Here is a 55,255-nt window from a genome sequence, read left to right on the forward strand (position 1 = left end):
GTTCCGTTCCTCACCTACAAGCCGCCGCCGGCCCCGGACTATGCCAAGGCCGCATCCTGGGCCCTGTTGCCGAAGTCTCCGGCGCAGCCCGCCTCGGGCGAGCCTCCGGTCGATGTGTTCTTCGTCCATCCCACCACCTTCGACGGCGGCCAGGACTGGAACGGCGCCATCGACCAGCCCCGCGCCCAGCGGTTTCTGTCGCGGGTGGTGCTGCCCAACTATGCCGGGCCGTTCTACCGGGTGGGGCGGGTCTTCGCGCCGCGTTACCGTCAGGCCAGCCTCTACACCTATCTGACGCTGCGCGACGATGCCCGGGCGGCGAGGCGCTTTGCCTATGGTGACGTGCGCGCGGCGTTCCAGCTCTATCTGAAGGACTATAATCGCGGTCGGCCGTTCATCCTGGTCGGCGTCGAGCAGGGCGGGTCAATGGCCGCGCGGCTGCTGCGCGAAGAGGTCGCGGCCCATCCCGCAATCAAGCAGCGGCTGGTGGCGGCCTATCTGATCGAGACCGTGGCTCCCGCGCAGGAGTACGGCCCGATGGCGCCCATCCCGGCCTGTGACGGCCAAGCGCGGATCGGCTGCGTCGCGGCCTGGGCGTCGCTGCAGGAGGGTGATTTCCAGAGGATGCAGGACCTGACCCATCGCTCGCTGATCTGGGACGACGGCGACCAGCTGATCGACCTGGATGGCCGCAAGGCGCTGTGTTTCAATCCCTTGCTGGGCGGAACCGGAGAGATGCGCGCGCCGGCCCGGCTGAACCTGGGCGCCGCCAACGCCACGGGTCTGGAGTGGGGCGCCCGGCCGGCCTTCCTGCAGCGCCAGGTCTGGGCCCAGTGCGAGGATGGCCTGCTGCACACCGGCCGGCCCAAATCGACGGCGCTACGCGATGCCGGTTCGTGGGCCGACCGTCACAAGGTGGCCGGCTACAACCTGTTCTATGCCGACATCGAGGCCGATGCTCAGGCCCGCGTGGCCATCAAGGCCTCCAGCCCGCAATAGGTCGGCTGGTCGATGGCGATGCGATCGATGGCGCTGGCCCGAAGGTGAGCCAGCACGGCGGGATCGCGTGGGGCCAGGGCCCCCGACGCCAGGGCTTGGCAGAGTTTCCCATTGAGGTGATCAACATCGCCCTCGACACCCAGCAGATCGACCAGCCTAGCTCGTTCCGCTTGCTCGGCGGTCTGGCCCAGCGTGGCCTCGCGCGCCAGCAGGGCCCTTGCGTTGTCGGCCACACGCGACAGGAAGGCCTGGCGGCCGTCGCCGTCGTCCATCGTGTCGAACCGCTCCAGCGCGCTGCGCAGTTCGGCGGCAGTGGGGCAGGTGATCACGCCATGACCTCCATCAGGTGAACCAGATCGATCTCGGTCTCGCTGACCCGCCGTCCGATCATGGCCCGCTCGATGGAGGGATCGGCGCCGGTCGCGAAGCTGGAATACATCATCAGGCAGATGACGCCCCATTTCAGTGAGCCCAGGGCCTGCCAGAACTGCACACGAGAGAGCGGGATCTCGCCGCCGCCGGCTTGGGCATAGCCGTCCAGCAGGGCCTGATAGTCGCCAAAGCCGCCGACGGGCCTACGCCACTGGCCAAAGCGCCAGGAATTGACGCAGATCCAGCCCAGGTCCTCGGCCGGATCGCCCAGATGGGCCAGCTCCCAGTCCAGCACGCCCACGAGGCCGCCCTGGGGGTGGATCATCAGGTTGCCGTTGCGAAAATCGCCATGCACCAGCACGGACGGGACCGGCGTCGGCGCGGCGCTCTCCAGCCAGCGGAACGCCGCCTCGAAGGTGGGCCGCGCGGCGTTGGTCTCGCGATAGACGTCTTCGTAGCGCGCCAGTTCGCCCAGGGCGTCCGAGGTGGCCAGGGGCGGCAGGCCATCGAGCGGCGTAGCGTGGATCTGGGCCAGGACCGCGCCGCAGCGCCGGGCCAGATCGGGGCGGACGGCGTCGAAGGCGGCATCGCGCACGATACGCTTGCCCAGGGTCTCGCCCTCCAGCCGGCGCATGACATAGGCCTCGCCGAGCTCATCGCCGGGATCACAGACCAGCACCACCACCGGGACCGGCGCGCCGGTCGTGGTGGCGGCGCGGATCAGGGCGGCCTCGGAGGCCAGGGGCTGGGCGGTGTCACGCGGCGGGGCATTGTCGGGGCGGCGACGCAGGATCAGCGGCGTGCCGTCATCCAGATCGAAGGCCCAGGTTTCCAGGCTGGCCCCGCCCGACAGCCGGTGGGCGTTCAGCGCCGTCTTGGCCGTGGGCGACAGGCGAGGCGCGAGGCGGGCGAGGGCGGCGGCGATGTCCATTCTGACAGGCTCTCAGTGCTCACCCAGCGTCAGGCAAGCGCTTATGGGCTGTGATCCTTTCAGGGGAGGTCGACAATGAAAGCGGATCACCACACCTTGCCGCGCGTTCGTCTGTCTTGATTTGCCTCGGGATGCCCCATGCCTTCTGGTCTCGCCGCCCTGCTGGATGACGTCGCCGGCATCACCAAGATTGCCGCCGCCTCGCTCGACGATGTTGCCGGGGCTGCCGGTAAGGCCGGTTCCAAGGCTGTTGGCGTCGTTGTCGATGATGCTGCGGTTACGCCCGGCTATGCGATGGGTTTCACGCCGGATCGCGAGTTGCCGATCGTGTGGAAAATCGCGATGGGATCGTTGAAGAACAAGTTCTTCTTCCTGTTGCCCGGCGCCCTGTTGCTCAGCGCGTTCGCGCCCTGGGCGGTGACGCCGATCCTGATGGTGGGTGGGGCCTATCTGTGTTTCGAGGCGGCCGAGAAGGTGCTGGAAGCCTTCAGCGGCGAGGAGGGCGCCGACGAGCCCGAGGAGCTGGCGCTCAGCGGTCCGGAACTGGAAACCCAGAAGGTCAATGGCGCGATCCGCACCGACCTGATCCTGTCGGGCGAGATCATGGCCATTGCCCTGAACGATGTGGCCGGCCGGCCTCTGTTCGTCCAGGCCGGAGCCCTGGCCCTGGTGGGTCTGCTGCTCACGATTGGTGTCTATGGCGTGGTCGGACTGATCGTGAAGATGGATGACATCGGCCTGCACCTGGCCAAGGGCAAGAACGCCGGGCTTCGCGGCCTGGGCCGGGGCCTGGTCAAGGCCATGCCGGTCACCATGGACGCCCTGACCCTGATCGGCACCGCCGCCATGCTGTGGGTCGGCGGCGGGATCATCGTGCACGGGCTGGAACACTTCCACCTGACGCCGATCCCCGTTTGGGTCGAAGGCTTCTCGCACTGGGCCCATGGCGCGCCGGTTGTGGGCGCAGTGACCGGCTGGCTGGCCTTTGCCCTGGGCTCCGCCGTGGTCGGGATGGTCATCGGCGGCGCCATCGCCGGGGTCCTGCACCTGTGGCATCACCGCAAGGGCACGGCGGCCCACTGATGGGCTGTCAGGCCGCGTAGGCCCTGGCCACGGCCTCGGCGACCTTGATGCCGTCGATGGCGGCCGACAGGATACCCCCGGCATAGCCAGCGCCTTCGCCGGCCGGATAGAGACCTGCCGTATTGAGGCTCTGGAAGTCTTCGCCGCGCGTGATGCGGATGGGCGAGGAGGTGCGGGTCTCGACCCCGGTCAGCAGCACATCGGGATGGTCATAGCCGGCGATCTGGCGACCAAACACCGGCAGGGCCTCGCGCATGGCGTCGATGACGAACGCCGGCAGGCAGGCCGAAAGGTCGGTCAGATGAACACCCGGCTTGTAGGACGGCGCTACCACGCCAAGATCGCTGGACGGCCGACCCGCCAGGAAGTCGCCGACCTTCTGGGCCGGCGCGGCATAGGTCGAGCCCCCTGCCACATAGGCCAGCGACTCCCACTTGCGCTGAAGCTCGACGCCCGCCAGCGGATGGCCGGGGAAGTCGCGCTCGGGATCGATGCCGACCACGAAGCCGGAGTTGGCGTTGCGCTCGTTGCGCGAATACTGGCTCATGCCGTTGGTTACGACGCGGCCCGGTTCGGAAGCCGCCGCCACGACCGTGCCGCCCGGGCACATGCAGAAGCTATAGACCGTCCGGCCGTCCTTGCAGTGATGCGACAGGCTGTAGTCGGCAGCGCCTAGATCCGGGTGACCCGCGCAGTCGCCAAACCGCGCCTTGTCCATCCAGGACTGCGGATGCTCGATCCGCACGCCGATCGAGAAGGGCTTGGCCTCGATCTGGACGCCCCGGTCATGCAGCATCTCGAAGGTGTCGCGGGCGCTGTGGCCGACGGCCAGCACCACGTGCTGGGCCTCCAGATAGGCGCCGGTCGAGAGCTTCAGGCCCTTGATCTGGCGCGATCCGTCGGCGGCGGTTTCAACGTCGATCTCTTCGACCTTGTGTTGCCAGCGATATTCGCCGCCCAGGCTCTCGATGGTCTCGCGCATGCTTTCGACCATCGTCACCAGGCGGAAGGTGCCGATGTGGGGGTGGGCTTCGGTCAGGATCTCGGGCGGGGCCCCGGCCTTGACGAACTCCTCCAGCACCTTGCGGCCCAGATGGCGCGGGTCCTTGACCCGGCTATAGAGCTTTCCGTCCGAGAAGGTGCCGGCTCCCCCCTCGCCAAACTGGACGTTGGATTCAGGGTCCAGTTCGTTGCGCCGCCACAGGGCCCAGGTGTCCTTGGTGCGCTCGCGCACGACCTTGCCCCGATCCAGGATGATCGGCTTGAAGCCCATCTGGGCCAGGATCAGGCCGGCGAACAGGCCGCAGGGACCCGCGCCGATCACCACGGGGCGGGGGCCAGCGAAGTCTTTCGGTGCCTGGGTGACAAAGCGATAGTCGGTGTCAGGCCTTGGCCGCACATGATGGTCGCCGGCGAAGCGCGCCAGGACCTCGGCCTCGTCGCGCAGGGTCACGTCCACCGAATAGACCATCAGGATCGCTGCTTTGCGCCGGGCGTCGTGGGCGCGGCGGGCGATGGTGAAGTCGATCAGGTCGTCAGCGGGAATGCCCAGGCGCGCGCAGAGGGCGGGCGCAATGGCCTCCGCCGGATGATCCAGGGGCAGCTTCAGTTCGGAAATGCGCAGCATGGGGCGGGTTTAGCGGGAAGAGGGGCAGTGCGCTAGAACCGGTCGCTACCCCGCATCATGCTGCGGCGAGGTCGGTTTCCAGTCGAACAGTTCCTGCAGCACCCGCACCGCCTGGCCACGCGGCGAGGTGAGGTCTGGATCACGCGCCAGGATCAGGCGGGCGTCGTCGGCGGCCACGGCGATCAGGTCGCGGTGAACCACCGGATCAGCCAGGCGATAGGCGGGAAAACCGCTCTGCTTGAGGCCCAGCGGATCGCCGCCGCCGCGCAGTTCCAGGTCTTTCTCGGCGATCTCGAAGCCGTCATCGGACTTGCGCAGGATGTCCAGCCGCTGCTGGGCGTTGTCAGACAAGGGCAGGTCGTACAACAGCACGCACGAGCTTTCCCGCGCGCCGCGGCCGACGCGGCCGCGTAGCTGGTGAAGCTGGGCCAGACCAAAGCGCTCGGCCTGCTCGATGACCATGATGCTGGCATTGGGCACGTTGACGCCGACCTCGACCACGGTGGTCGCCACCAGAACCGAGACCTTGCCCTCGACAAAGGCCTGCATGACCGCGTCTTTCTCGGCCGCCGGCATCTGGCCGTGAACCAGGCCCACCGACGGGCCGATGATCTGGCGCAGAACCGCAGCACGTTCTTCGGCCGCTTGCAGGTCGATCTTCTCGGATTCCGAGACGAGAGGGCAGATCCAGAAGGCCTGGGCCCCGGCTTGCGCCGCAGCCTTCAGCCGGTCGACGATCTCGGCCAGGCGCGGCATGGGGACGGCGCGGGTGGCCACGGGCGTGCGGCCCGGCGGCTTCTCGTCGATGCGCGAGACATCCAGGTCGCCGAACACCGTCAGTTCCAGGGTGCGGGGGATGGGCGTGGCCGACATGGCCAGCAGGTGAACGCCCCCTCCTTCACCTATGGGACCCTTGTCCTGCAGCCGCCGACGCTCGTTGACGCCGAAGCGGTGCTGTTCGTCGATCACCGACAGGCCCAGGGCCTTGAAGATCACATCGTCCTGGAACAGGGCATGGGTGCCGATCGCCACGGCGTGGGTTCCGTCGGCCAGGCCGGCCAGCTTGGCGGCGCGGCCGGCACCCTTGTCGCGGCCGGTCAGCAGGATCACCGACAGGCCCAGCTTCGAGAGCGGCTCGGCCATGGTCTCGTAATGCTGACGGGCCAGGATTTCAGTGGGGGCCATGATCGCAGATTGCAGGCCCGCGCCCGCCACGTCTGCGACTGCCAGCATCGCGACCACGGTCTTGCCGGATCCGACATCGCCCTGCAGCAGGCGGCTCATGCGTTCGCCCGAGGCGAGATCGCCGCGTACTTCCGAGAGGCTGCGGATCTGGGCACCGGTCAGGCGGAAGGGCAGGGCCTGTTCCGCCGCCTCGGCGAGGGGGCTGGCGGGGACGCGCGGGGCGGGCTGGGCGCGGCGGGTGGCCTTGCGCTGGGCCAGGGCCATCTGGTGGGCCAGAAGCTCGTCATAGGCCAGGCGGCGGCGATGCGGCGACAGGGGCGAGACATCCGCCTCGCCGGTAGGATTGTGGGCGGCCGTGAAGGCCGCATGCCAGGCCGGCAGCCCCTCGCGGGCCTGCCAGGCCGGGTCCAGCCATTCGGGCAGGTCGACGGCGCGGCTCAGGGCCTCCAGCGCAAACCGTCGGAAGGTTCGCGAGGGCAGGCCCGCCGTGGCGGCATAGACGGGCTCGAAGGCGGGGATGTCGCCGGCGCGCTCTTCGGGCAGCAGATATTCCGGATGGGCGACCTGGATCTCGGAGCCGAACCGCTCGACCTTGCCGCTGACGGCGCGGCGCGCGCCGACCGGATGCTGGCGCTCCAGATGCGGCCCATGCCCCTTGAACCAGGTGAGGGTCAGGAACCCGGTCTCATCCCAGGCGCGGATTTTCCAGGGCTGGCCGAGGCGCGAGGGTGGCTGGTGGGCGTCGATACTGACCATGAAGGTCTGCACCTGGCCGTCGATGGCGGTGGCGGCGGTGGCACTCGTGCGGCGGATCACGCTCTGGGGAACAGTGAACAGCACATCGCGGACGAGGCTTCCCGCCACCCGCTCGACCAGCGGAGCGACGCGCGGCCCCACGCCCTTGAGGGTGGAGACCGGCGTGAACAGGGGGAAGAGAATCTCGGGGCGCATTGGCCCCACCATAGCGAAGCGTGGCGTTTGTGTGGACGCCTCGTCAGGCCTCGCGGTTCATCACCGGGTCGAGGGCGGCGACGATATCGGCATGCTCTTCAGAGCGAGAGGCACCCGAGACGTTCAGACGGGTATAGAGGGACTTGGCGTGGTGGCGCTTGACCGCCTCGCTCCAGCGCTCGTTCGCGCCGACCAGGTTGTTGGTTTCGCCGGCAAACAGCAGCGTGCCGACCTCGTCCAGATAGACGAAGTTGCCAGCGATGGTCGTCCGGGGATCGGCGTCCTCGGCGAGCTTGTAGCGATAAACGGCGCCCGAGGCGCCTTTCAGTTCGATATAGGGTTTCACAGGACCTCGCCTTACGGGCACGCGGCGTTGGCGGCAAGGTGTTGGGGGGCGCCGTTGACCAAATTATGACCCGGCTACGGCCACCTTGCCGAGGAATCGTCGCGTTCGCTCCTCCTTAGGCGCTCCGAACAGCTCGCGCGAGGGGGCCTGTTCAACGATCACGCCTCCATCCATGAAGATCGTCCGGTCGGCGACCTCCCGAGCGAAGTCCATCTGGTGGGTGACGATCAGCATGGTGCGCCGCTCGGCGGCCAGATCCTGGATCACCGACAGCACCTCACCGACCAGTTCGGGGTCGAGCGCAGAGGTGGGTTCGTCGAACAGAATGACCTCTGGATCCATGGCCAGGGCCCGTGCGATGGCGCATCTCTGCTGCTGGCCGCCGGAAAGCTCGCCCGGATAGGCGTTGATGCGTTCAGACAGTCCGACCTTGCCCAGCAGCTCAAGGCCAAGCTTGCGCGCTTCGGCTTTCGGCTTTCGTCGAACGATGATCGGCGCCTCGATCACATTTTCGAGTGCGGTACGGTGCGGGAACAGATTGAAGCCTTGGAAGGCGAATCCGACCCGGCCGTTCAGGGCCCTGGCCAGGGGCGCGCGCGGCGTGGCCTCGACCCCGGCGATCCGCAAGCTTCCGCCATCCAGCAGTTCCAGCCCGGCCAGGCAGCGCAGCAGGGTGCTCTTGCCCGAGCCGCTGGGGCCGATGATGGCCACCACCTCGCCCGGCGCGACGGTCAGGTCGACGCCGTTCAGCACAGTGTCCTGGCCAAACCGCTTGATCAGGCCGCTGGCCTGCACGGCGCTCATCGGCGGCCCTCTGCGGCGCGGCGTTCCAGCCAGCCCTGGCCGGTGGCCAGCAGGGTGGAGACGATCCAGTAGAGCGCCGCCGCCGCCAGATACATCGTGAAGATCTCGAACGTGCGGGCGGTGATCAGCTGGGTCTGGCGAAACAGTTCCGGCACCTGGATGGTGGCGGCCAGCGAGGTGTCCTTGACCAGGCTGATGAAGCTGTTGGACAGCGGCGCAACAGCGGTGCGGGCGGCCTGCGGCAGGATCACCCGGCGCAGGGCCTGGCCCCGGCTCATGCCCAGCACGGTGGCGGCTTCCCACTGGCCGCGATCGACATTGGCGATGGCGCTGCGCAGGATCTCGCAGGCATAGGCGGCGATGTTGAGCGAGAACCCGAGGCCGGCGGCGACCAGCGGCGGCAGTTCGATCCCGAACTGCGGCAGGCCGTAATAGATCAGGAACAGCTGCACCAGCAGCGGCGTGCCCCGGAACGCCGAGACATAGATCCCGGCCGGCCAGCGCAGCAGGGCCGTGCGCGACAGCCGCATCAGGGCCAGACCAAAGCCCAGCACCAGCCCCAGGCTCATGCCGATGATACTGAGCGCGACCGTATAGCCGGCCCCCTTCAACAGCAGGGGCGCGGACTGGCGCAGCAGGTCCAGCGTGGCGTCCATGCCTATTTCGTCACGTCCGCGCCGAACCAGGTCTGGGAGATGGCCTCCAACTTGCCGTTGGCCCGCATCGTATCGATGGCCTGATCGACCAGCACCTTCATGGCCGGGTCCTTCAGCATGGCCACGCCCTGGTTCTGGGCGGCGAAGGCAGGGCCCGAGGCGACGAACTCCGGCGAGCTCTTCACGAAATCGGCGGCCACCAGCCGATCGTTGAGCACCGCGTCGATGCGGCCGGCTTTCAGGTCCTGATACTTGGTTGGGTCATCGTCATAGGTGCGCACATCGGCGGTGGGGACGTTGGCCCGCAACCAGCTCTCGTAATTGGTGCCCAGGCCCACCCCGACCTTCTTGCCGGCCAGTTCGGCGGGCGAATAGGGCCCCCCCTGGCCCTTCAGGGTGATGATCTGGATGCCCGAGACCGTATAGGGCTTGGAGAAGTCGTACTTGGCCGCGCGCTCGGGGGTGATGGTGATCTGGTTGATCACCACGTCGATGCGCTTGGCCTCCAGCGCGCCAAGCAGGCCGGCGAACGGCGAGGGGCTGAACTGTGGCTTCAGGCCCATCTGCTCGGCCAGGGCCCTGGCGAAATCGACGTCGAAGCCGGCCAGTTGGCCGTCCTTGTCCTGAAAGTTGAACGGCGGATAGGTGCCTTCCAGGCCGATGCGCAGGGTCTTGCTGGCCGTGACCCGCTGGGCCGTGCTCTGGGGCGCGTCGCCGGCCTTGTCGCCACAGCCGGCCAGCACCAGCGCGCCCGCGCCCAGCAGAAGGTTTCGACGGTCAGGGAATCGCATGGGCGGCCTCGGGAATCCGGAACAGCCCCAGTTCTATACGCCGCGACGCACGCCGCCAGAGGCAAGCGCGGGCGGACCTGCGCATTGCGGCGGGTGATGGGGAATTGGGCGTCAGGCGCACTGGCCCCCTCCTGACCGCTATCGCGGTCGTCCTCCCCCAGAGGGGGAAGATGAGCCGCGTCTACCTTCATCTTCCCCCTCTGGGGGAGGAGCGCGTCAGCGCGGAGGGGGCGAGTGGCTAAGGCCTACCGCTTCCGCACAAACACCGTGCCCGCCGAATAGCCCGCGCCGAAGCTGCAGATCAGCCCCGTTTCGCCGGCCGCGAAGTCGTCATTGGCCGAGTGGAAGGCGATGATTGAGCCGGCTGAGCTGGTATTGGCGTAGGTGTCGAGGATGATGACGTTCTCGCCGGGGGCGGGGTCGCGGCCCAGCACCTTGCGACCGATCATCTCGTTCATGTTGATATTGGCCTGATGCAGCCACAGGCGCTTCAGGGCCTGGGGATCGACGCCCAGGTCGCGGGCGTGCTCGACGATCATCTCGCTGACCATCGGCACCACTTCGCGGAACACCTTGCGGCCTTCCTGGACAAACAGCTTGTCACGCGCCCCTTCGCCTTCCGGCGCGGCGCGGTTGAGGAAGCCGAAATTGTTGCGGATGTTGTTGGAGAACACGGTCTTGAGGCGCGTGCCCAGGATCTCCCAGCCGCCGACGGCCTGGTCGGCATCCTCAATGATCACGGCCGTGGCCACGTCGCCGAAGATGAAGTGGCTGTCGCGATCCTTGAAGTTCAAATGGCCCGAGCAGATCTCGGGATTGACCATCAGCACGGCCTTGGCGCTGCCAGTGGCCACGAAGTCGGCGGCGGTCTTGATGCCGAAGGTCGCCGACGAGCAGGCCACGTTCATGTCGAAGGCAAAGCCCTCGATGCCCAGGGCCTGCTGCACCTCGATGGCCATGGCCGGATAGGCCCGTTGCATGTTCGAGGCCGCGCAGATCACCGCGCCAATCTCGCTGACCGGCTTGCCCCAGGCGGCGATGGCCTGTTTTGCGGCTTCCACCGCCATTTCGGCCAGGATCGAGATCTGCTCGTTGGGGCGCTCGGGCAGGATCGGGCGCATGACCTCCGGGTCGATGATGCCGTCCTTGTTCATGACAAAGCGCGACTTGATGCCCGAGGCCTTCTCGATGAATTCGGGCGAGGACGGTGCCAGGGCGGTCACCTCGCCATCCGCGATGGCCTGCGCATTGGCGGCGTTGAAGCGCTCGACGAAGCTGTTGAAGGCCTCGACCAGCTCGGTGTTGGAGACGCTGAACGGCGGGGTGTAGAGGCCCGTGGCGGCGATGACGGCTTTATGCAAGCGACTTGTCCCGATGACGCTGGCGCGCGGCGAGGGCGCGTCTTGTTTCTGGTTCGGCGCGATCAATAGCACGGCTTTTGGTGCCGTCACCTCCTCAAGGCCCGTGCGTCCCGAGGGGCACAGGCCCGGCTTTTTCCTTCCCCAAGGGAACGATACGGCGCGGCCACAATCGCCTTCAACATGTCTGGCCCGACACGCAATGGCCCAGAACAGGTCCGCTCCAGGCCCCATCTCGGCCCCAGGGCGTGGCTACCCAACAGGCGCTGAGGGGTCTCAGCAGTACGGAGTAAAAAAATGAAAATCCTCATGCCTGCGGCGTTTGCCGCCCTGTCGGTCGCCGCTGTTCCTGTCCTTTCGCACGCCCAGACGGCCTCGCCCGAGATCTATGGAACCCTGGGCTACAGCGCCTCCCGTGCCGACGGCGCTGACACCGGCGCGGTGCAGGGACGGCTGGGTGCCAAGCTCACCCCGCACTTCGGCGTCGAGGGCGAACTGAGCGGCGGGATCAAGGACGACAATATCGACACCGCCGGGGTGCGGTCTAACCTGGAGCAAACCCATTCGGCGGCTGTCTATGGCGTCGGCTTCCTGCCGGTTGCGCCTAATATCGACCTGCTGGCCCGCATCGGTTACGGCAACACCCAGTTCAAGACCAGGCTGGCCGGGGTGGAGTCCAAGTTCGACGCCGACAGCGTCAACTACGGCGTCGGGGCCCAGTACAGGCTGGATGACAAGAACGGCGTTCGGGTCGACTACACCCGCCAGCAGTTCCGCGACAACGACGCCGACGACGCCAATGTGCTGTCGATCGGCTACGCCCGGAAGTTCTAGATCAGGCGACCATCAAGGCGGCGCTCCCCTCGCGGGGAGCGCCGTGCTGTCCTCAGTTGGCGAGGGGCGCGCCGCTGCCGTCCGAAACGGGTTCGGCTCCAGGCGCATAGTGATGATGATGCACGACGGCGGGGCCATAGCCTGCGCGGCCTTTCTCGTCGGGACCGTGGCGATTGGGACCCTGCGTCCCGTCGAGCAGGGTGAAGATGAAGATCACGAAGCCGCCGAACGGGATCAGGTGCAGCAGCATCCAGAAGCCCGACTTGTCGCTGTCGTGCAGCCGCCGCACCGTCACCGCGAGGCTGGGTATGAACATGGCCAGCCAGAACAGGACCATGCCGAGTGTCAGGAGGCTTGCTGGAAGGCCAACGTCTTCTGCGCCCTCGGACTGGGCCGCGAAGCTGCTGCCGGTCACGCCGATCGCCAGGAAGAAGCCCACCGTCACCAGAATCTGGAACAGCGTGAACAGCCAGAACTCGGACCGCCGCGCACGGCCCTCGAACTGCGCATATTTGCGCAGCGGCTCAAACATCAGAGACATAGGCGCGGCCCTCAACCCGTGGAGCGGGCATTTCGCCACGGTTTCCCGTTTGGGTAAAGATGGTTCGCCCGCTCAACGCCGAGCTTGACCGATCCCCCGTCGTCCCCGACGCTGAAGAAAAAGGGGAGGACAGCGTCAGCTTGGAAAAAGCGTTGCTGATTCAATTGCTCGGCTCGGCGGTGGCGATCTCCGCCCTGGTCGGTCTGGCGGCCTGGGCGCGGATCGCCCGGCCAACGCCGCCGCTCGACGCAGAGGCCCTGAACGCCCTGCTGGCCGAGGAGTTTCCCGACCACCGGCCGTCCGCTGTCTGGATCTCGGCCGACGGGGCCGGGGCCCTGGCGCGGGCCGGGGACCAGGTTCTCGTACTGTGGCGTCGCGGTGACAGCTATGTGGCCCGCGACACGACCTGGACCGCTGTGTCCGCCGCTACGCCGCAGCAGGGACGGTTGAAGCTGGTCCTGGCCGACGCCGCGCCGGTCTTTTCCGTCACCGGCCCGCTCTGGCCCCCGCAGGCGCTTGCCGCATGAAGCCCGCGTTCGATCCCGTTCAGCTGGCGATCCCCTTCTTCGTGCTGGCCATCATCCTGGAAATCGCCCTGGCGCGCCTGGGCAAGGCCAAGGCCAACTACGAGACCCGCGACACGGCCACCTCCCTGGCCATGGGTCTGGGCAGCACGGTCGCCGGGCTGTTCACCGGCGGGCTGATCTTCGCCGCCGCCCTGTGGGCCTATGAGCACCGCCTGTTCACGATCCCGATGACGGCGATCTGGGCCTGGGTGCTGCTCTTCTTCGCCGAGGACCTGACCTACTACTGGTTCCACCGCCTGTCGCACGAGCGGCGCTTCTGGTGGGCCAGCCATGTGAACCACCACACCTCGACCCATTACAACCTCTCGACCGCCCTGCGGCAGACCTGGACGGGCGGCGTCGCCGGCACCTGGCTGCTGTGGCTGCCCCTGTCGCTGCTGGGCTTCCCGCCGGCCATGGTCGCCATCCAGAAGGGCATCAGCCTCGTCTACCAGTTCTGGATCCATACCGAGGCGGTGGGGCGCATGCCGCGCTGGTTCGAGGCGGTGTTCAACACGCCCTCGCATCACCGGGTCCACCACGCCCGCAACGCCCGCTACCTGGATGCCAACTATGCCGGCATCCTGATCATATGGGACCGGATGTTTCGCACCTTCATCCCCGAGGTCGACGAGGAGCCCTGCCGCTATGGTGCGGTGAAGAACCTTAGCAATTTCAACCTGCTGCACAATGTCTTCCACGAGTGGGTCGGCATCGGCCGGGACGTGCTGGGCGCGAAGTCGCCGCGCGAGGTCCTGGGCTACATGTTCGGCCCGCCGGGCTGGAGTCCCGATGGGTCGCGGGAGACGTCGCACACCATCAAGGCGAAGTGGAGGGCGCGGGTGGGCGGGCAAACGGAGGAGGCCGATCAGTAGGGCTCCGTCAATCCCGCTCGCAATGCGTTCATGTCCCTAAAGCTCGGCGGCCGCGTGTCCGTCGCTGGTTCCTAGATATCCGAACCAGTGGTTGTTCATTTCGCGCAGGAAGTCGGGATTGTCGACGGGAAGTCCAGACGCCGATCCGAGCACTGAGTCGATTTGGCAGCGCGGGCAAATGGCCGTGCCAGTGCCTTCGTTGAGCCAGCGCTCGATCTCCACTGGCCCGAACGTCTCTAGACAATAGAAACACCCGCAAACGCCACTAGCTTCAATGGCCTCTCGATGCTTTGACGAGTGACGATGCGCCGTACGTAAGACTTCATCGGTGTAGGTCATCCAACAAGGATGTACGGCCTTCGCGAGCTCGGCAAGAGCGAGGGCGCGATCAATTCACTCCAACTCAAGTTCGGAGCGCCCAGTCTTATCTGTCGGGCCGTATAGACCGATCCCTATCGCTCGTCATTTACCATACTCGAAACAGGGGCACACTTCTTCTACTGCAAAATGACAAATTCAAACGTTGGAGGCCCGCGCGCCAAATCCCTCTTCCATAGGGAGAGGGAGGGGCCCGCCGCCGGAGGCGGTGGGAGGGTGAGGGGTTTCAGCGGTTGCCGAAGGGGCCGCGATTTTTGGGCGGAGGCCGCAGGCGAGGGGGCTTTTTTGCGCTCGCTGTTTCGATCTTGCCTTGTCCGGACACGGTGTAACCCCTCACCCTCCCACCGCTTCGCGGCGGGCCCCGCCCTCTCCCTCTGGGAGAGGGAAATTCGCGCTATCCCCGTTCTCGCACGGGGATAAACCCGCCCCCACCCCAGCAAATTCAACGCCCTGACCGCCCCTCCCACCGTCACGATCAAAAATCGACACACACCCCCGCAAACCGCCCCCATACTGCTCCTCGCCCCGCCACGGGGGAGGCCGTCCAGCTGGCGACCTGACGGGTGGCGGGGAGGGTCGAGCGGGAAGCGTCCGTCGGCCGTCGTTTGAAGGCCCGGCAGGGTCTGGCGGAGCAGGACAGCCCAACGGGGCGCTGTGTTGAGGCCAGGCCGGGACCGGGTCGTGTCCCATCGCGTGGTGTAACTGCGTCGGCGTGATCACCGCGCTCTCCGGCTGAGCCGGATTGGTCAGGCCGCCATGATGGGCAGGCTGACGATGGGATCATCGCTCAAGGGAGCGACACTTTCCAGGGTCATGTAGCGGCATCGTTGGACGGCCCATTCGTCGTTCTGCTCGAGCAGAATGGCGCCGACGAGCCGGATGATGGCGGCCTCGTTGGGGAAGATGCCTACGACCTCTGTCCGGCGTTTGATCTCGCCATTGAGCCGCTCCAGGGAGTTTGTGGAGTGCAACTTGGTGCGGTGGGCGGCGGGGAAGGTCATGTAGGCCAGGACATCGGTCTCGGCCTGGTCGAGGAAGCCGGCCAGCTTGGGGAGTTTGGGCCGCAGTTGGTCGGCGACGCCGCGCCATTGGGTCTTGGCGGCCTGGGCGTCGTCCTGGGCGAAGGCCGTGCCGATGAAGGCCGAGACCATGGCGCGACCGCTCTTGCCGGCGTGAGCCATGACATTGCGCATGAAGTGGACGCGGCAACGCTGCCAAGTGCAGTTCATGATTTTGGAGACCGACGCCTTGATACCCTCGTGGGCGTCGGAGGTCACCAGCTTGACGCCCCGCAGGCCGCGCCGGGCCAGGCTTCTGAGGAAGTCCGTCCAGAACGTCTCGGCCTCGGAAGGGCCCACCGCCAGGCCCAGCACCTCGCGCCGGCCATCGGCGTTGACGCCCACGGCGACGATGACGGCCTTGGACACGATACGCCCGGCGGTGCGGTCTTTCACATAGGTGGCGTCGATCCACAGGTAGGGCCAGTCGCCCTCGATCGGCCGGGTCAGGAAGGCCTGGACGCGCTCGTCGATCTCCTCGCAGAGCCGCGAGACCTGGCTCTTGGAGATGCCGCTCATGCCCATCGCCTTGACCAGGTCATCCACCGAGCGGGTCGAGATCCCCTGGATGTAGGCCTCCTGGATCACCGCGGTCAGTGCCTTCTCGGCCAGCCGCCGCGGCTCCAAGAAGCCCGGAAAGTAGGAGCCCTTGCGAAGCTTTGGGATCCGCAGTTCCACCGTGCCCGCCCGCGTCTCCCAGTCGCGATCGCGGTAGCCGTTGCGCTGCGCCAGCCGCTCGGGGCTCTTCTCGCCGTGCGCAGCCCCAGTCAGGCCGCCCACCTCCAGCTCCATAAGGCGTTGGGCGGCGAACCCGATCATCTCGCGTAGAAAATCGCTGTCGCCGCTCTTCTCCATCAGCCCGCGAAGGGCGATTGTGTCTTCGGTCATCTTCGGTCCTTGGTTCAGGTTGAGCTTCGCAACCCAACCCTACCGAAGATCGTGGATGACCACCGCTACGCCGCTCGCTCGCTACGGCGCCATGGGGAAGGCGCGCGTCGCGAGCGGCTACGCTATCGCCAACGAGCTACACCACGTCCCGGGACACGACCCGGGACCGCCGGGAACTCCCTTTGGCGACGCCCGCGAGACGCGACAGGTCCGGGCTGAAATCGCCTGGACGGTCCGGGGAGCGCCATCTCCCCGCCCGCCGGAGGCCTCTTTGGAAGCGGGTTAAAACCCCGCGCCCCGAAGGCTTTCGTCCACCGATCCTGCGGAGCGCTCCGGCCCAGGCCGAAACGGTACTCCACTACAAACACTCTTCCGGGTTTGGCCCGGACGCTCCGCCGCCTCCCCACACTTGCCGGTGAATTTCCGGCGAGGCTGCCAACCTGTGCCCGTCTCGCCGCGTATTTCCACGATAGACAAAGGGGCTAACGGCCACCGGTCCCCTCAAAGCGCTGAGCCCTCGCGCTCTAGCGCTTCAATCCAGATCCAAGGGATCATGCTAGTGCGCGACGTACCGGTCGCAGCAATATGCGGCTCCATTGTTTAACCCATTGCCTAGAGCTGCCCTGAACCGTGGCGGCGAGTGGGCACCCGTCGATAACTTCGTTGCGATACGTCAGGTGAGCGTTGCATAGTTTGACGATTCAAATATTCGCGGCTTCGAGCCGTTGCGCGTTTTAAAGGCCCAGTTGAATGGGAGTGTGTTTGATCCATGGGTAAGAAAAAACTGACCCTGATATTGTTGGCGGGTGTGGCTTTGGCTTCACCATCTGTCGCGCGGACGGTAATATTTCAGAAAATTCAAGCAGAATTTGCGATCGTTGGGGGCGATATACTTGATCCGCCGCCGGGGCAAAAGAAGGATCGAGTCGCTCTATTTCTTGACGGGCCGAGCGCAAAAAAGATCTACGACTCGATGTCGGGGCCGATAAAAAATGAAGACAATTGCGAAATTGGTTTGAGGGCAAAGCAGAGCGGCGGACTAGAGTGCACTAAGAATGCGAGAAATGTCTATGCTTGTAGTGTTGGTGTAGATCTAAAGAACGGAAAAACGAGCTTGGTAAGCGTATGTTGAAGGCGCGTTAGCGTACATGCGCGGATCTCAAGGTAATGCTGCTTGTACAGCACGTCCTGTCAATTCGCTCCCGGAAACCGGCGGGTGTGACCATGCTCTTCCGATGCAAGTAAATTCAACGACCGGCTCATACGGTTGCGCCCAGCCGCTGCTTTTACTCCCGCAACAACGGCAGGCTCAGCCCGCTGACCGGCCGGGCCGTCAGCACCTCGCGGCGGAAGCGAAACAGTTCAGCCGGGCGGCCGCCGGTTTCGGCGTCCATGCGGCCCAGGCCCTCGACCAGATCCTCGCGCTCGACTACGCGGCGGAAGTTCTGCTTGTGCAGGGGCACGCCGGCTATGGCCTCGACGGTGCGTTGCAGGGTCGAGAGGGTGAACTCGTCCGGGGTCAGTTCAAAGACCACCGGGCGGTACTTGATCTTGCCGCGCAGGCGCGAGAGGCCGGTGGCCAGGATGCGGCGGTGGTCGGAGATCATCGGCTCGCCGAGGGCTGCCGACAGGGCAGCGGGTTCGGCCGGGTCGTGGCCGTCGGCGCGGGCCCGGTCGCGGGCGGCCTCGGGGGCCAGGCCTGCCTCATAGAGCAGCTCATAGCGCTCCAGTACCCGTTCCTCGTTCCACGAGGCGCCGTCGAGGGCGAAGGCGAGGCGGGCGCGGGACCACTTGCCGGCGTCGCCGTCGGCCCAACGCTTGAGGGCCGGGGCCAGGACGGTGTCCAGCAGGTCGGGGCGGCCCTGGCGCCAGTCTTCCCAAGGGAAGAACCGCGACCACGGGGCCCAGACGGTGTCAGGGGCGTCGGTGTCGACCGCGTCGGGGGTCAGGCCCAGATAGCCGACCGAGACCACCCGCGCGGCCCCGGCCCCGACCTCGGCGCGAGGCGCGTCGCGGCCCTTGTCGCCGAAGGTATAGAGCTGCTCCACATAGCCCAGCTGGAAGCGGGTCTGCTCGGTGACGAAGGCCCGCAGGCCCAGCTCGAAGGTGCGGTGGCCCTCGGGGTCGAACGGGCCGAACGGCAGGCCGGGCAGGGGAGAGGCGACATCGGTGACGGCGTCATGCGGGCGGACGGTCAGCACCACGGCCTCGCCGTCGCGGATGGCGACGACCACGGCCGACAGCCCGATGACGACGGATGCGGTCATGCCGTCTCGAAGCCCGCCGCCCGTGACAGCACGTGGAAGCGCTCGACATAGTGGGCCTGGGCCTCGAACGGCGGCTGGGGCTTGATGCGCAGGTCATAGCCGGCCGGGGGCGTACCGAAGATGGCCAGGGACTCGGCGTGCTCGAACCCGGCCAACTGGGTGGCCTCGAAGAAGGCGCAGGCGCGGTCGGCCTGCTTGATCAGCTTCTTGATGGCCGGCGGCGTCTTCACCGGCAGGCCAAAACGGATGTGGATGGCGTCTTCCAGCCGGGCCTCGAAATCCTTGTAGCTGACGCCCAGGGCCGCCTTGAACGGGCTGATCATGTCGCCGATCACATATTCGGAGGCGTCGTGCAGCAGGGCGGCCAACTGCCACTTGGGTTCGAGGTCGGGCTTGATGTGGCTGGCGATCTCCTCGACCACCAGGCTGTGCTGGGCGACGGAAAAGCCATGTTCGCCAATCGTTTGGCCGTTCCAGCGGGCGACGCGCGCCAGGCCGTGGGCGATGTCCTCGATCTCGATGTCCATGGGCGAGGGGTCAAGCAGATCCAGCCGGCGACCCGACAACATTCTCTGCCACGCGCGGGGCGGTGCGCCCCTATGCAGCCCTTTGGCCACGAGATCGTTCCTTACGGTGAAGGTGGATTGACTGGCCCATTGGTTGACAAAGATCAATGATGGGCCGGCCCTCTTCTGTGGAAATGCACTCCAAAGGAGTTCGATCATGAGCTGGGCGAGAATTATGGCTCCTCTTGCAGGAGCCCAGAGCGACAGGGGGGTGCTGGCGTCAGCAGCGACCCTGGCTGCGGCGTTCGACGCCGAACTGGCCTGCATCCATGCGCCGGCCGACATCGCCGACCTGATGCCCTGGATGGGCGAAGGCTTCATGGGCGGGGTGCAGGTCACCGCGCTGGAAAGCCTGAAGGAGGCCGCCGTCGAGGGCGCACGCGCCGTTGGGGTGATGGCCGCCGAGATCGGCTATGGCCGCACGCGCATCATCAGCCTCGACTCGCCCGTCTGGGCGGGCCTGGCGATGGAGGGGCGTCTGTCCGATGTCATCGTGTTCGACGACGCCGCCGCGCGCGGCAAGGGGCCGCTGGCCGAGGCCTTCCAGCAACTGGTCGCCGACGAGCAGCGTCCCGTGGTCGTGGCCCGGCCGGGCCTGAAGGTGGGCGGGGTGGCCGTGGTGGCCTGGGACGGCGGCAAGGAAGCCAGCCGCGCCCTACGCACGGCCCTGCCGTTGCTGCAAAGGGCCTCGTCGGTGATCGTGGCCGGCGCGCCCGAGGCCTCCTCGCGCCATTTTGACCTGTCGCGGATGACCGACTTCCTGGCGGCCCGGGGCGTCAGCGCCACCAGCCAGGTGCTGAAGGGGTCCGGTGACGCCGCCGGCCTGCTGCAGGGCGTGGCGCGTGACGTCGGCGCCGATTTCCTGGTGGCCGGGGCCTTTGGCCATCCGCGCCTGCAGGAGTTCATCTTCGGCGGCACCACGCGCAGCCTGCTGAACAGCGAGGGTCCCTCGCTGTTTCTGTCGCACTGATCCCCAACGTCAATTCTTCAAGGGAGGCTTAGATGTCCCTGTCGCGCATTGTCATGCGTCTGGCCCGCAATCCGGGCACCGAGTTCGCCGGCGGCGACGATCACCGGGGCTATGCCCTGACCGCGCCCCTGACCGCCGACGGTCATCTGGACGAGGCCGCCTATGCCAGGTCCAAGGCCCAATGCAGCGTCCGCCGCTTTGCGCCCGATGAAGAGGCCGTGGACGGTCGCCTGGCCCGCAAGGGAACGCGCTGGTTCTTCGACTATGACGACACCGACACCGCCGACGACGAGCCGGTGCACCGCCTGGGCGAGCACCGCTTTGCGCTTGGCGAATATGTCACCGTCACCGACGAGGACGGCCGGCCGTTGACCTACAAGGTGATGGAAGTCGCCCAGCTCTGACCTGAACGGTCCTGGTCAGCCGCCGACATTGTGGCGGACCAGGGCCTTCATGTCCTTGAAGACGTCATGGTCGCCCGAGTCGCGGTCCTTGGCCTTGACGGTGGCCACCGCGATCGGGCCGCCCTTGGGGCCACGGGCCTCGTAGCCGACCACGCGATAGCCGCTGGGGGCCTTGTCGCTGGCCAGGATCAGGGTCGAGCGGATCGCGTCGCCCTTCCTGCTATGGCGGATTTCGGCGCCGTCGTCGGTGGCACGGATGGCGACATCGCCGTCGCCGCCCTCCTCGGTGGTGACACTGACGCTTTCGCTGTGCTTGCCGTCCTTGACGGTGACGTTCTTGTTGATCCGCACCTCGGCGGCACCGTCATCGCTGTTGATGGTCATGTCGCCGATCTTGATATCGGCCCCGTCATCGCTGGCGTCGATCCGAACGCCGGGCAGATGGATGCTGGTCCTGTTGCGGCCGTCCTTGGCACCGCCCGGAGTGGGAGCCAGCGCGCGAACTGCCGGCATCAGGGCCTTCAGCTCGGTCTCGATCGGGGCCAGGGCGTCCTCGGCGTCGCCGCCGTTCAGCGACACCAGCCGTAGCAGGATCTCGGCCCCGTTGCCGGTATAGGCGCAGGAGAGGCCGTCGGCCGCCGCGTTGACGCGGGTGAGGGCACCCTGTTTTTCCGGACAGTCGAGCTTCGAGATCACCCGCACCGGTTCGCGCCGCACGCCATGCTCATGCCGCTCGGTCTTGCTCGTGTCCGGGCGATGACAGCCGGCCAGGGCCAGAGCGCTGACGCTTGCGACAAGAATCCAGGTCGAGTGACGCATGACCATCCCTTTTGAAATCGAGGGGAAGGTGAGCGTGGCGCGGCGAGCCGTCCAGTGAATTCCCGGTTAGGACTCGCCGCGAGGTTTACTACCCAGGCCGCGCGCCGCCCTCGCGTCGGGCCAGGAAGGCCAGGCGCTCGAACAGGTGGACGTCCTGCTCGTTCTTCAGCAGGGCGCCGTGCAGGGGCGGGATCAGCTTGGTCGGGTCTTTTTCGCGCAGGGTCTTCTCGTCGATGTCCTCGACCAGCAGCAGCTTGAGCCAGTCGAGCAGCTCCGAGGTCGAGGGCTTCTTCTTCAGGCCCGGCACCTTGCGCATGTCGTAGAAGATGCGCAGCGCCTCGGCGACCAGCTTCTGCTTGATCCCCGGATAGTGGACATCGACGATGGCCTGCATCGTCGCCTCGTCGGGGAAGCGGATGTAGTGGAAGAAGCAGCGGCGCAGGAAGGCGTCCGGCAGTTCCTTCTCGTTGTTGGAGGTGATGATGATGATCGGGCGCACCTTGGCCGCGATCGTCTCGCCGGTCTCGTAGACATAGAATTCGTTGCGATCCAGTTCCTGGAGCAGGTCGTTGGGGAACTCGATATCGGCCTTGTCGATCTCGTCGATCAGCAGGACGGGGCGAACCGGGGCCTCGAAGGCCTCCCAGAGCTTGCCCTTCTTGATGTAGTTCTTCACCTCCTTGACGCGCTCGTCGCCCAGCTGGCTATCACGCAGGCGGGTCACCGCGTCGTACTCGTAAAGGCCCTGCTGGGCCTTGGTGGTCGACTTGATGTGCCAGGTCAGCAGGGGCGCGCCCATGGCCTTGGCGACCTCATAGGCCAGTACGGTCTTGCCGGTGCCCGGTTCGCCCTTGATCAGGAGCGGACGCTCCAGGGCCACGGCCGCGTTCACCGCGACCTTCAGGTCGTCGGTCGCCACATAGTCGGAAGTGCCTTCGAAGCGCTGGCTCATGCCCATCCTCTGCCGGATTGGTCCGGTCTCAAACGAGCGTTCAAATTACCGGCGTCGACGCGGTTGGCAAGGGTGTCGGACGACAGAGTGCGGATTAAAAACCCGGATTGTCAGGCGAAGCGTTCGGACAGGGCGTCTGCGACCGCCGCCATGGTCGGGTTCCAGTCGTAATAGTCAGACGACGAGAAGCAGCGGATCTGTGGATACCAGGGCAGACGGTCCGAGCCCAACCGGGTCCAGGAGCCGGCCCCGCTGATCTGCCAGACCGGCGCGCCGCAGGCCCCCGCCAGATTGATCGTGGCGTTGGAGAAGCCGACCACCAGGTCCATGGCGCAGCACAGGGCCGCCACATCGTCGAGGTCCTGCTTGAGGTCGATCTGCGGCGGCTGCCAGATGTCGATCCCGAACTCGGCCTTGGCGTGGGCGATCTCTTCGGCGCAATCGCCATATTGCAGGTTCACGAAGGTGATCCCGGGCGTTTCCAGGATGGGGCGCCAGAGGTCGAAGGGCGAGAACTGCCGGGCGCGCTCACCGTTCAGCTTCAGGCTCTTCCACAGCAGCCCCACCTTGGGACCCTTGGGGGCTGCGTCCAGTTGGGCGCGCCAATAGGCGACGCGCTCGGGATCAGCGGTCAGGAAGCTCGGGCGATCCGGAAAGGCCTCGATCGTGGGACGCAGTACCGGCAGCAGCGAGCCGATGGGGGTCCACAGGTCGATCTTCGACCAGTCAGCAATGTTGGGCGCGGTACGCATGACCCGGCCCTCGAACGAGACCGTGCGATGGGCGGTGACCTCGACCTGCGGGAAGGTGCGCTGGAACAGAGGGACCAGCCGGTGTTCGACCGCCAGGGACAGCGCGCCCGCGTCACCGAGGGCCTCGATCACGTCGGGCAGCATGTTGGCGAACATCACCTCGTCGCCCAGGCCCTGCTCGGCGCAGACCATCAGGCGCTTGCCGGCCAGGTCCTGGTCCGGCGTCCAGCGGGGCGAGTCGATCAGGAAGCGGGGGGCGTCGGTAAGGGCCGGGGAGAAGCGGGCTTCGTAAGCGGCCCAGCCCTCGGTTACGCGGCCAAGGCACAACAGAATGGTGGCGCGCGCGAACTGCATCATCGCCAGGTCCTCGCCGGACTCGGCCTGGGCGATGGCCGATTCGCAGTCGGCCAGCGCGCCTTCGATGTCGCCCAGGTCCAGGCGGGCATAGGCGCGATTGTGATAGCCCTTGCCGAAGTTCGGAGCGAGGCGCAGCGCTTCGTCGAAGAAGGTGAGGGAGCCGTGTCCATCGCCCAGGCTGCACATCACCGTGCCCAGGGTGTTCCATAGGATCGGCTGGCCCTGGTCGGCCATGATCGCGGGTTTCAGGATCTCGATGGCCTCGTCGCAGCGATTGAGATCGCGCAGGGCGCAGGCCAGGTTGTTGGAGGCCTCAACGCAGTCGGGGCGGGCCAGTCGATAATGGGCAAAGAACTTGGCCGCGATCTCGGGCATGTCCATGCGATAGGCGAGACGGCCCAGGTCGCCGGCCACCGTGCCGTGGTCTGGCAGGAGCTTCAGGGCAGCTTCATAGGCCTTCATGGACGAAACGAAGTCGCCGGTCTTTTCGCGAGCGATCGCCAGGACGTGCCAGGCGACGCCCTGACGCTCGTCATGTTCCAGAACCTTCAGCGCCAGTTCGTCGGCCTTGGGATAGTCGCGCGAATGAATGGCGGCGATGGCCTGGGCCAGCAGGCGGGCGGCGTCGCGATTCTTCAGTTCCTTGGCGGCCTTCTCCAGCCGGGTCAGCGCCTCGAGTGACGCCGAGTCGCCCATGGCCGTCGCCGCCATGCCGCGCTGGACGATCGCCTCTGCCGTGATCTCCTGCTGGGCCAGCGAACTGGCGGAGCCTTCGAGGGCGCGTTTGCGGGACATGGTAAGGGCCTTGCCAGTTTGGTGTTAACCATCCTGTGGGACAGTATGCTTAATTGAGTCCTAAGCTGCGGCTCTCGGTCGCATGGCCAGCAAGACGGCGTTAACCCGCTTTGTCCTAACCTGGCTCTTGACCCGCCAATCGTGGCGGACCGGGTTTCGTGGCGATTGCAGAGGGGAGCCGCATAAGTGCCTTTGAAGCTTTCGCTGAAGCCCGGCGAGAAGTTCGTTTTGAACGGTGCGGTGGTCCAGAACGGGGATCGGCGCGGCGTTCTTGTCTTGCAAAACAAGGCATCCGTCCTCCGCGAGAAGGACATCATGCAGCCGGATCAGGTCACGACGCCGTCGCGTCGGATCTATTTCCCGGTGATGATGATGTATCTCGAAGAGAGCGTCGCAGAACGATTCTACGAAGAATTCGCCACGCGCCTGAACGAGTTCATGAGCGTGGTGCGTAACCCAGCTGTGCTTGGCGACTGCATTGCAATCTCCAAGCACGTCATGGCCCGCGAGTACTACAAGGCGCTCATGTTGAGCCGTAAGTTGATCGAATACGAAGACGAGAGGTTGGGGCATGTCTCTTCGGGCCTATCAGCAGGCGGCCACGAGGTCTGAAAATCCGCGTGAGCTTGAGTACCGCCTGTTTGGTCAGGTGACTCGCGCTCTCATGGACGCGTCGAAGGCGCCGGTGGATGACGTCGCGACGCGTATCGACGCGCTCGACTGGAATCGCCGCGTCTGGTCGGCGATGGCCACCGATTGCTCGTTGCCGGAAAATTCCCTGTCGCCCGACCTGAGGGCCAGCATCATTTCGCTGAGCCTCTGGGTGGGGCGTCACTCCAGCGCCGTCATGCGCAAGGAGGAAGATTTCGAGCCGCTGATCGATATCAATCGTACGATCATGCAGGGCCTGGCCGGTCGCACCGACGCGGCTTGAGAGCGTCCGTTCGGGTCCTCGGACTCGATTGCCCACCCCCTTAGGAACTTCCTGCCGCCCGGCGAATATTGCATTCGCCGGGCGGTTTCGTGCCTGGGGTGTTGATAGAAAAAGATCATCAAAATCAATGCGTTAAAAGTTGGCCTCGCGGGTGCGCGACTGGCCCGGCGCTTGCGATGTGGATTGCGGGCAAAACGCCCAGCCGGCCTGCCGGATAAATCCCACCAAAATGGTAGGTGATCTATGATGAACTCAATCAACACCAATCCCGGTGCGCTCATCGCACTGCAAAACCTCAACGCAACCAACTCGGAGCTTGCAACAACACAGGGCCGCATCAACACCGGTAAGAAAGTCGCCAACGCCAAGGATAATGGCGCGATCTGGTCGATGGCCGAGATGCAGAGTTCAGCTGCTAGCTCGTTGAATTCCGTGAAGGATTCCCTCCAGCGCGGTCAATCGACGATCGATGTGGCGCTCGCAGCTGGCGATACGATCACCGATCTGCTCAGCAAGATGAAGGAAAAGGCCCTGGCCGCTTCCGACACCTCGCTGAACACCGCCAGCTTCAACGCTCTGAAGGCCGATTTCGAGTCGCTGCGTGATCAGATCACGAAGGCGGCTACGAACGCCAAGTTCAACGGCGTCAGCATTGCTGACGGCTCGACGGCGGCGCTGACCTTCCTGGCCAATTCCGACGGCGGTGGTTTCACCGTTGCAGCCAAGACCCTGACCCTCACGGGGATCGGCCTGGCCGCTGCGTCGACCTTCACCGATGCTGCGACGGCCAAGACGATGATTGCGACGATTACGACGGCACTCACCACGGCGACCAACAAGCTGTCGTCCTTGGGCACGAACTCGATCGGTCTGGATACTCACCTGACCTTCGTGGGCAAGCTTCAGGACAGCCTGGAAACCGGTGTGGGCAATCTGGTCGACGCGGATCTGGCCAAGGAAAGCGCCAAGCTGCAGTCGCTGCAAACCAAGCAGCAACTCGGCGTCCAGGCTCTCTCCATCGCCAACCAGACTCCGCAATCGATCCTGTCGCTGTTCAAGTGATCCGATTTGCCGGGCGACCTTCGGGTCGCCCGGCGCCTCCTTTCAGCTGGGCGCCATGTGCCCGGCAAGAATTTCCCATGACCAAAGGCTCCCGGCAGAAATTGCAGGGAGCCTTTGTCGTTAACAGACCTATAACGCATATTTCTCAATGACTTGTGCGTCCGCCGCAGGTGGGCAGGTTTGGCCCGGTCATTGCTTCCTACTTGGGTGAGCAAAAAGCTCCCGGCAGTCAAAATGACGTCGGCACACCTTGAAAAGGACAATTCGTTATGGCGCTGAATAGCATCAACACGAACGCCGGCGCTCTGATTGCGCTGCAAAACCTCAACTCGACCAACATGGAACTGGCCACCGTCCAGCAGCGCATCAACACCGGTAAAAAGGTGGGGAGCTCCAAGGACAATGGCGCGATCTGGGCCACGGCCAAGATCCAGACGTCGCAAGCCAATTCCCTCAACTCGGTGAAAGACTCGCTGCAACGCGGTCAGTCGACCATCGATGTGGCCCTGGCCGCCGGTGACACCATCACCGACCTGCTGGGCAAGATGAAGGAAAAGGCCCTGGCCGCTTCCGACACCTCGCTCAATACCGCCAGCTTCAACGCCCTGAAGGCCGACTTCGAGTCGCTGCGCGACCAGATCACCAAGGCTGCTACAAACGCCAAGTTCAATGGCGTCAGCATTGCCGATGGTTCGACCACCAAGCTGACCTTCCTGGCCAATAACGACGGCTCGGGCTTCACGGTCGACGCCAAGACCCTGTCGCTGACCGGTATCGGCCTGACCGCCGGCTCGACCTTCGCCGACGCCACCGCCGCCAAGGCCATGATCGCCACGGTCAGCACCGCCCTGCAGACGGCCACCAACAAGCTGGCCTCGCTAGGGACAAGCTCGACCGGTCTCGACACCCACCTGACCTTCATCGGCAAGCTGCAAGACAGCCTGGAAGCCGGCGTTGGCAACCTGGTGGATGCCGACCTGGCCAAGGAAAGCGCCAAGCTGCAGTCGCTGCAAACCAAGCAGCAGCTGGGTGTCCAGGCGCTGTCGATCGCCAACCAAGCTTCGTCCTCGATCCTGAGCCTGTTCCGATAAGGAATGGAGGAGGCGGGTTCCGCAAGAACCCGCCTCCATCTCTACACCTCAGGCCGAAAGACGGGGAGAACCAACATAGGAGGACGCCGACGCGTAGGCGCTGGCGCAAGGACCATGGAAACCAAAGCCGCTTTGCCGGCTCTGCCGGCTGATCCTGCCCCTCAGGGGCCAATTCCCAAGTTCAACGCCCCGGAGTCTTCCGTGGGCGCTGTCGGCGTTTCTGAACCGCGTGTCGAAGTGACCGGCCCGCAGCCCGGCGACCTGCGCCTGGTGATCGAGCAGGATGAAGATACCAAGACCTTCATCTACAAGACGGTTGATCGGCGTACCGGCGAGACCCTGCAGGTCTTGCCGCGCGAGGACGTTCTGAAGCTGAAGCACGCTGCCGGCTATGACCCCGGGGCGGTCTTTGACGGCCTGAGCTAGGGGCGAGAACGGCGCTCGACGGTCCTGCGACGCACGGTCGCGGGACTATGTGGTTATGGTTTATTTCCGTTAACCATAATCTTACCTTCTGATCCTACGGTCGGTTCCGTGAGGGCGCGCTCGCCATGAGGCCTGCGCACCAAACCCGGAAAAAATTTCCGATCGGAGGCCGCGAATGACGCTTAGCGTCAACACCAATCAGCCCGCGCTGATTGCTCTGCAGAACCTGAACAAGACCAACGATGACATGCAGGGCGTTCAGTCCCGCATCAACACGGGTCTTGCGATCTCCAGCGCCAAGGACAACGCGGCTGTCTGGTCTATCGCCCAGGAACAGCGCGCAGACATGAACGCCCTGTCGGCGGTCAAGATGAGCCTGGATCGCGCGACCTCGGTCGCTGACGTGGCCCTGGCGGCCGGCGAGTCGGTGTCCGACCTGCTCAATCTGATGCGTGAAAAGGTCGTTGCCGCCAAGGACACCTCGCTGACAAGCTCGTCGCGCGTGGCCCTGAACGCCGACTTCCAGGGGCTGATCAAGAACCTGACCCAGGTGCTGTCCAGCGCCACGTTTGACGGTGCCAACCTGCTCAACGGCAGTCTGACCTCCGACATCTCGTTCCTGGCCGACGCCGACGCCGGCACCTCAATCACGCTGAATTTGCAGAACCTGTCGCTGGGCGGGACGATCAACACCCTGTCGGCGACGGACGACATTCTGAGCGTCACCAACGCTACCGGTGTGCTGACCCGCCTTGACGCGTCCATGAGCGCGATCAACCAGGCTGTCGGCAATATCGGCACCCAGGCCAAGCAGATCGAGGCGCACAACAGCTTTGTCTCGCGCCTGAACGATGTGCTCGAGACCGGGGTCGGCAATCTGGTCGATGCAGATCTGGCCAAGGAAAGCGCTCGATTGCAGGCCTTGCAGGTCAAGCAGCAACTGGGTGCCCAGGCGCTGTCGATCGCCAACAATGCGCCGCAGATCATCCTGTCGCTCTTCAAGGGCGGTTAAGGCCTGGGCGCCCGGCGCCATGCGTTGGGCGTCTGAGCCTTTTGGCGGTTTCTGGCCGCCGCTCTGGGCGGAACGGACTATGCCCGGCGCGGCGCGGACGATACGCTTGCGCCAGGTCTGCAAGGGGGGATTCTGACGGCATGATCGATCTTCGCGAGTTGCGGGACGAAGACGAAGGCGTTCTCTTCCAATGGCGTTCGGAGCCGGAGGTCGATCGCTGGATGTCCGACGCCGCCTTTCCGAGCGCAGACGCCCATGCCGCCTGGTTTTCCAGCCTGCGCTCAGATCCTGACATGCGGGGATGGCTTATCACCCGCGGCGGGACCGCTGCCGGGCTTCTCACCCTGACCGGTTTGCTCAGCCACCATCGCCGCGCCGGCTGGAACTGGTTTCTCGGCTCGGCCGAAGCCCGGGGGCGTGGTGTCGGTCGCGCCGCCCAGGTTCTGGGCCTGGACCGCGCCTTTGGTGAACTTGGCCTGCACAAGGTTTTCGCCGAGGTCATGGCCGACAACGACGCGGCCCTGAAGGCCCAGGCGGGTTCGGGGTTCCGGCGAGAAGGTTATCTGCGCGGCCACGTCCTGAAAAATGGCGCGCCGCGCGATGTGGTGATGTTGGGCATACTGGCTGACGAGTGGCGCGACCTGCGCGAGGCGGCCCGTCGTAGCCTCGTTGAGGCCCATCTGATCGCCGCCTGATCCCAAGTCTTAACGAGTCATCAGCGTTCCCTGTGCGAAGAACACGGATGCGCTCCATGCGCCGTCGGAACCTGTCGTGATCACTTTGGACACCAGCGCTCTGCTCAGCTACTATCAGGCTCGTACGGGCCAGCTGAACGGCGCGCCCACGGCGGCGACTACGAGTGGCGGCAAGACCAAGGCCGTCGTCCCCTCAGCGCCCTGGCTTTCGAAAACCGCCGAACCCAGCGCCTTGGTCAAGGCCGCCCTCGGCGGTCGCAAGTTTGTCGACGAATCGGCCAACGAGACCACGCTCAAGGGCGCCAGCGGCGACTATAAAAAGCTGTTCGCAACCTACCAGGCTCTCAACACCCTCTCGGCTCTGGCCGCGCGGTCGTCCGAGAAGGGCGTCACCGACAGCGAGCTCAAGCGCCTGCAGGCAGTAATCACCAAGGGCCTGTCCGAGGTCACCAGCTATACCCAGAACGTCACCCTGGAGCAGGGACGCCTGACCGCCGGCACGGTCATGACCAGCGACCGCTCGACCGTCGGCGTACCCAAGAACGTCTATGGCTATGTGTCCGATACGATCTATTCGGGCCAGTCCGACGACGTGGTTCCCAATTTCCAGGGCGACGTCAGCTTCGACATGGCGGTCAAGCGCTTCGGCGTGACCACCAACCTGACGATGAACCTGGCCGACATGGGCGCGACGCCGCGCACGATGTCCAATGTCGTCAGCTTCATGAACACCAAGCTGAAGGCCGGGGGCTTTGAGACCAGCTTCGCGGTGGATCGCAAGATCGGCGAAACACGCACCGTGCAGGTCAACGGCCAGGCCGTGAAGCTGCCGGCCACGGGCGACGACTTCGCCCTGCGCATCAAGGGCGATTCGTCAGAGCAACTCACCTTCTCGGCGTCCACCTCGTCGCCCGCCGTCTACATCACGACGGCCGCCGGCGATCCCGATCCCGATGATGACACCAAGACCAAAGACGCAGTCATTGAGAACACCCTGACCAAGTACAGCGCCGCCGGTGGTGGCCAGCCGGGCGGCAAGGTGTTCTCTGAAACCCTGCAGGGCACGATCTCCAGCGTCCGCAAGACCATCGCCGGGGCCGACGGCTCGATCTACATGCTGGCCGACGTCACCAAGGACATCAGCAGCCAGGTCATCAAGGGCGAGCAGGATGTGGCCCTGCTGAAGTACGATTCAGCCGGCCACCTGCTGTATGCGCGCAGCCTGGGCGCCACGGACACGGCCAGCGGTCTTTCGCTGGCGGTTTCGACTGACGGCAGCGTTGCGGTGGCCGGATCGATCACCGGCCGCCTGCAGGGTGCCGTTAATGGCCCGATCAATTCCGACGCCGCGACGGGCCTGACCGACAGCTTCGTTACTCGCTATGACGCCAAAGGCGACGAGGCGTGGACCGTGCGTCGCGGCGGCTTGCTGGAAGACGAGGCGACCGCCCTGGCATTTGGAGCCAACGGCGTCCTCTATGTCGGTGGGCGCTCCAAGTCCGATCTTCCAGGATCGACCGGGACAGCTGGGGGCGGGGGGTATGATTCCTACCTCACGGCCTTTGCAACCGACGTCAACGGCACACCCCGGGCCCTGTTCACCAACAAGTTCGGCGGCGCAGAGAACGACTCTGTCACCGATATTGTGGTCAACGGCTCTCAGGTGATCGTCGGCGGCAAGGAAAGCGGCAACGCCGTCCTGCGCAGCTTTACGGTGAACCCGACCGTGGTCACCGAAAATGCCACCAAGGTCGATTCCAACGGCATCATCACCACCACGCCCGTCAACTACACCAAGACCGCCACCCTGACGGCCGGCGCTGTGCGTGACCTGGGCTCGCTGAAGGGCGGGGATCTGGCGGGACTCAAGATTGACGGCGGCCAGCTGTATGTGGGTGGCTACACCTCCAACGGCGCGCTGGGCATCCAGAACACAACCACGGCGGCCTCGGGTGGTTCCGACGGTTTCGTCGGCCGCGTTGCGCTGGATCTCTCCGACACCAGCGCCGACACCCTGGCCTACTATGGCGGCACGGGCGACGACACCGTCACCGGCATGGACGTGGCCAATGGTTCAGCCTGGCTGGTCGGCTCGGCCGGCAAGGACCTCGAAGGCCAGGCCACGGTCGGCGAGAAGGATGGCTATGTCGCCCAGATCGACGTCGCCACCGGCGGGGTCTCATGGTCACAGCGCCTGACCGGCAAGGACGGCTTCGCCACCCCGACCTCAATCTCGGTCGACAAGGCCGGTGCCAGCAGCCTGGACCTGTTTGGCCTGCCCAAGGGCGCGATGGACTACACGCAGTCTGAGCGCGTGGTCTCGGCCACGGCGGCGCGGGCGGGCGACACCTTCCAGATCCGCACCCGCGAGCGCGGGCCCCTGACCACCATCACCATCGACGCCAGGGACACGCTGGAAACCCTGGCCGACAAGATCAAGCGCGCCTCCGGCTTCAGCGCCAAGGTCGAGCAGTCCAGCGACGGCAACGCCCGCAAGCTCAAGATCAGCCCGGCTTACAACACCTCAACGGTCGAAATCCTGGCGGGGAAGGGGGGCACTGACGTCCTCCAGGCCCTCGGCCTGGCCGCTGGCGTCGTGCGCAGCACCAAGACCGAGAACGGCAAGACGGTTTCAGCTGACGGCGGCGGTCCGGTGTTTGGCCTGCAACTGCCGCCGGAACTTGATCTGATGAGCGAGGCAGGCCGAAAGAACGCCGCCTCGGTGCTGACCCGTTCCATGTCGGCCGTCCGCACCGCCTATCGCGAAATCGCCGACACCGCCCTGGGTGTGAACTCGTCGGCCGGCACCACCTCTGGCAAGACGGGCGGCACGGTTCCGACCTATCTGAAGAACCAGATTTCCAACTATCAGGCCGCATTGGACCGTCTGACGGGCGGATAGTCGGTTCCCGGCTCCTGTGACGCTTGAAAGCGTCATCCTTGCGTCGTAGCCAGAGAGCATGGAACTTCTGAAAGACCGACGGATCGTTTTGGCGGGCGGCGCGGCCCTGGCGCTGATCGCCGGGCTGGGCATCGCCATTGCGCTTGTCAGTGGCCAGGACAAGCAGACCGAGCCGCCTCCGGCCTCGCGAGCCGGCCTGATCGTTGAGACCGGTCGCGCCGACGACACCAAGCTGGACCCCGCCCGACCTCTGCGCTGCTTCGTCGGCGGCCAGTTCGTTGGCGAGACCACCCTGGCGGAATGCGCCAAGAAGAACGGTGTGGCCACCGGCGCGCTCGACGTCGGCGTCGACGAGACCGGTGCCCTGGCCGCTGCTGATCAGGCCGGCATGGTCCTGACGCCGCTGCCGCCGACAGTCGATGCCCCGCCAACGCCTATGCCGTCCATGCCCGGTCCTGCGCCGGTTCCGTCCACCGCCACCGTCAGCGCGCCTCTGGCCGCCTGCTGGCGCTATGCCGGTAACGAATGGCGCCGCCTGCCGGGAGACATTACCCTCAATGCCTGCGCCCAGACCCTGTTCGCCGGCCGTTGCGAGAAGACCGGCGGGGCCACATATGGGCGTTGGGGCGAGGAAACCCTGCGTCTCGTGCCAGGTCGCGTCGAGGCGTCTTCGGACAATCGCTCCTTCCATTCCGTGATCGACCAGGGACCGAACTGCTCGATCCCGGTCGCCGGCTAAGACGAGTCACCGCCATGCGTCGTCCGTTCCTGATCGCCGTTTCCGTCGCTGCCGCCGCCCTGGCCCTCTCGGCCTGCGAAAAGCAGATCAAGGCCCCGTTCGAGCAGGGCGTCTGCTTCCAGGTGGCGACCAACAAGGACAAGACGCTGCGTTTCAATCCGGTGGCGCGCAACGTCGCGTCGATGGAACTGTGCGCCGCCGAGCTTGAGGGGATGCGGGTGCGGTTCGTCCGGATGGGCAGCCCCAACCGTACGCTTGTCGGCTCTTACCAGGGCAGCTTCATCTTCCTGGAGAAGGAAGGCATCTATCTGGGCCAGACCTATGACGGTGCGCGCTTCATGTCGCTGGTCCGCACCGGCGATGGCCGTCTGGCCGTGCCGGGTGCCGTGCAGCGTCAGTAGAACGCCGCTCTCCCGCTCAACGGCGATCCACAAGAACGTATTGAGAACAAATTGTCTTGACGTTCCGGGGTCGTTAACGTCCTGATCAGATTCCGGCGCAAGGGTCGCCGGGCGAGATCAAGGTCGAAACGATGGCGGGCAGCGTCAACAAGGTCATTCTGGTGGGCAACCTCGGGGCCGATCCCGAAATTCGCAGCCTGGGTTCGGGCGATCGCGTCGCCAACCTGCGCCTGGCCACTTCGGAAAGCTGGCGCGACCGCACGACGGGCGAGCGCAAGGAAAAGACCGAGTGGCACCGCGTCGTGATCTTCAACGACAACCTTGTGAAGGTGGCCGAGCAGTACCTCAAGAAGGGCTCGACGATCTATATCGAGGGCGCGATCCAGACCCGCAAATGGACCGACAATACCGGCGCTGAAAAGTACTCCACCGAGATCGTGCTGCAGAAGTTCCGTGGTGAACTGACCATGCTGGGCGGCCGAGGCGACGGCGCAGGCATGTCGTCGGGCGGTGATGACGGTTATTCCAGCGGCGGCGGTGGCGGTGGTGGTTACGGCGGCGGCGCCCCGCGCAGCCAGCCCAGCGGCCCGCGCGAGAGCTTCTCGGCCGACCTGGACGACGAAATCCCTTTCTAGGCTCACGCCTGAAGCGACCAGAACGTCACGGGGCGGTCTCCTTGCGGAGGCCGCCCCGTTTTGTTGCGGGCGATCAATCGATCTTGATGAACGGCGTCGAGCCGCCGGTGACCTTGGGCAGGACGCCGTCCCACTTCTCGATGGCCTGCTGTTGCAGCACCTGCGGGTTCGAGCGCAGGGCTTCGCCCTTGATCCGGATGGCCTCTGCCTCGCCCTTGGCGCGGGCGACGGCGGCGTTGGCCAGGGCGGTTTCCTTGGCCTCCAGGGCCTTGGCGGCCAGGGCTTCCTGCTCCAGCTGCGTTTTGCGCTGCATCTGGTCGATGACGGCGGTCGGGTAGCGGATCGAGCCGATCCAGTCGAGCTGCGAGACATTCACCCCGTGCCGGGCCCACTTGCCGGCCACCCGCGCATAGGCCTTCTGGATCACCATCTGCCGTCCGCCGCTATAGAGTGTTTCGACCCCGACCCGCTCGGCTTCGGCCGCCACGGCCGAGCGCACGTCATTGCGGATCGGGCCGTCCAGCAACTGGTCGAAGGTCAGGCGATAGGTCTGATAGAGGGCCGGTGCCGAGGCCGGGTTGACCTGCATGGTCACCGAGACGTCGGCGGTCATCGGCAGGCCGGTATTGTCGGAGAAGGTGATCTCCTCGTTCTCGTTGCCGCGCTCGTCTTTTTCCCGGGTGTAGCTATAGGTGCGCTGGATTACCGGGTACTGCACGATGCGTTCGCCGATGCCGCGCAGATACCAGCGGGCGGGCAGGGCCTCGGGCGCAACGCCCGCGCCGGCCCCGAGGGTGCGGATCTTGACGCCCACATTGCCGGGCTCGACCGTGGTGCTGTGGCCGATGACCTGGCAGCCACCGATCAGCAGGAGAAAGCCGACGGCTCCGGCGATCAGGGTGCGCTTAACGGCGGCGGGGTTTGTCGGCGGCCTGGCGGGCTTGCCCGGTTTGCCGAAAGGGGAATGTTCGATGTCGCTCACCATCGGTCTTTCTCGTTTTTCGATCCTGCTGGGTATGGGGCGAGGATTCGGCGCTGGCGTCTTGCCTGCAGTGCTGTTGGATGTATTTTGAATTGCAGTTCTTTTTCATTGCGCGCGAAGCGCGTGTCCGGTGAGGCGGCGTCATGCGCAAGGCGTTTCGAGCGGGAATTATGATCGGCGGGCTGCTTTTGGCCACGCCGACGCTGGCCCAGACGTCAGCACCAGACCCTGCACCAGCACCAGCGGCCTCCGGCAGCGCCGATATCGACCCCGTCACCGTCAAGGCTGCCAATCGCAAGCGGGTGCTGGCCTTCGCGCGCGAGGTCTCGGCGCTGAGCGGCGAACAGATTTCCCGCCGACCGCTGCGGCTTTGTCCGCTGGTCGCGGGGGCACCGCGTGAGGTGAACACCTATGTCGCGGCGCGTCTTCGCGAGGTCGGTCAGGCGGTGTCGATCTCCTTCGAAGACAAGGCGTGCCGGCCCAACCTTCTGATCCTGTTTTCCCGCGAACCCGACGTGATGCTCACCCAGGCGCGACGCCGTTACAAGATCAGTTTTGCTGGCGCTCAGTTGCCGGCGATCGAGCGCTTTGTCGCCGACCCGCGCCCTGTCCGCTGGTGGCACGCCATCGCTACGACCTCCAATCTGGGCTCTATTTCCACAATGTCCGACGCCTTTGGCCCAGAGGAAGTACGGTCGCCGGGCAGTCGCATTGTTGCGCCGACCCGCAACCTGATCGGCGCTTCGGTGGTCGTGATTGACGCCCGGCAGATGGCCGGGGTCGAGATCGGTGCCCTTTCAGACTATGTGGCCATGGTCTCGCTGGCTGATATCGACGCCAATCCATCAGTGCCGGGGCAGGCGTCGATCCTCAATCTGTTCGCCCGGGACGTGCCCGCCGACAAGGTCGCCAAGCGACTGACGCCCGTAGACCTGGCCTATCTGACGGCCCTCTACCGCGTGCGGCCCGATCTGCGCGGTGCCAACCAGTTGTCTCAACTGGCGGCGCTTATGGCTGAGGAGCTTGAACGCTGACCCTGGGCCTTGCGGCGCACGCCTTGTCCGGTCTTCATGCGCGGCTGAAATTCAAGGAGTCGCCATGTCGCCCTCATCCTGGATCGCCGCCGTCGGTGCCCTGACTCTTCTGGTCTTCGCCGGCGGTGCCAGGGCGGCGGCTCCGGTGTTCACGCCGACCGCCTGCGTGGGCGACTATTCAGCGGTCAGCCAGAAGGTCGATTGCGGGAATCTGATCGTTGACGAGGCGCGCGACAAGCCGGGAAGCCGCCGCATCAGCGTGGCTGTGGCCATCGTACGCGCTTCTGCGCCCAAGGCGGGCCTGCCGCCGGTGATCTACCTGCACGGCGGTCCCGGCGGCGCGGCGGTGGCCGGCGTGCCGCGGATGCTGCAACGACCGGCGGCCCAGGACTATATCGGTGTTGACCAGGACTGGATCTTTATGGACCAGCGGGGCGGAGGTCTCAGCGACCCGTCGCTCGACTGTCCGGGGACGGCCCTGACGGACGCAGGTCCTCCGTCCGACAAGGACGCTGACGGCATCGTCGCCTGCCTGCAGGCCTTCAGGGCCAAGGGCGTGGACCTGTCACGCTACAACGCTGTCGAGGTAGCCCATGACGTCCAGGACCTGCGCAAGGCGTTGAAGCTGGACAGGATCGATCTGTTCGGCGGCTCGTACGGCACCCGGATAGAGGCGGCGATCCAGGCCAACGCGCCCGAAGGCGTGCGAGCCGTGGTGCAGGATTCTCCCTGGCCGCCGGAGGCTGCCTGGACGGTGGGCGGGCCGGAGATGGTTTCGGGATCCATCGACATTGTCATGGCCAAGTGCGCCAAGGTGGCCGAGTGCGCCCGCCGCTATCCCGACCTGAAGGCCAGGCTCTCGGCCGTCGCCGAGCGCTGGCTGGCCGGTCCGCAGACCGTGGGGGGCAAGACCTACACGGCCGACGACCTGGGCGGCTATCTGATGGACGCCAGCTATTTCAATGCTGCCTATCTGCCGCGCGACCTGTGGAAGATCATCCAGGGCGACCTTTCGCCGGTCGATGAGTTCGTCGGGGCTCGCGACTACTATAGCGAAGGTCAGTTCATGACCCATTTGTGCAAGGAAGAACTGCCCTTCGAGTCCCGTGCGGCCGTGGCCGCCGGAGCCGGCAAGGATCCGGTCGCCCGACTGATGGTGGCATCGATGCAGCGCCTGCACGACATCTGCAAGCGCATCGATGTGGGGCCGATCCTCGCCAGCGAGAACCTGCCGGTGAAGACCGCCATTCCGACCCTGTTCCTGGCCGCAGAGATCGATCCGGGCTGTCCGCCCGACCTCACCCGCGCGGCGGCCAAGGGCTATGCCGGCAGCCAGGTGGTGATCGTCACCAACGCCACCCACGGCGTCACCAGCCGCAGCGCTTGCGCGCGCAAGATGGTGCGGGCCTTTTTTGCTGATCCTGGCCAGCCGGTGGATCGCAGCTGCCTGCCCGCGTCTGACGCTCTGATGAGCTTCGTTTACGACTGAGGCGTGAGGATCAGGTTGGCCAGGTCGAGCGCGTCCCAGTCGGCGGCGCGCGGCGCGGTCAGAATCGGCGTGCGGGTCTCGAAGGCGCGCAGCATGTCGGCGGTCTGATCCAGATCCGGCGCATCAAGGCTCTCGCTCATGACGATGGCGGCCACTGTCAGGCCGCGCGACCGGACGACCTCCAGCGCCGTCAGCACGTGGCTGACGGTGCCGAGGTAGGAGCCAGCGACCAGCAGGACGGGCAGGTCCAGGGCGACCATCAGGTCCAGATTGGTGGCCGTATCGGTGAGGGGCGACATCACTCCGCCGGCCCCTTCGACTAGCAGCAAGTCGCGGTCGGGACGTGCCAGGCGGGCGCGGCAATCGGCGATCAGGTCGCCCACGTCGAGGGTCTCGCCCTCCAGTCGCGCCGCGAGGTTGGGCGCGAGTGGCGCGCGATAGCGGCGCGGCGAGATGCGGGGCAGGGCGTCGGGCTCGCCCAGGGCGTGGGCCAGCCGTGCCGGATCGCTGGCCGCCGGATCATCTGGGTCAAAGCCGCTGACTACGGGCTTGAAGGCGTCGGCTGTCAGGCCGCTGGCGAGGACGGCGCGCAGCAGGGCGCAGGCCACATGGGTCTTGCCGATGTCGGTGCCGGTTCCGGCGACGAACAGGGCCTTCATGCGGCTAGCTCCCGGCGAATGCCGGCGACAAGATCAGCCAGCCTGGCGATATCGGCGTCGGCATGGGCGGCGCTGAAGGCGAAGCGCAGGCGGGCCGTGCCCTCGGCCACGGTTGGCGGACGGATAGCGACCACGAGGAAACCCTCGGCTTCCAGCCTTGCTGAAGCCTCGAGCGCGGCAGCGGCCGAACCCATGATGACCGGCACGATGGGGCTTTGGGCGGGCGGCAGGCCCAGGGCCTCGGTGAAGGCGCGGGCCTTGGCCAGGGGCAGGGCGGTCAGGGCTGGATCCGCCTCGATCACGTCCAGCGCCGCCAGGGCCGCCGCGGCCGATGCGGGCGGCAGGCCTGTGGCATAGACCACTGTGCGGGCCCGGGTCTTCAGCAGGTCGATCACGGCCTGGGAGCCGCACAGATAGCCACCATATGAGCCCAGCGCCTTGGACAGGGTACCCATCTGCAGCGGAATCTCGGTGCCGGGGAACAGGGCCGCCGAGCCACGTCCTTGCGCCAGAACGCCAACACCATGGGCGTCGTCCGACAATAGCCAGGCGTCGTGGGCGGCGCAGACGGCCGACAGTTGGTCCAGCGGGGCGATGTCTCCGTCCATCGAGAAGACGCCGTCGGTTGCGACCAGGGCGTGGCGGCCGCCGGCGCGCTCGGCCTTCAGCAGCCGATGCAGATCCTCTACGTCATTGTGCCGAAAGATGATCACCCTGGCGCCCGACAGCTTGGCACCGGCGAAGATGCAGGCGTGGGCCAGGGCGTCGACCAGGATCACGTCGCCCGGCCCAGCAAAGGTGGGGATGACGCCCAGATTCGCGAGGTAGCCCGAGCCGAACAGGCAGGCGGCCTCAGTCCCCTTCAGTCGCGCAAGGCGTTTTTCCAGATCGCCCAGCAGGGGGTGATCGCCGGTGACCAGCCGCGAGGCGGCCGCGCCGGCCCCGTAGTTCAGGGCCGCCTCTGCTGCGGCGGCGCGCACGGCCGGATGGTGGGTGAGGTTCAGATAGTCGTTGCAGGAGAAGGAGATCAGCCGCCGTCCATCGCGCTCGACGACCGCCCCATCCAGCCGTCGGGTCGGCTTGAGTGTACGGCGCAGACTCTGCGCTTCCAGGGCGTCCAGCTTGTCGCCGGCGAAGGCGTCGAGGCTCTGCATGCTGTTTCCTGTTTGCGAAGCTAGGGCGCTGGGCATAGGCAGTGCGCCCCCGCTTCGCAACGAAAAGGCGGGGCGCAATGCAGGATCATCATGACCCCCGATTGGATGAGCGCCGGCGCGCCCCACGTGTGGCGACCCTATTGCCAGATGCAGACCGCCCGGCCGCCCCTGCCGGTGGTCGCCACCCATGGCGCGCGGCTGGTGCTGGCCGATGGCCGCGAACTGGTCGATGGCCTGGCGTCGTGGTGGACGGCCTGCCATGGCTACAACCATCCCCATATCGCCCAGGCCCTGCGCGACCAGATCGAGCGGATGCCGCATGTGATGTTCGGGGGGCTGGCGCACGAGCCGGCCTATCGCCTGGCGCGGCGTCTGGCCGATCTGCTGCCGGGAGACCTCAACCATGCCTTTTTCGCCGAGTCAGGCTCGGTGGCGGTCGAGATCGCCATGAAGATGGCCCTGCAGTTCCACATCAATCGCGGGGTGCAGGGGCGGACGCGGTTCCTGTCGTTCCGGGGCGGCTATCATGGCGACACCCTGGCCACGATGACGGTTTGCGATCCTGAGGAGGGGATGCACAGCCTGTTCTCGGGCGTCATGCCGGCCCAGGTGATCGCCGACCTGCCGCGCGACGCCGAGGGCGAGGCGGCGCTAGACGCGCTGTTGACGCAACGAGGCGGGGAGGTTGCCGCCATCCTGGTTGAGCCTCTGGTTCAGGGCGCCGGCGGCATGCTGTTGCATGGCCCCGATACCCTGCGGGCCCTGCGCCGCCTGGCCGACGCCCACGGGGTGCTGTTGATCTTCGACGAGATCTTCACCGGCTTTGGCCGCACCGGATCAATGTTCGCCATGCAGGCGGCGGGGATCGAGCCCGACATCGTCACCCTGTCCAAGGCCCTGACCGGCGGAACCTTGCCGCTGTCGGCGGCCGTGGCCTCGACGCGGGTGTTCCAGGCCTTCCTGTCCGATGATCCGGGCGCGGCCCTGATGCATGGGCCGACCTATATGGCCAATCCCCTGGCCTGCGCGGCGGCCAATGCATCGCTGGACCTGTTTGAGGACGGATCGTGGCGGGCCGACGTGGCGCGGGTCTCGTCGGCGTTGGCCCAGGGGCTGGAGCCCTGCCGGATCGCGCCGGGCGTCGTTGATGTGCGGGTGCTGGGGGCCATCGGCGTGGTCGAGTTCGAAGCGGCCGTGGCGGTGAGCGACCTATGCGCCCGGTTCGCGGAGGAAGGGGTCTGGATCCGGCCGATGGGCAAGGTCATCTATCTGACGCCGGCCTTCACCACGCCCGACGCCGATCTTGCCCTACTGACACGGGCCGTTCGCCGGGTTCTCGGCGTCGATTGACCCCACTTGATTGCCCCCCCTCTAGATTGACCACGGCGGCGGGGTCTGGTCCAAGCGGGCCATGTCCTCGCAGTCGCCCCTTTCCGGCCTGGAACGCCTCGCCATCGTGGGGATCATCCTGACCTGGGGCCTGAACAACGCCGCCGCCAAGGTAGCGACCGAGCATCTGCCGCCCATGATGGTGGGGGGGCTGCGGTTCGCCCTGGCCCTGCTGTTCCTGTTTCCGTTCATCAAGCCGCCGTTTCCCGAGCCGAAAAAGCTGCTGGCGATCATCCTGTTGTCCGGGCCGATCCATTTCGCCCTAGTCTATATCGCCTTTGGCCTGGGCCAGTCTCTGAGCCCGCTGGTCGTGGCCAGCCAACTGTGGATTCCGTTCACGGCCATAGCCGCCTGGCGCATGATGGGCGAGACGATGCGCTGGCCGGCGGTGGCTGGCCTGGTGATCGCCTTTGTCGGCGTGGCCTGGATGAGCCTGGACCCGCATGGGGGAAGCGACCTGCCGGCTGTGGCGCTGATCGTGCTGGCCTGCGGAGCCTGGGCGGTGGCGACTGTGCTGGTGCGCATGACGCCAGGTGTTAAGCCCTTGAAGGTTCAAGGCATGACAGCCCTGTTCGCGGCCCCCATCCTGATCGGTCTGTCCTTTGGTTTCGAGCCTCGGGTGGTCGAGCGGGTGACCAGTGCGCCGCTGATTGCCTGGTTGTGCGTGGCCTTCGCCGGCATCGTCTCGACCATCGGGGCCAGCGCCCTGCTGTTCTGGCTGGTCCAGCGGCGAGAGGCGGGCCGGGTGACGCCCTATTTTCTGCTGACGCCGCTTGTCTCTTGCACGATCGGCATAGTGTTCATGGGCGATCGTCTCACGCCGCAACTGCTGATCGGCGGGGCCGCGACCATGGCCGGGGTGGCGCTGGTCGCTTTGACGGAGAAGCGCGGTAAGGTCGTGGTGGTCGACCCGGTCTAGGTGCCGCGTTCTGCTGCGTTCAAAAAGGGCACCCCGGGACATCGCCCCGGGGGCCGGTGGTATCGGCCTTACTTCACCACGCCGCAGGCCACGCGGGCACCGGCGCCGCCGATGGGCTGGCTCTTGTGGTCGTCAGGGTTGGCGTGGACGACGATGGCCGAGCCGTCGGCGTCGAGCAGGGCGGGGCGGCCACCTGCGCCCTTCAGCGAGACCAGTGGCGAATAGAGCTCGGCCATGGCGGTGCCGTCCGGGCCGGCGTAGATGTTGGGCAGGTCGCCGTTGTCGTTGCCGGCCGGATTGAGCAGGCCGTGGACCACGGTGGCCGTCGTATGAACATGGGCACCGGCCGACTTGAAGTCAGGCGTGCCGCAATCGCCCTTTTCGTGGAAATGCAGGCCGTGCCAGCCGGGCGTCAGGCCCTTCAGTTCCACCTTCAGCAGCACGCCATGCGGCCCCTCGGCCAGGCTGGCGACGCCAAGGTCCTTGCCGTCACCGGCCTTGATCGTCGCAGTGGCGCTCTGGCCGCCTGCGACTTGTGCTGAGACGGCTCCTGCGGTCGCCAGACAGGCGATCGCGAAAGCGGCGGCGGCGAGGGAGGAGCGCATGGGAAATCCTTCAAAAACAAGCGGGCGGGAGGAGCGGCCGTCCCTGAAAGGTGGCGCCGACCCAGTGGGAATGCTAACAGTTTAGGACAGTTCCGTGTCCGATTCTGACGGCGAAAAATCCCCTTGAGCGACGATCAAATCACTACCCCTCCCGAAGGGCCGCGAGGGGATATCGCCCCGATCTTTATCGAGGACGAACTGCGTCGTTCGTACCTCGACTATGCGATGAGCGTGATCGTCAGCCGCGCCCTGCCGGACGCGCGAGACGGCCTGAAACCTGTTCACCGCCGCGTGCTGTTTTCCATGCACGAACAAGGGCATACGCCGGATCGCTCCTATGTGAAGTCGGCCCGTGTGGTCGGTGATGTGATGGGTAAGTATCACCCGCACGGCGACTCCTCGATCTATTTCACCCTCGTGCGGATGACGCAGTCCTTCTCGATGGGCCTCATCCTGATCGACGGCCAGGGCAATTTCGGTTCGGTCGACGGCGATATGCCCGCGGCCATGCGCTACACCGAGTGCCGGATGGCACCGCCGGCGCTTGCCCTGCTGGCCGACCTGGACAAGGACACGGTCGACTTCCAGGACAATTATGACGGCAAGGAGCAGGAACCTTCGGTCCTGCCGTCGCGGATTCCGAATCTGCTGGTCAATGGCGCAGGCGGCATCGCCGTCGGCATGGCCACAAACATCCCGCCACACAATCTGGGCGAGGTCATCGACGCCTGCCTGGCCATGATCGACGATCCCGATGTGAGCGTCGAAACCTTGCTGGATCTGGTGCCGGGGCCCGACTTCCCGACCGGTGGCGAGATCATCGGCCGCAGCGGCCCACGTCAGGCCCTGCTGACCGGGCGCGGCTCGGTGATCATGCGCGGCATTGCTTCTGTGGAAGAGATCCGCGCCGGGCGCGAGGCGATCGTCATCACCGCGATCCCGTATCAGGTGAACAAGGCCAATCTGGTCGAGTACATCGCCGAACTGGTGCGTGACAAACGCATCGAGGGCGTCAGCGACATCCGCGACGAGAGCAACCGCGACGGCATGCGCATCGTGGTGGAGCTGAAGCGCGACGCGTCGGGTGACGTGATCCTCAACCAGCTCTACCGCTTCACGGCGCTGCAAAGCTCGTTCGGCGTCAATATGCTGGCCCTGAACCGCAAGCGCCCTGAACAGATGGGCCTGTACCAGCTGGTCGATATCTTCGTGAAGTTCCGCGAGGAGGTCGTGGTTCGGCGGACCAAGTTCGAACTGGGCAAGGCGCGCGATCGCGGCCACGTCCTGGTCGGCCTGACCATCGCCGTGGCCAATATCGACGAGTTCATCCACATCATCCGCTCGTCCAAGGACCCTGCCGAGGCGCGCGAGCGTCTGGTGGCCAGGGCCTGGCCGGCCGGCGACATGCTGCCGCTGGTCGAGCTGATCGCCGATCCGCGTACGCTCAAGGAAGAGGGCGACCTGATCCGCCTGACCGACGAGCAGGCCCGCGCCATCCTGGCCCTGACCCTGTCGCGCCTGACCGGCCTTGGCCGTGAGGAAATCGGCAACGAGGCGCAGGCCCTGGCCGAAGCCATCCGCGGCTTCCTGGAGCTTCTCTCGGACCGCGCCAACATCATGGCCGTGGTTCGTCAGGAACTGGTCGAGGTGCGCGACAAGTTCGCCGTGCCACGCCGCTGTCAGATCGTCGACGGCGACGCCGACGTGGAAGACGAGGACCTGATCGTCCGCGAGGACATGGTCATCACCGTCACCATGGGCGGCTATGTGAAGCGCACGCCGCTGGCCAATTACCGCACCCAGCACCGGGGCGGCAAAGGCAAGTCGGGGATGGCGACCAAGACCGAGGATGCGGTCACCCGCGTGTTCTCGGCCTCGACCCACGCGCCGCTGCTGTTCTTCACCTCGGGCGGCAAGGTCTACAAGCTGAAGGTCTGGAGGCTGCCGCTGGGTGCCGCCAATTCGCGCGGCAAGGCGTTCGTCAACCTGCTGCCGATCGAGCCGGGCGAGACCATCACCTCGATCCTGACCCTGCCGGAAGACGAAAGCACCTGGGACCGCCTGGACGTGATGTTCGCGACGCGCTCGGGCAGCGTGCGTCGCAACAAGCTGAGCGACTTCGTCGACGTGCGCCGCAACGGCAAGATCGCCATGAAGCTGGATGAAGGCGACGGCATTGTCGGCGTCGGCGTCTGTGGGACCGAAAACGATATCCTGCTGACCACCTCGGTGGGCCGCTGCATCCGCTTCTCGGCCGATGAGGTGCGCGTGTTCGCCAGCCGTGATTCGACCGGCGTTCGCGGTGTGAAGCTGGCCGAGGGCGACAGCGTCATCTCGATGGCCATCCTGCGCGGCGTCGACGCCACGCCGGCCGAGCGCGCCGCCTATCTCAAACATTCGCGCGCCATGCTGCGCGCGGCCGGCGAAGAGGGCGACGATGCCCCGGCGCCGGAAGAGGCCGACGAGGACGTCGGCGAGGCCAGCCTGACGCCTGAGCGAATCGCCCAGCTGGGCGCGGCTGAGGAGTTCATTCTCACGGTCTCGTCTGAAGGCTTTGGCAAGCGCACCAGCGCCTATGACTATCGCCGTACAGGCCGGGGCGGGCAGGGGCTGACAGCCCAGGACCTGAGCAAGCGCGGCGGCCGCCTGGCGGCCTCGTTCCCGGTCGACGACAGCGATGAAATCCTGTTGGTGACAGACGCTGGACAGTTGATACGTTGCCCCGTCGCGCAAATTCGTGTTGCAGCGCGGAATACTCAGGGCGTAACCGTCTTCCGCACCGCGAAAGACGAGCATGTCGTGAGTGTGGAGCGGTTGGCCGACGCCGGTGGCGGCGACGCCGACGAAACAGGCGATCAAAGCGGGGCGGACGAGACCCCGTAGGCGCTGAAACGCAGGGGGTTGCATGAGGGTCGGGCTCTATCCCGGAACGTTTGATCCGGTCACTAACGGCCATCTCGACATTATTGGTCGGGCCGTGAAGCTGGTCGACAAGCTGGTGATCGGCGTGGCGGTGAACATCGGCAAGGGTCCGCTGTTCTCGCTGGAGGAGCGGGTGGCGATTCTCGAAGAGGAAACCGCTCACCTGTCCAAGACGGCGGTGATCGAGGTTCGGCCGTTCGATACCCTGCTGATGCACTTCGCCCGTGAGGTCGGAGCTCAGATGATCGTGCGCGGCCTGCGGGCGGTGGCTGATTTTGAATATGAATTCCAGATGACCGCCATGAACCAGCAACTGGATCGCGAGATCGAGACGGTGTTCCTGATGGCCGATCCGCGCCACCAGGCCATTGCCTCGCGGCTGGTCAAGGAGATCGCGGCCCTGGGCGGTGACATCTCCAAGTTCGTGCCGGTGCGCGTGGGCGAACAACTGGTCTCCAAACTTCGCAAAGCCTGAACTTGAAGCGCCTCGGCCGTGATCCGGTTGAAATGTTCAGCTTCAACGATGCCGGACTCGCAGCCGGGCTTGCCGCGCGGGCGGCGGCGTTCTACGCCGCCGTGGCTTTCTTTCGGGGACTTTCATGAAGCTCGTCTATTCTGTCGCCGCCCTGGCGCTGCTGGCCTCCACCGCCGTCGCCCAGACCGCGCCGGCATCAGTCCCTGACTGGCGGGTTCCCGATCCGCAGAACCTGCTGGTGATCGAGACGAACAAGGGCCGGATCATAGCCGAGCTGGATCCCCTGGCCGCGCCGGCCCACGTTGAGCGGGTGCGCGAGCTGGTCAAGGCGGGCTTCTACGATGGCCTGACCTTCTTTCGGGTGATCGACAGCTTCATGGCCCAAACCGGTGATCCGCAGAACACCGGAACCGGCGGTTCGGACAAGCCTGACCTGAAGGCCGAGTTCACCTTCCGTCGCGACGCCAGCGTGCCACTGGGCGCGCCGGGCAAGGCGGGCAGCAACGAGACGGGCTTTGTCGGTGCCTTGCCGGTGACAAGCCAGCCTTCGGCCCTGGCGGTGATGACCGCCGACCGCAAGGTGGCGGCCTGGGGCAATTTCTGTCCCGGCGTGCTGGGCATGGCCCGCGCGGGCAATCCCGATAGCGCCAACAGCCAGTTCTTCTTCATGCGCCAGCACTATCCGTCGCTGGACAAGACCTACACCGCCTTTGGCCGCGTGCTGTCGGGCCTGGACGTCGTGCGAGCGATCAAGACGGGCGAGCCTGTGGTCGATCCTCAGGACAGGATGCTGACCGTGCGCCTGCTGGCCGACCTGCCGGCCGACAAGCGTCCGTCCGTCCAGGTGATGGACACCCGGGGCGCGGCCTTCGCCGCCCTCATCGCCAAGCGCCGGACCGATGTGGGCGCCGGCTTCACCAATTGCGATGTCGAAATCCCCGTACAGGTGAAATGATGATCCAGCGCGCTTTGGCCCTCGGGCTGATCCTCGTGGTCGTTTCCGGTCCTGCTTTCGCCGCCAGCAAGCCGGCCAAGCCCGCCGAGTCCGACTGGAGGGTTCCAGCGGCCGATACGGTAATGGTGATCGACACCAGCAAGGGCCGCGTTCTGGTCGAACTGGTTCCTGCCGTCGCGCCCGGCCACGTGGCGCGCCTGCAGGAGCTGACCAAGGCCGGAACCTATGATGGCCGAACCTTCTTCCGGGTCATCGACCGTTTCATGGCCCAGACGGGCGACCCGAAGGACACCGGCGACGGCGGGACCGAAAAGCCCAACCTGAAGGCCGAGTTCACCTTCCGCCGCGATGCGGCCATTCCGTTCACGCCCGTGGCGGCGCCGGCGGGGCTGGAAGTGGGGCTGATCGGCGCGTTCCCGGTCGTCAGCCAGAACTGGAGCTGGCACGAGGTCACGACCGACGGCAAGGTCGCTGCCTGGGGAACCTATTGCCCGGGCGTGGTCGGCATGGCGCGCGACGACGACAATAACTCGGCCAACAGCCAGTTCTTCCTGATGCGCCAGCCCTATCCGTCGCTGGACAAGCGCTATACGGCGTTTGGCCGGGTGATTAGCGGCATCGACGCCGTCCGCGCCATCAAGACCGGCGAGCCCGTGGCCGCGCCGCAGGACCGCATGGACAAGGTGCGAATGCTCTCGGACATCCCCGAAGCCGAGCGCCCCAAGGTGCGGGTCATCGACACCAAGGGCGCCTGGTTTGCCGCCGAGACCAAGCGTATCCGGGCCCTGAAGGGCGCGGATTTCTCGGTCTGTGATCTCGATATCCCGGTCGAGGTTCGCTGAGGTCAGGACGTTTCGGGCGCCAACGCGGTTCACACGCGTTGTGAAACCGCGCTAGAAGCGGCCGTACCTTTCGACATCCAAGGAATGACCATGTCGGCCGACCTCGAAAACACCCTGATCCTGACCCTCGAGAGCGGTCCGGTCACGATCACAATGCGTCCCGACCTGGCGCCCGGCCACGTCGAGCGCATCAAGGAACTGGTCCGCGAGGGCTTCTATGACGGCGTGGTCTTCCACCGCGTGATCCCTGGCTTCATGGCCCAGGGCGGCGATCCGTCTGGCACCGGCCGTGGCGGCAGCGACAAGCCGGACATCAAGGCCGAGTTCTCCAAGGAAGCTCACGTGCGCGGCGTCTGCTCGATGGCCCGCACCCCCGATCCCAATTCGGCCAACAGCCAGTTCTTTATCTGCCTGGACGACGCCACCTTCCTCGACGGCCAATACACCGTCTGGGGCCAGGTCGCTGACGGCATGGACAATGTCGACGCCCTGCCCAAGGGCGAGCCGCCGCGCAGCCCGGGCAAGATCGTCAGCGCCAAGATCGCTGCTGACGCCTGATCGCAGGCACAGTCCAAAACAGAAGGCCCCGGAGCGATCCGGGGCCTTTTTGCTGCTCGCTATCGCCGCAGATGCACGACGATGGGCCGGTGATCCGAGCCCAGGGAGGGGCCGCGCTCAACGCTGACGGTGGTCCACGATGGCCCCGCATAGACATGGTCGATGGGCAGGAACGGAACAGGGGCGTTGAGCAGGCGCGAGAACTTCCCCGCCGGCCACGACGGCACGGCCAGGGTGCGGCGCGGGATGCCCAGGGCCTTGTCCTGATCTTTCAGCGTAAATGACCAGGGTGTGGAGTTGAAGTCGCCGGAAACGATCAATCCGGTCTTGTCGAACTGGCTGGCCGTGCGGGCCAGAAGCTTCACCTGCTTTTGCTGCGGGCCGGCCGGCACCGGCCAGACATAGTGTGCGCCGATCACCGTGAAGTCGCCCTTGGGATCATCGATCGTGGCCCAGACTCCGGCGAAACGCTGCCCCTGGCGGTACATGCCGCCTGCCGCGACCATCGGCTTACGGCTGAGGATCCATGAGTCGCAGGCCCGACGGCCGTTGCAAGAGATGACGAACGGATAGACCTTCTTCAGGCCCACGATCACCGGGGTGGACGTTCCGCCGCCTTCTTCGAGGATCAGGATGTCGGCGTCCTGCTCGATCAGCCAGCGCAGGGTCCTGTCGGGCGTGCGGTTGTCGTGCCAGATATTGAACTGCACGATCTTCAGGTCGCCGTCGCGGGGCGTCAGCGGCTTGAAGCGGGCGGCGGCCAGCAATTCGGGGCCCATCAGCACGCTGCAGGCGGCCACCGTGGCCAGGCCCAGGCCGACTATGGCCCAGCGCTCGCCCTGGCGGGCCGACACCACGCCCAGCACCACTGCGCCGACGCCCATGGCCAGCCACAGCGGGGCGAAGTGGGAAAGGGCGTCCAGCCTGTCGCTGAACGATCCGCCCAGGCAGGCAGCCGCGAAGGCCAGGCCCACCAGGCCCAGCATCAGCGCTGTGCCCCGAAAGAGCAGGCTGATGAGTCGAAGGATCAGATCCATGTGCGGGACTTAGCACGCCCCCGGCGTCGCGGGGATGACCGCGCGCGCTCCGACCATCAAACCGGGTGTGTTTGCCCATCTGCCGGGCCAAAGTCTTGACCTGAGGCGCCGGCCGTGTCCTTGAAACCGCCCCATGCGCCTTTCCGACTTTGACTTCGTCCTGCCCGAGACCAGCATCGCCCTGCGTCCGGCCGAACCCCGCGATTCCGCGCGCCTGCTGGTGGTACGTCCCGACGTGGATGTGGCGGACCATGTGGTGTCGGACCTGCCCGACTTCCTGCAACCCGGCGACGCCCTGGTGTTCAACGACACGCGGGTGATCCCCGCGCGGCTGATGGGAACCCGAGCGGCGCGGACCACGGGTGGCGGCGACGGTGCCCCGGTGCAGGTCGAGGCCACCCTGCATCGCCGCATGGCGCCCGATCGCTGGAGCGCCTTCATGCGGCCGGGCAAGCGCCTGAAGGTCGGCGATCCCGTGGCCTTTGGCGTCGACGGTGCCCTGACCGCGACCATCGTGTCGAAAGGCGAGGGCGGCGAGGTGATGCTGGCCTTCGCCCTGTCGGGCGCGGACCTGGATGTCGGCATCGCCCAGCACGGTGAGATGCCGCTGCCGCCCTATATTGCCGCCAAGCGGGCCGAGGATGACCGCGACCGCGCCGACTACCAGACCGTCTATGCCCGCGAGGACGGCTCGGTTGCCGCGCCGACGGCGGGCTTGCACTTTACGCCCGATTTGCTGGAGCGTTTGAAGGCCAGGGGCGTGTCGCTGCACTTCGTGACCCTGCATGTCGGCGCTGGCACCTTCCTGCCGGTCAAGACTGATGAGGTGTCCGAGCACAGGATGCATGCCGAATATGGCGAGGTCAGCATAGAGATCGCTGAGGCCCTGAACGCCGTCCGCGACGCCGGCGGCCGCATCGTCTGTGTCGGCACCACATCCTTGCGTCTGCTGGAAAGCGCCACGGGCGAAGATCGCGTCATCCGGCCCTTCGCCGACGAGACCGCCATCTTCATCACGCCCGGCTATCGCTTTCGAGCGGCCGACGTGCTGATGACCAATTTCCACCTGCCCAAATCGACCCTGTTCATGCTGGTCAGCGCCTTTGCCGGTCAGGAGACCATGCGCGAGGCCTATGAGCGTGCCATCGCGACGGGGTATCGCTTCTATTCCTATGGCGACAGCTCGCTGCTGTTTCGCGCTGCCCCGGACCAGACCTGAGCATGGCCTTTCCCTTCGAGATCTCAGCCATCGACGGCAAGGCGCGTACGGGCGTTCTGAAGACGCCGCGCGGCGATATCCGCACCCCGGCCTTCATGCCAGTGGGCACGGCGGGCACCGTCAAGGCCCTGACCGTTGACCAGGTGAAGGACACCGGCGCCGACATCATCCTGGGCAACACCTATCATCTGATGCTGCGACCGACCGCCGAGCGGGTGAAGCGCCTGGGCGGCCTTCACAAGTTCATGCGCTGGGACAAGCCGATCCTCACCGACAGCGGCGGCTTCCAGGTGATGTCGCTTTCGGGGATCAGCAAGGTCACTGAAGAGGCCGTCACCTTCGCCAGCCATATCGACGGCTCCAAGCATGTGCTGAGCCCCGAGCGGTCGATGGAGATCCAGGCCGACCTGCTTGGCAGCGATATCGTCATGCAACTGGACGAGTGCGTGGCCTGGCCCGCCGAAGAAAAGCGGGCGCGCGAAGGTATGGAGTTGTCGGCGCGCTGGGGCGCGCGCTCCAAGGCCGCTTTCGGCACGCGCGATACTCAGGTGCTGTTCGGCATCCAGCAGGGCTCGACCTTTGAGAACCTGCGGCGCGAGTCGTCGCAGCGCCTGCAGGACATCGGCTTTGACGGCTATGCCATCGGCGGCCTGGCGGTGGGCGAGGGGCATGCGGCGATGTGCGAGGTGCTGGACTATGCGCCCGACCTGCTGCCCCGTGACAAGCCGCGCTATCTGATGGGTGTGGGCAAGCCCATCGACCTGGTCGAGGCGGTGGCCCGAGGCGTGGACATGTTCGACTGCGTGCTGCCCACACGTTCAGGCCGTCACGGCCAGGCCTGGACCTGGGACGGCGCGATCAACATCAAGAACGCCAAATATGCCGAGGACGATACGCCGCTGGACCCCGCCAGCGACTGTCCGGCCAGCCGCGACTATTCCAAGGCCTATCTGCGCCACCTGTTCAAGGCCGAGGAGATCCTGGGGCAGGTCCTGCTGTCCTGGCACAATATCGCCTTCTTCCAGGCCCTCACGGCGGCCATGCGCGACGCGATAGCGCAAGGGCGCTTCGAACAGTTCCGCCGCGACTTCGCCGCCCGTCACCTGGCTACTTGATCGGAAAGCGGGGCTTGCGCGGGCCGTCGGGATCGACGGGCGGCGGCATGCCCGGATCGACGACGACTGGCGGCGGGTCGGGCCGATGCTGCGGCGTGGCGGGCGGATTGCAACCTCGCGCTTCGCCCAGGCCCTTGAGATAGGCCCTGCGCACCACGCCAGAGGCGAGGGCGCTTTGCACCAGCCGGTCATGGGCCTCCGCGCCTGACAGTTTGCGCACCCAACCCCGGAAAGGAATCATGTCCTGGGCGGCGCTGGCCACGGCACCCAGAGCGGCCGTTCCGGCTGCCTTGCGTCCACGATCCAGCAGATCCTCGTCTTCTGCTGGCGGCCGCCGGTCCAGGTCCTCTCCCAGGGCACCATCCAGCGGACCGATCAAGCTGATCAGGACCTGGCAGGTGACCTGAGGCGGCCGCGCATAGGGGTCCTTCATCGCGTGCAGCAGCACCGGCGGGATCTTTGTGCGCAGGAGGTTCACGTCGCGTAGCGGGGCGCTGACGGCCCCGGTCAGGCCATCGCGGTTCGCCTCCGATGTCGTCTGCATCTTTTCTGATTCGGGCGGTTTGGGAGGCTGTTGCTCTTGGGCCTCAGCGACCTGGCTGACCACCAGAAGGCTCAGAATCATGGTCGCCATTGTCTGTATGCGCATTGCAAAACCCTATCGCGCCTGGAGCGCTGCCGACTATTCCGGGAGAGGGCGAAAGCGCGCTTGCGGCTGCGCCAACCCCCGACTATGTTCCGCGCCGCTTCCCACCGGCTCCCGCCGCGTCGTGAGCGGGCCGGTAGCTCAGTGGTAGAGCATTCGACTTTTAATCGAATGGTCGTGGGTTCGAACCCCACCCGGCCTACCAAACCTTGACGCCAGTCTTGTGGCGATCTTCGGGCGATCCACAGGGCGCGGCTGTCCTGGTGTTCCTTTCCCAACAATCCTTGCCTTGGACCTGCAGTTCCCATGCCCTTGTCGAGGGGCGGGTTTCGCTGGCCATCGGGCGCGTGAGTTTTTCTGGCGCCCTCGCGCCGGAATTCTCAATTGACCCCACCAGACCAGTGGGGATTAAACCTGCCTAGCTTCGGCACGCTGTGGACCCGTTTGGAACCCCGGCGCGTTTCACCCCGGACTTCGCCGGACCAGGACGACGATCAGACCATGACCGCCGAGACCGCCGCTGCGATTCGAACCGGGCCAGTCGCCCGACGGCCGATGTTTCGCCGTCGCTCGGCGATTCCGGGCTTTACCGTGACACTGGGCGTCACCCTGACGGTGTTGTCGCTGATCGTGCTGATCCCGCTGTCGGCCGTTGTCCTGAAGGCGGCGGAACTGTCGCCCTCACAGTTCCTCGCCGTCGCCTTTTCCGAGCGCGCCATGGCGGCCTACAGGCTGACCTTCGGTGCGGCCTTTGTCGCCGCCGTGATCAATGGCGTGTTTGGCGTGCTGACCGCCTGGGCGCTGGTGCGGTACGAGTTTCCGGGCAAGGCACTGGTCAACGCTCTGGTCGACCTGCCTTTCGCCCTGCCCACCGCCGTCGCCGGCATCGCCCTGGCCACGCTCTATTCGCCCAATGGCTGGGTCGGGGCATACCTGACCCCCCTGGGCATCAAGGCCGCCTACAATGCCACAGGGGTGACCATAGCCCTGATCTTCATCGGCCTGCCGTTCGTGGTCCGCACCATCGAGCCTGTGCTGCGCGATCTTGCCGATGATGTCGAGGAGGCGGCCGCCAGCCTGGGTGCGGGACGGATCTCGACCATTCTTCGCATCGTCCTGCCGGCCCTGGGGCCGTCCTGGCTGACCGGTTTCGCCCTCGCCTTCGCCCGGGGCGTGGGCGAGTATGGCTCTGTGATCTTCATCGCTGGCAACATGCCCTACAAGTCCGAGATCGCGCCTCTGCTGATCATCATCCAGCTGGAGCAGTTCGAATATGCCTCGGCCGCTTCGATCGCCGTGGTCATGCTGAGCGCCTCGTTCCTGATGTTGCTGATCATCAACGCCGTCCAGGCCTGGGCGAGAAGGTTCTCCTGATGGCCGGTCCGCGCCGCTCCACCGACGATCCCGCCTGGGCGAAGATCACGATCATCACCCTGGTGCTGGCCTTTCTGGCCCTGGTGCTGATCCTGCCCCTGGCGGCGGTGTTCGCCGAGGCCCTGCGCAAGGGTATTGGCCCGGCGCTGGACGCCGTGTCCAATCCAGACGCGGTGGCCGCTATCAAGCTGACCCTCCTGACGGCCGCCATCACCGTGCCGTTCAACGTGGTCTTCGGCCTCTGCGCGGCCTGGGCCGTGGCCAAGCACGAGTTTCCCGGCAAGAGCCTGCTGATCACCCTGATCGACCTGCCGTTCTCGGTGTCGCCGGTCGTGGCGGGCCTGATCTATGTGCTGGTCTTTGGCCTGCAGGGCTGGGTGGGCGATCACCTGGTCGACAACGACATCAAGATCATCTTCGCGGTGCCCGGTATCGTGCTGGCGACCATCTTCGTGACCTTCCCCTTCATAGCTCGCGAACTGATCCCGCTGATGCAGGAGCAGGGCGTCAGCGAGGAGGAGGCGGCTGTGTCGATGGGAGCATCGGGCCTCTACACCTTCTGGCGGGTGACGGCACCCAACGTCCGCTGGGGCCTGCTGTATGGGGTGCTGCTGTGCAACGCCCGCGCCATGGGCGAGTTCGGTGCCGTGTCGGTGGTCAGCGGTCACATCCGTGGCCTGACCAACACCATGCCGCTGCACGTCGAGATCCTCTATAACGAATATGACTTCGTCGGTGCCTTCGCCGTCGCCGCCTTGCTTTGCCTGCTGGCGATCGTGACTCTCGTCCTCAAGACCGCGCTCGAAGTCGCCCAGCCCGCCGTGCGCGGGCGCAGCGGTCACTGATCGGAACGCCTGACCCCATGACCATCTCCATCCGTTCCGTTGACAAGAAGTTCGGCCGCTATCCGGCCCTGAACAAGATCGGGCTCGAGATCGCCGATGGCGAACTGCTGGCCCTGCTGGGACCGTCAGGCTCGGGCAAGACAACCCTGCTGCGCGTCATTGCGGGCCTTGAGTTCCCCGACGCCGGCCAGGTGCTGTTCCACGACCAGGACGTCACCTTCGCCTCGGCTGCGGCGCGGCGGGTGGGCTTTGTGTTCCAGCAATATGCGCTGTTCAAGCACATGACCGTGGCCAAAAACATCGCCTTCGGCCTCGACGTCCGCAAGGGCAAGGACAAGCCGTCCAAGGCCGAGATCACCAAGCGGGTCGACGACCTGCTGCGCCTGGTCGAGCTGGACGGCCTGGGCGGTCGCTATCCCTCGCAGCTTTCGGGCGGGCAGCGCCAGCGCGTGGCCCTGTCGCGCGCTCTGGCGGTGCAGCCCAGCGTGCTTCTGCTGGACGAGCCGTTCGGTGCCCTGGACGCCACGGTGCGCAAGTCGCTGCGCAAGGAACTGCGCCGCGTGCACGACGCCACCGGCGTGACCACCATCTTCGTCACCCATGACCAGGAAGAAGCCCTGGATCTGGCCGACCGCGTGGCCATCCTCAACAAGGGCGAGATCGAGCAGGTCGGCACGCCCGAGCAGGTTCACGACCAGCCCGTTTCGCCGTTCGTCTGCGGCTTCGTGGGCGAGTCCAACCGCTTTGAAGGCGTCGTGGCCGGCGGCCGGTTCACGTCGGGCACCGTTGTGCTGCCGGCGGCCGGCCTCGCCGACGGCAAGGCCGTGGGCTTTGCGCGTCCGCATGACCTGGTTCTGGATGAGGCCGGCTTCGAGGCGCAGGTGACCCGGGTCCATATCCAGGGCGCGCTGGCCTCGGTGGACGCACTGACGGCCGACGGTCGCCGGATCGATATCACGGTCTCACGCGACCAGGCCGAGCAGTTCACGGGTTCGGTGAAGCTGTCGGCCCGCA

56 protein-coding genes, 1 tRNA gene and 1 pseudogene (2 of these 58 only partly in view) are annotated in these 55,255 nt (G+C 65.9%); 35 read left to right on the forward strand and 23 right to left on the reverse strand.

Features of this window, described 5'->3' with window-relative positions:
• Positions 1-999, forward strand: partial view of a DUF3089 domain-containing protein gene (locus tag ACW179_RS13785; protein ID WP_492060048.1) — the 3' portion only. The gene continues 126 nt to the left of window position 1, outside the view; the window shows 999 of its 1,125 coding nt (coding positions 127-1,125); its start codon lies off the left edge, out of view; it ends in the stop codon at positions 997-999.
• On the opposite strand, the gene ACW179_RS13790 is transcribed toward ACW179_RS13785, so the two are convergent.
• Positions 960-1,328, reverse strand: a complete 369-nt coding sequence (locus ACW179_RS13790) for a DUF6285 domain-containing protein (protein WP_492060049.1) — start codon at positions 1,326-1,328, stop codon at positions 960-962. The genes ACW179_RS13785 and ACW179_RS13790 overlap by 40 nt on opposite strands.
• Complete coding sequence (locus ACW179_RS13795) at positions 1,325-2,302, reverse strand: phosphotransferase family protein (protein WP_492060050.1); 978 nt, start codon at positions 2,300-2,302, stop codon at positions 1,325-1,327. The genes ACW179_RS13790 and ACW179_RS13795 overlap by 4 nt, the downstream gene beginning before the upstream one ends.
• Before the next feature lie 138 nt (positions 2,303-2,440).
• Between ACW179_RS13795 and ACW179_RS13800 the strand changes: the two genes are divergently transcribed.
• Positions 2,441-3,385 (forward strand): DUF808 domain-containing protein, encoded by a 945-nt coding sequence (locus ACW179_RS13800; protein WP_492060051.1) that lies wholly within the window; start codon positions 2,441-2,443, stop codon positions 3,383-3,385.
• Positions 3,386-3,392: 7 nt separating this feature from the next.
• On the opposite strand, the gene ACW179_RS13805 is transcribed toward ACW179_RS13800, so the two are convergent.
• From ACW179_RS13805 to ACW179_RS13835, 7 genes are all read right to left on the reverse strand, one after another.
• Positions 3,393-5,012, reverse strand: coding sequence for an NAD(P)/FAD-dependent oxidoreductase (locus tag ACW179_RS13805; protein WP_492060052.1), 1,620 nt, complete (start codon positions 5,010-5,012; stop codon positions 3,393-3,395).
• Positions 5,013-5,057: 45 nt separating this feature from the next.
• On the reverse strand, positions 5,058-7,148 hold the full coding sequence (gene recG / locus ACW179_RS13810) for an ATP-dependent DNA helicase RecG (RefSeq protein WP_492060053.1): 2,091 nt from the start codon (positions 7,146-7,148) through the stop codon (positions 5,058-5,060).
• Positions 7,149-7,191: 43 nt separating this feature from the next.
• Positions 7,192-7,494, reverse strand: a complete 303-nt coding sequence (locus ACW179_RS13815) for a hypothetical protein (protein WP_492060054.1) — start codon at positions 7,492-7,494, stop codon at positions 7,192-7,194.
• Positions 7,495-7,557: 63 nt separating this feature from the next.
• Complete coding sequence (locus ACW179_RS13820; RefSeq protein ID WP_492060055.1) at positions 7,558-8,298, reverse strand: amino acid ABC transporter ATP-binding protein; 741 nt, start codon at positions 8,296-8,298, stop codon at positions 7,558-7,560.
• Complete coding sequence (tcyL, locus tag ACW179_RS13825) at positions 8,295-8,954, reverse strand: cystine ABC transporter permease (protein ID WP_492060056.1); 660 nt, start codon at positions 8,952-8,954, stop codon at positions 8,295-8,297. The genes ACW179_RS13820 and tcyL overlap by 4 nt, the downstream gene beginning before the upstream one ends.
• A gap of 2 nt (positions 8,955-8,956) precedes the next feature.
• Complete coding sequence (gene tcyJ, locus ACW179_RS13830; protein WP_492060057.1) at positions 8,957-9,745, reverse strand: cystine ABC transporter substrate-binding protein; 789 nt, start codon at positions 9,743-9,745, stop codon at positions 8,957-8,959.
• Between the two features lie 245 nt (positions 9,746-9,990).
• Positions 9,991-11,106, reverse strand: a complete 1,116-nt coding sequence (locus ACW179_RS13835) for a beta-ketoacyl-ACP synthase III (RefSeq protein WP_492060058.1) — start codon at positions 11,104-11,106, stop codon at positions 9,991-9,993.
• 294 nt (positions 11,107-11,400) lie between these two features.
• Between ACW179_RS13835 and ACW179_RS13840 the strand changes: the two genes are divergently transcribed.
• A complete protein-coding gene (locus ACW179_RS13840; RefSeq protein WP_492060059.1) occupies positions 11,401-11,937 on the forward strand; it encodes a porin family protein in 537 nt (178 codons plus the stop codon).
• A 52-nt stretch (positions 11,938-11,989) separates the two neighbouring features.
• Here the strand turns inward: ACW179_RS13840 and ACW179_RS13845 are convergent, their stop codons facing one another.
• The gene (locus ACW179_RS13845) at positions 11,990-12,478 is read right to left on the reverse strand and encodes a DUF805 domain-containing protein (protein WP_492060060.1); all 489 of its coding nucleotides are present in this window, start codon (positions 12,476-12,478) and stop codon (positions 11,990-11,992) included.
• 152 nt (positions 12,479-12,630) lie between these two features.
• Here ACW179_RS13845 and ACW179_RS13850 point away from each other — a divergent pair, with 152 nt between their 5' ends.
• Together ACW179_RS13850 and ACW179_RS13855 are read left to right on the forward strand one after the other, a co-directional pair.
• Positions 12,631-13,005 carry a hypothetical protein gene (locus tag ACW179_RS13850; protein ID WP_492060061.1) on the forward strand — a complete coding sequence of 125 codons (375 nt, stop codon included), beginning with the start codon at positions 12,631-12,633 and terminating at the stop codon, positions 13,003-13,005.
• Complete coding sequence (locus ACW179_RS13855) at positions 13,002-13,919, forward strand: sterol desaturase family protein (protein ID WP_492060062.1); 918 nt, start codon at positions 13,002-13,004, stop codon at positions 13,917-13,919. The genes ACW179_RS13850 and ACW179_RS13855 overlap by 4 nt, the downstream gene beginning before the upstream one ends.
• Positions 13,920-13,955: 36 nt before the next feature.
• Here ACW179_RS13855 and ACW179_RS13860 read toward each other — a convergent pair whose 3' ends face one another.
• A complete protein-coding gene (locus tag ACW179_RS13860; RefSeq protein WP_492060063.1) occupies positions 13,956-14,258 on the reverse strand; it encodes a hypothetical protein in 303 nt (100 codons plus the stop codon).
• A 785-nt stretch (positions 14,259-15,043) separates the two neighbouring features.
• Complete coding sequence (locus tag ACW179_RS13865) at positions 15,044-16,243, reverse strand: IS256 family transposase (protein ID WP_492059584.1); 1,200 nt, start codon at positions 16,241-16,243, stop codon at positions 15,044-15,046.
• Positions 16,244-17,012: 769 nt separating this feature from the next.
• On the opposite strand from ACW179_RS13865, the gene ACW179_RS13870 reads away from it, so the two are divergent.
• On the forward strand, positions 17,013-17,375 hold the full coding sequence (locus ACW179_RS13870) for a hypothetical protein (protein WP_492060064.1): 363 nt from the start codon (positions 17,013-17,015) through the stop codon (positions 17,373-17,375).
• Positions 17,376-17,529: 154 nt separating this feature from the next.
• Here the strand turns inward: ACW179_RS13870 and ACW179_RS13875 are convergent, their stop codons facing one another.
• Positions 17,530-18,510: an NUDIX hydrolase gene (locus ACW179_RS13875; RefSeq protein WP_492060065.1), complete on the reverse strand. Its 981-nt coding sequence runs from the start codon at positions 18,508-18,510 to the stop codon at positions 17,530-17,532.
• Positions 18,507-19,127: a YfbR-like 5'-deoxynucleotidase gene (locus tag ACW179_RS13880; protein ID WP_492060066.1), complete on the reverse strand. Its 621-nt coding sequence runs from the start codon at positions 19,125-19,127 to the stop codon at positions 18,507-18,509. Before ACW179_RS13880 ends, ACW179_RS13875 begins: the two co-directional genes overlap by 4 nt.
• A 106-nt stretch (positions 19,128-19,233) precedes the next feature.
• Between ACW179_RS13880 and ACW179_RS13885 the strand changes: the two genes are divergently transcribed.
• Both ACW179_RS13885 and ACW179_RS13890 read left to right on the forward strand, forming a co-directional pair.
• The gene (locus ACW179_RS13885; protein WP_492060067.1) at positions 19,234-20,046 is read left to right on the forward strand and encodes a universal stress protein; all 813 of its coding nucleotides are present in this window, start codon (positions 19,234-19,236) and stop codon (positions 20,044-20,046) included.
• Positions 20,047-20,078: 32 nt separating this feature from the next.
• Positions 20,079-20,450 (forward strand): hypothetical protein, encoded by a 372-nt coding sequence (locus ACW179_RS13890; protein ID WP_492060068.1) that lies wholly within the window; start codon positions 20,079-20,081, stop codon positions 20,448-20,450.
• A gap of 15 nt (positions 20,451-20,465) precedes the next feature.
• Here the strand turns inward: ACW179_RS13890 and ACW179_RS13895 are convergent, their stop codons facing one another.
• The 3 genes from ACW179_RS13895 to ACW179_RS13905 all read right to left on the reverse strand — a co-directional run bounded on the left by ACW179_RS13895 (position 20,466) and on the right by ACW179_RS13905 (position 24,125).
• Positions 20,466-21,269, reverse strand: a complete 804-nt coding sequence (locus ACW179_RS13895; protein ID WP_492060069.1) for a hypothetical protein — start codon at positions 21,267-21,269, stop codon at positions 20,466-20,468.
• Between the two features lie 88 nt (positions 21,270-21,357).
• Positions 21,358-22,221, reverse strand: coding sequence for an AAA family ATPase (locus tag ACW179_RS13900; RefSeq protein ID WP_492060070.1), 864 nt, complete (start codon positions 22,219-22,221; stop codon positions 21,358-21,360).
• A 110-nt stretch (positions 22,222-22,331) separates the two neighbouring features.
• Positions 22,332-24,125 carry a tetratricopeptide repeat protein gene (locus ACW179_RS13905; protein ID WP_492060071.1) on the reverse strand — a complete coding sequence of 598 codons (1,794 nt, stop codon included), beginning with the start codon at positions 24,123-24,125 and terminating at the stop codon, positions 22,332-22,334.
• 186 nt (positions 24,126-24,311) lie between these two features.
• On the opposite strand from ACW179_RS13905, the gene flbT reads away from it, so the two are divergent.
• The 11 genes from flbT to ssb all read left to right on the forward strand — a co-directional run bounded on the left by flbT (position 24,312) and on the right by ssb (position 34,022).
• Positions 24,312-24,737: a flagellar biosynthesis repressor FlbT gene (flbT, locus tag ACW179_RS13910; RefSeq protein WP_492060072.1), complete on the forward strand. Its 426-nt coding sequence runs from the start codon at positions 24,312-24,314 to the stop codon at positions 24,735-24,737.
• Complete coding sequence (flaF, locus tag ACW179_RS13915; protein ID WP_492060073.1) at positions 24,697-25,059, forward strand: flagellar biosynthesis regulator FlaF; 363 nt, start codon at positions 24,697-24,699, stop codon at positions 25,057-25,059. Before flbT ends, flaF begins: the two co-directional genes overlap by 41 nt.
• A gap of 243 nt (positions 25,060-25,302) precedes the next feature.
• Complete coding sequence (locus ACW179_RS13920) at positions 25,303-26,121, forward strand: flagellin (RefSeq protein ID WP_492060074.1); 819 nt, start codon at positions 25,303-25,305, stop codon at positions 26,119-26,121.
• A gap of 269 nt (positions 26,122-26,390) precedes the next feature.
• A complete protein-coding gene (locus tag ACW179_RS13925) occupies positions 26,391-27,212 on the forward strand; it encodes a flagellin (protein ID WP_492060075.1) in 822 nt (273 codons plus the stop codon).
• Between the two features lie 114 nt (positions 27,213-27,326).
• Positions 27,327-27,638 (forward strand): hypothetical protein, encoded by a 312-nt coding sequence (locus tag ACW179_RS13930; protein WP_492060076.1) that lies wholly within the window; start codon positions 27,327-27,329, stop codon positions 27,636-27,638.
• Positions 27,639-27,813: 175 nt separating this feature from the next.
• A complete protein-coding gene (locus ACW179_RS13935) occupies positions 27,814-28,650 on the forward strand; it encodes a flagellin (RefSeq protein WP_492060077.1) in 837 nt (278 codons plus the stop codon).
• A gap of 140 nt (positions 28,651-28,790) precedes the next feature.
• Entirely contained in the window at positions 28,791-29,345 is a 555-nt protein-coding gene (locus tag ACW179_RS13940; protein ID WP_492060078.1) for a GNAT family N-acetyltransferase, read from the forward strand.
• 76 nt (positions 29,346-29,421) lie between these two features.
• Positions 29,422-32,247: a hypothetical protein gene (locus tag ACW179_RS13945; RefSeq protein ID WP_492060079.1), complete on the forward strand. Its 2,826-nt coding sequence runs from the start codon at positions 29,422-29,424 to the stop codon at positions 32,245-32,247.
• A 58-nt stretch (positions 32,248-32,305) separates the two neighbouring features.
• Positions 32,306-32,986, forward strand: coding sequence for a hypothetical protein (locus ACW179_RS13950; RefSeq protein WP_492060080.1), 681 nt, complete (start codon positions 32,306-32,308; stop codon positions 32,984-32,986).
• Positions 32,987-33,000: 14 nt separating this feature from the next.
• Positions 33,001-33,387, forward strand: coding sequence for a hypothetical protein (locus tag ACW179_RS13955; protein ID WP_492060081.1), 387 nt, complete (start codon positions 33,001-33,003; stop codon positions 33,385-33,387).
• Between the two features lie 131 nt (positions 33,388-33,518).
• Positions 33,519-34,022 (forward strand): single-stranded DNA-binding protein, encoded by a 504-nt coding sequence (ssb, locus tag ACW179_RS13960; RefSeq protein WP_492060082.1) that lies wholly within the window; start codon positions 33,519-33,521, stop codon positions 34,020-34,022.
• Positions 34,023-34,095: 73 nt separating this feature from the next.
• Here ssb and ACW179_RS13965 read toward each other — a convergent pair whose 3' ends face one another.
• The gene (locus ACW179_RS13965; RefSeq protein WP_492064317.1) at positions 34,096-34,995 is read right to left on the reverse strand and encodes an SPFH domain-containing protein; all 900 of its coding nucleotides are present in this window, start codon (positions 34,993-34,995) and stop codon (positions 34,096-34,098) included.
• Between the two features lie 179 nt (positions 34,996-35,174).
• Between ACW179_RS13965 and ACW179_RS13970 the strand changes: the two genes are divergently transcribed.
• Together ACW179_RS13970 and ACW179_RS13975 are read left to right on the forward strand one after the other, a co-directional pair.
• Positions 35,175-36,038 (forward strand): hypothetical protein, encoded by an 864-nt coding sequence (locus tag ACW179_RS13970; protein WP_492060083.1) that lies wholly within the window; start codon positions 35,175-35,177, stop codon positions 36,036-36,038.
• A gap of 64 nt (positions 36,039-36,102) precedes the next feature.
• The gene (locus ACW179_RS13975) at positions 36,103-37,527 is read left to right on the forward strand and encodes an alpha/beta hydrolase (RefSeq protein WP_492060084.1); all 1,425 of its coding nucleotides are present in this window, start codon (positions 36,103-36,105) and stop codon (positions 37,525-37,527) included.
• Here ACW179_RS13975 and bioD read toward each other — a convergent pair.
• Positions 37,518-38,186, reverse strand: a complete 669-nt coding sequence (bioD, locus tag ACW179_RS13980) for a dethiobiotin synthase (protein ID WP_492060085.1) — start codon at positions 38,184-38,186, stop codon at positions 37,518-37,520. The genes ACW179_RS13975 and bioD overlap by 10 nt on opposite strands.
• A complete protein-coding gene (gene bioF / locus ACW179_RS13985; protein ID WP_492060086.1) occupies positions 38,183-39,340 on the reverse strand; it encodes an 8-amino-7-oxononanoate synthase in 1,158 nt (385 codons plus the stop codon). The genes bioD and bioF overlap by 4 nt, the downstream gene beginning before the upstream one ends.
• A 90-nt stretch (positions 39,341-39,430) precedes the next feature.
• On the opposite strand from bioF, the gene ACW179_RS13990 reads away from it, so the two are divergent.
• Positions 39,431-40,690 carry an adenosylmethionine--8-amino-7-oxononanoate transaminase gene (locus tag ACW179_RS13990; RefSeq protein WP_492060087.1) on the forward strand — a complete coding sequence of 420 codons (1,260 nt, stop codon included), beginning with the start codon at positions 39,431-39,433 and terminating at the stop codon, positions 40,688-40,690.
• A gap of 26 nt (positions 40,691-40,716) precedes the next feature.
• A pseudogene (locus ACW179_RS13995) lies at positions 40,717-41,648 on the forward strand (DMT family transporter).
• 68 nt (positions 41,649-41,716) lie between these two features.
• Here the strand turns inward: ACW179_RS13995 and sodC are convergent.
• Positions 41,717-42,253: a superoxide dismutase[Cu-Zn] gene (sodC, locus tag ACW179_RS14000; protein ID WP_492060088.1), complete on the reverse strand. Its 537-nt coding sequence runs from the start codon at positions 42,251-42,253 to the stop codon at positions 41,717-41,719.
• Between the two features lie 123 nt (positions 42,254-42,376).
• Here sodC and gyrA point away from each other — a divergent pair, with 123 nt between their 5' ends.
• The 6 genes from gyrA to ACW179_RS14030 all read left to right on the forward strand — a co-directional run bounded on the left by gyrA (position 42,377) and on the right by ACW179_RS14030 (position 48,005).
• The gene (gene gyrA, locus ACW179_RS14005; RefSeq protein ID WP_492060089.1) at positions 42,377-45,136 is read left to right on the forward strand and encodes a DNA gyrase subunit A; all 2,760 of its coding nucleotides are present in this window, start codon (positions 42,377-42,379) and stop codon (positions 45,134-45,136) included.
• Between the two features lie 22 nt (positions 45,137-45,158).
• Complete coding sequence (gene coaD, locus ACW179_RS14010) at positions 45,159-45,650, forward strand: pantetheine-phosphate adenylyltransferase (protein WP_492060090.1); 492 nt, start codon at positions 45,159-45,161, stop codon at positions 45,648-45,650.
• A gap of 2 nt (positions 45,651-45,652) precedes the next feature.
• Positions 45,653-45,778 (forward strand): hypothetical protein, encoded by a 126-nt coding sequence (locus ACW179_RS14015; protein WP_492060091.1) that lies wholly within the window; start codon positions 45,653-45,655, stop codon positions 45,776-45,778.
• The gene (locus ACW179_RS14020; protein ID WP_492060092.1) at positions 45,775-46,605 is read left to right on the forward strand and encodes a peptidylprolyl isomerase; all 831 of its coding nucleotides are present in this window, start codon (positions 45,775-45,777) and stop codon (positions 46,603-46,605) included. The genes ACW179_RS14015 and ACW179_RS14020 overlap by 4 nt, the downstream gene beginning before the upstream one ends.
• On the forward strand, positions 46,602-47,447 hold the full coding sequence (locus ACW179_RS14025) for a peptidylprolyl isomerase (RefSeq protein WP_492060093.1): 846 nt from the start codon (positions 46,602-46,604) through the stop codon (positions 47,445-47,447). The genes ACW179_RS14020 and ACW179_RS14025 overlap by 4 nt, the downstream gene beginning before the upstream one ends.
• Before the next feature lie 90 nt (positions 47,448-47,537).
• On the forward strand, positions 47,538-48,005 hold the full coding sequence (locus ACW179_RS14030) for a peptidylprolyl isomerase (protein ID WP_492060094.1): 468 nt from the start codon (positions 47,538-47,540) through the stop codon (positions 48,003-48,005).
• A gap of 59 nt (positions 48,006-48,064) precedes the next feature.
• Here the strand turns inward: ACW179_RS14030 and ACW179_RS14035 are convergent, their stop codons facing one another.
• Complete coding sequence (locus ACW179_RS14035) at positions 48,065-49,042, reverse strand: endonuclease/exonuclease/phosphatase family protein (protein WP_492060095.1); 978 nt, start codon at positions 49,040-49,042, stop codon at positions 48,065-48,067.
• Between the two features lie 133 nt (positions 49,043-49,175).
• Here ACW179_RS14035 and queA point away from each other — a divergent pair, with 133 nt between their 5' ends.
• Positions 49,176-50,261, forward strand: a complete 1,086-nt coding sequence (queA, locus tag ACW179_RS14040) for a tRNA preQ1(34) S-adenosylmethionine ribosyltransferase-isomerase QueA (protein WP_492060096.1) — start codon at positions 49,176-49,178, stop codon at positions 50,259-50,261.
• A gap of 2 nt (positions 50,262-50,263) precedes the next feature.
• On the forward strand, positions 50,264-51,376 hold the full coding sequence (tgt, locus tag ACW179_RS14045) for a tRNA guanosine(34) transglycosylase Tgt (protein WP_492060097.1): 1,113 nt from the start codon (positions 50,264-50,266) through the stop codon (positions 51,374-51,376).
• Here tgt and ACW179_RS14050 read toward each other — a convergent pair.
• Positions 51,369-51,920, reverse strand: coding sequence for a hypothetical protein (locus ACW179_RS14050; protein WP_492060098.1), 552 nt, complete (start codon positions 51,918-51,920; stop codon positions 51,369-51,371). The two genes, tgt and ACW179_RS14050, sit on opposite strands and share 8 nt — an antisense overlap.
• Positions 51,921-52,152: 232 nt before the next feature.
• On the opposite strand from ACW179_RS14050, the gene ACW179_RS14055 reads away from it, so the two are divergent.
• From ACW179_RS14055 to ACW179_RS14070, 4 genes are all read left to right on the forward strand, one after another.
• Positions 52,153-52,227, forward strand: a tRNA-Lys gene (locus ACW179_RS14055).
• Between the two features lie 296 nt (positions 52,228-52,523).
• Positions 52,524-53,396, forward strand: a complete 873-nt coding sequence (gene cysT, locus ACW179_RS14060) for a sulfate ABC transporter permease subunit CysT (protein WP_492060099.1) — start codon at positions 52,524-52,526, stop codon at positions 53,394-53,396.
• The gene (cysW, locus tag ACW179_RS14065) at positions 53,396-54,241 is read left to right on the forward strand and encodes a sulfate ABC transporter permease subunit CysW (RefSeq protein ID WP_492060100.1); all 846 of its coding nucleotides are present in this window, start codon (positions 53,396-53,398) and stop codon (positions 54,239-54,241) included. Before cysT ends, cysW begins: the two co-directional genes overlap by 1 nt.
• Before the next feature lie 17 nt (positions 54,242-54,258).
• Positions 54,259-55,255, forward strand: the 5' portion of a protein-coding gene (locus ACW179_RS14070; protein ID WP_492060101.1) for a sulfate/molybdate ABC transporter ATP-binding protein. The gene runs 23 nt beyond the window's last position; only the first 997 of its 1,020 coding nucleotides appear in the window; its start codon is at positions 54,259-54,261; its stop codon lies off the right edge, out of view.

The organism is Caulobacter sp. AVps18, from assembly GCF_058681425.1.

Coding starts and splice junctions, on each gene's coding strand:
- ACW179_RS13950 (WP_492060080.1), top strand. CDS start 32,306: ATGGAACTTCTGAAAGACCGACGGATCGTTTTGGCGGGCGGCGCGGCC.
- ACW179_RS13970 (WP_492060083.1), top strand. CDS start 35,175: ATGATCGGCGGGCTGCTTTTGGCCACGCCGACGCTGGCCCAGACGTCA.
- ACW179_RS13885 (WP_492060067.1), top strand. CDS start 19,234: ATGAGCTGGGCGAGAATTATGGCTCCTCTTGCAGGAGCCCAGAGCGAC.
- sodC (WP_492060088.1), bottom strand. CDS start 42,253: ATGCGCTCCTCCCTCGCCGCCGCCGCTTTCGCGATCGCCTGTCTGGCG.
- ACW179_RS13870 (WP_492060064.1), top strand. CDS start 17,013: ATGGGTAAGAAAAAACTGACCCTGATATTGTTGGCGGGTGTGGCTTTG.
- ACW179_RS13990 (WP_492060087.1), top strand. CDS start 39,431: ATGACCCCCGATTGGATGAGCGCCGGCGCGCCCCACGTGTGGCGACCC.
- ACW179_RS13935 (WP_492060077.1), top strand. CDS start 27,814: ATGACGCTTAGCGTCAACACCAATCAGCCCGCGCTGATTGCTCTGCAG.
- queA (WP_492060096.1), top strand. CDS start 49,176: ATGCGCCTTTCCGACTTTGACTTCGTCCTGCCCGAGACCAGCATCGCC.
- ACW179_RS14035 (WP_492060095.1), bottom strand. CDS start 49,042: ATGGATCTGATCCTTCGACTCATCAGCCTGCTCTTTCGGGGCACAGCG.
- ACW179_RS13975 (WP_492060084.1), top strand. CDS start 36,103: ATGTCGCCCTCATCCTGGATCGCCGCCGTCGGTGCCCTGACTCTTCTG.
- ACW179_RS13920 (WP_492060074.1), top strand. CDS start 25,303: ATGATGAACTCAATCAACACCAATCCCGGTGCGCTCATCGCACTGCAA.
- ACW179_RS14030 (WP_492060094.1), top strand. CDS start 47,538: ATGTCGGCCGACCTCGAAAACACCCTGATCCTGACCCTCGAGAGCGGT.
- ACW179_RS14050 (WP_492060098.1), bottom strand. CDS start 51,920: ATGCAGACGACATCGGAGGCGAACCGCGATGGCCTGACCGGGGCCGTC.
- coaD (WP_492060090.1), top strand. CDS start 45,159: ATGAGGGTCGGGCTCTATCCCGGAACGTTTGATCCGGTCACTAACGGC.
- ACW179_RS13805 (WP_492060052.1), bottom strand. CDS start 5,012: ATGCTGCGCATTTCCGAACTGAAGCTGCCCCTGGATCATCCGGCGGAG.
- cysW (WP_492060100.1), top strand. CDS start 53,396: ATGGCCGGTCCGCGCCGCTCCACCGACGATCCCGCCTGGGCGAAGATC.
- ACW179_RS13820 (WP_492060055.1), bottom strand. CDS start 8,298: ATGAGCGCCGTGCAGGCCAGCGGCCTGATCAAGCGGTTTGGCCAGGAC.
- tgt (WP_492060097.1), top strand. CDS start 50,264: ATGGCCTTTCCCTTCGAGATCTCAGCCATCGACGGCAAGGCGCGTACG.
- ACW179_RS13905 (WP_492060071.1), bottom strand. CDS start 24,125: ATGTCCCGCAAACGCGCCCTCGAAGGCTCCGCCAGTTCGCTGGCCCAG.
- ACW179_RS13860 (WP_492060063.1), bottom strand. CDS start 14,258: ATGACCTACACCGATGAAGTCTTACGTACGGCGCATCGTCACTCGTCA.
- ACW179_RS14025 (WP_492060093.1), top strand. CDS start 46,602: ATGATGATCCAGCGCGCTTTGGCCCTCGGGCTGATCCTCGTGGTCGTT.
- ACW179_RS13800 (WP_492060051.1), top strand. CDS start 2,441: ATGCCTTCTGGTCTCGCCGCCCTGCTGGATGACGTCGCCGGCATCACC.
- ACW179_RS13840 (WP_492060059.1), top strand. CDS start 11,401: ATGAAAATCCTCATGCCTGCGGCGTTTGCCGCCCTGTCGGTCGCCGCT.
- ACW179_RS13895 (WP_492060069.1), bottom strand. CDS start 21,269: ATGCGTCACTCGACCTGGATTCTTGTCGCAAGCGTCAGCGCTCTGGCC.
- ACW179_RS13900 (WP_492060070.1), bottom strand. CDS start 22,221: ATGAGCCAGCGCTTCGAAGGCACTTCCGACTATGTGGCGACCGACGAC.
- ACW179_RS13845 (WP_492060060.1), bottom strand. CDS start 12,478: ATGTCTCTGATGTTTGAGCCGCTGCGCAAATATGCGCAGTTCGAGGGC.
- cysT (WP_492060099.1), top strand. CDS start 52,524: ATGACCGCCGAGACCGCCGCTGCGATTCGAACCGGGCCAGTCGCCCGA.
- ACW179_RS13890 (WP_492060068.1), top strand. CDS start 20,079: ATGTCCCTGTCGCGCATTGTCATGCGTCTGGCCCGCAATCCGGGCACC.
- bioF (WP_492060086.1), bottom strand. CDS start 39,340: ATGCAGAGCCTCGACGCCTTCGCCGGCGACAAGCTGGACGCCCTGGAA.
- ACW179_RS13925 (WP_492060075.1), top strand. CDS start 26,391: ATGGCGCTGAATAGCATCAACACGAACGCCGGCGCTCTGATTGCGCTG.
- ACW179_RS13865 (WP_492059584.1), bottom strand. CDS start 16,243: ATGACCGAAGACACAATCGCCCTTCGCGGGCTGATGGAGAAGAGCGGC.
- ACW179_RS13795 (WP_492060050.1), bottom strand. CDS start 2,302: ATGGACATCGCCGCCGCCCTCGCCCGCCTCGCGCCTCGCCTGTCGCCC.
- ACW179_RS13955 (WP_492060081.1), top strand. CDS start 33,001: ATGCGTCGTCCGTTCCTGATCGCCGTTTCCGTCGCTGCCGCCGCCCTG.
- ACW179_RS13875 (WP_492060065.1), bottom strand. CDS start 18,510: ATGACCGCATCCGTCGTCATCGGGCTGTCGGCCGTGGTCGTCGCCATC.
- ssb (WP_492060082.1), top strand. CDS start 33,519: ATGGCGGGCAGCGTCAACAAGGTCATTCTGGTGGGCAACCTCGGGGCC.
- ACW179_RS14020 (WP_492060092.1), top strand. CDS start 45,775: ATGAAGCTCGTCTATTCTGTCGCCGCCCTGGCGCTGCTGGCCTCCACC.
- flaF (WP_492060073.1), top strand. CDS start 24,697: ATGTCTCTTCGGGCCTATCAGCAGGCGGCCACGAGGTCTGAAAATCCG.
- ACW179_RS13940 (WP_492060078.1), top strand. CDS start 28,791: ATGATCGATCTTCGCGAGTTGCGGGACGAAGACGAAGGCGTTCTCTTC.
- recG (WP_492060053.1), bottom strand. CDS start 7,148: ATGCGCCCCGAGATTCTCTTCCCCCTGTTCACGCCGGTCTCCACCCTC.
- ACW179_RS13855 (WP_492060062.1), top strand. CDS start 13,002: ATGAAGCCCGCGTTCGATCCCGTTCAGCTGGCGATCCCCTTCTTCGTG.
- tcyL (WP_492060056.1), bottom strand. CDS start 8,954: ATGGACGCCACGCTGGACCTGCTGCGCCAGTCCGCGCCCCTGCTGTTG.
- tcyJ (WP_492060057.1), bottom strand. CDS start 9,745: ATGCGATTCCCTGACCGTCGAAACCTTCTGCTGGGCGCGGGCGCGCTG.
- bioD (WP_492060085.1), bottom strand. CDS start 38,186: ATGAAGGCCCTGTTCGTCGCCGGAACCGGCACCGACATCGGCAAGACC.
- ACW179_RS13930 (WP_492060076.1), top strand. CDS start 27,327: ATGGAAACCAAAGCCGCTTTGCCGGCTCTGCCGGCTGATCCTGCCCCT.